We start from the raw sequence: 42,171 nt of genomic DNA, 5'->3' as shown, positions 1-42,171 counted from the left end.
CATAGCGAGGTGGTCCCACTCCTTCCCATCCCGAACAGGAAAGTGAAACGCCTTTGCGCCGATGATAGTGCGGGTTCCCGTGTGAAAGTAGGACATCGTCAGGCTATTTATTCGAAGGCCCGGTTCATAACGAACCGGGCCTTTTTCTTTGCGCCGACGAATACGCCTAAAGGCGACCGCACCAAGCCGAATCAGCCAGGCACGCCAAATACCTGCCGCAGATAGGCGAGAAATCCGGGGTCGTCGCACATCGTCTTGCCGGGTGCGTCGGATATCTTCGCCACCGGTTGACCGTTCACCCGCGTCAGCTTCATCACGATGTTCAGGGTCGGCAGGCCGCAGTCGTTGGTCAGGTGCGTGCCGATGCCGAAGCCGCACTGGGTGCGGTCGGCGAAGTGTCGGTACAGCACGATGCAGCGCTCGATGTCCAGCGCATCTGAGAACACCAGGCGTTTCGTCGCCGGGTCGATGCGCAGCTTGGCGTAATGCGCCAGCGCCTTCTCGCCCCATTCCACCGGGTCACCGGAGTCGTGGCGGATGCCGTCGAACAGCTTGGCGAAATAAAGGTCGAAATCGGCGAGAAACGCGTCCATGCCGACGACGTCGGTGAGCGCCGTGCCGAGGTCACCTCGATATTCCTGGACCCAGGCCTCGAGCGCGGCCTTCTGATGGTCGCGCAACCGCACACCCAGGCCTTGGAAGGTTTGCAGGTACTCGTGCGCCATCGTCCCGATCGGGACGATATCCAGGTCACGTGCCAGCAACACGTTGGACGTGCCGGTGAACATCTCCGGCAACTCCCGGTGCAGTGTCGTCAACACTTCGCGCTGCCAGGCGCCGGAGAACCGCCGGCGCAGGCCGAAATCGAAGAATCGGAACGGATGCCGGCAAGCCGGCTCGGCGGCGAAAGCCCGTAGCCGGCCGACTTTCGCCTTCAGCCGCCGCCGTCCTTCGTCCAGCGTATCGGCTGTGGACACGCGTCGGAAGTACAGCTCGTTGACGATCGCGAGCACGAAGATCTCGAAGGCCATCACGTGGACCTGCGGGCCTTCGACGACGATCCGGAGTTCAGGCCCCTCTGTCGAGACACGCACGAAACCGCGCTGGAACCGGAAGATGCGCAAGAAATCGACGAAGTCCGACTTGATGTAGCGAAGGCCGCCAAGATACTCGAGCTCGTCGGCTTGGAACGAAAGCTCGCACAGCTGATCGATTTCGGCCTGCACCGCCGGGGCCAGCTCGGCCAACGCGAAGGCGCTGGTATTGCGGCAGACGAAGCGGTACTGCGCCTGCGTCGCCGGATGGCGGTGCAGCATCGCCTGCCACATCGAGAACTTGTAGAGATCGGTGTCCAGCAGGCTGCTGATGACGGGTTGCACTCGGCTTCCTTCAGGTATCCGTGCTGCGCCGCTGGCGCACGCCGCGTTCGGCCATGGCGGCCAGAAATGCTTGATGCTGCGGCTCGAAACCCGCCACCGGGCTCATGCAATCGCTCAGCATTTCGATGCGGCCGGGTCGGCCGCTGGGCAGATGTTCGAGGAGGTGCTCGACCGTCGCCTTCACGCAGTGGCTGCTGGCTTCGCCGGCGACCCAGATGCGCTGCGAGCGATCCAGGCGCGCCAGCAAGTCCCGGTTGAGCAAAGTCGCAGGGTCCTGCTGGTCGGGTACCTCGGCTTCGAGCGCGCTGTAATGTTCGGTCCAGGGGTTGTCGCCCTTGAACAGGTATTGCACCGGCCGCAGCCGGCGGGCCTCCCAGCGGTCGCAGGCCGCCCTGACGGCGGCGTGTACCAGGTGGCCCCAACTGCCGATGCGGCAGTGTTCCGGCCAGACCATCAGCCCATAACGGCCCCGCGCCTCCAACGCGTCCAGATACGCGAGCACACGCGCCAGCGCCGACGGATCGCGGGGAAGGAAGCTGCCGTCGCGCACCTGGGCCGCGGCTATCGGCGTGAAGGGCGCGACGGCGCCGCCGGTCGCGTCCTGCCAGAACGGCGGGTGGGCGATGTCGATGCGGTGGTGCGAATCCAGCGTCAGCGTGATCGCGTCGATGTCGGTTGCCCGCGCATCGATGAACGCCGCGAGCCGCAGCATGTCGGCATGAGCGCCCGCCACCGGCAGCGCCGGCAGCAAGCGCTCACCGGTTGCCGGGTCGAGCGTGCACCAGCCGGGCGGCAGGTCGCAGAAGTCATTCTGCGCATCGATGATCAGCAGCTGATTACGGTCGGGGTCCATCAAGCTCCTCGTCGCGCGGCATGCTACGCCACGCTCTGTGTTCCCTCGTGCGCCTCAGCCGAGGGCGATCTCGCGATGTTCGGCGGCGCTGCGGCGCCCGGCGTCGAGCAAGGCCTGCACCTGCAGCGCTTCATCGTTCGTCACCGGGGCAACACCTGCCCATCGTGCAGGGCCTCGCGCAGCGCCGCATAGAAGCGGGGGTAGGCGCCGGGCTCCAGCAGCACTGGATCGGCTCGTCCGTCGCCATGCCAGAGCCGGCCGCAGCGTGCGTCGCGGCCCCAGTCGGCGGCCGTCGGGTCGCGGCCGGCGCTCAACGCCTCTTCCTGCGGGTCCAGCCCGTCGACCCTGAAAGCAGCCTGGTCGCCCAGCAGCACGAAACGTGGCCGGGCACAGGCTGCCAGCATCCCCGCGTGCAGCCGGGCGCGCAGTCCCCCATGCGGGCCATCGTCCCAGCGCAAGCGGCAGTCGAACCAGTCGTCCGCGCCGGGCCCGGCGCGCTGCACGGCGAGGTCCAGCGTGATGCCGGCCGGCGGCCCGAACAGCTGCAGCGCCTGGTCCAGCAGATGCGGGCCCAGGTCCATCCAGATGCCGGCACCCGGCCCGGCACGCTCTCGCCAGCGCTCGCGGCGCTGCGGGCGGAAGCGGTCGAAGTGGGAGACGAACTCGGTCACACGCCCCAGCTCGCCGGACGCGAGCAGCCGGCGCAGCGTCAGGAAGTCACCGTCCCAGCGCCGGTTGTGGAACACACACAGCTGGCGTTCCATCTGGCCCGCGAGCGCAACCAGCTCCCGGGCCTGCGCAAGATCGAGCGCGAACGGCTTGTCGACGACGACGTGGCACCCCGCCCGTAGCGCCGCCGCGGCCCATTCGTGGTGGCTGTCGTTCGGGGTCGCGACGACGACCAGATCGACCGCGCCGCCGGCAAGCAAGGCCTGCGGCGTCTGCACGACGACCTCGGCGCCGCATTCGGTGCGCACGCTGTCGGCCACCTCGGCCGGGTTGCGGCTGCCCACCGCCGCCAGCCGCATGCCCGCCGTGGCCCGGATCAGCGGCGCATGAAACCCACGCGCGGCCTTGCCCCAGCCTATCAGTCCCACCCGCACGTCCGTCATCGGCGCTCCTGCCGCGGCATCCGCCTTGCCCGTCGCCGCGCATTCTGCAGCCCGAGCCCACCGATGATCGAAACGCCCCGCATCATGCTGATCCGCCATGCCGAGAAGCCGCGAGAAGGCGAATACGGGGTGGCGATCGACGGTTCGCCCTCGCCGCAGTCGTTGTCGGTCGTCGGCTGGCAGCGTGCGGGCGCACTGGTGCGCCTGTTCGTGCCGTTGCCGTTGCCGTCCCGCTCGCCGATCCTGCGGCCGTCCCACGTTTTCGCCGCCCACCCGACCGAGACCCATCCGTCGCCGCGGCCTCGCGAGACCGTCACGCCGCTCGCGCAGGCGCTGGGCCTGCAGGTCGACGAGTCCTGGTCGGACGACGATGACCCGGCGCGTATCGCCGCCGCGCTGCGTGATCTGAAGGGCCCGGCGCTGGTGTGCTGGCGCCATCGTTCGTTGCCCGTGCTTGCCGAAGAACTGCTGCAGCGCGCCGAGGTGCCGCGCCACTGGCCCGAGGCGCGCTTCGACCTCGTCTGGATCGTCTCCGGCGACGGCCCGCGCTGGACCTTCTCGCAGCTGCCGCAGCAACTGCTGCCCGGCGACCGCGCCCAGTCGGTGCCCCGGCGCGTGCCGGCTGCCGGCGTGCGGCGCTGATGGCCGCCTGAAGCCGCTCAGCGCGGCAAGGCGTAGGCGATGACGTGATCGCCGGCGCGCGTGCCCAGCGAACCGTGGCCGCCCGCGACGACGACCAGGTACTGCCGCCCGTCGGCCCCCAGGTAGGTCATCGGCGTTGCCTGGCCACCCGCGGGCAGGCGGGCGCGCCAGATCTCGCGCCCTGTGGAAGCTTCGTAGCCGCGCACATAGTCGTCCAGCGTGCCCGACAGGAAGGCCAGGCCGCCTGCGGTCAGTACCGGCCCGCCGAGACTGGGTACGCCCATGCGAAACGGCAGCGGCAGGGGCGACAGGTCGCGCACCGTGCCGTTGCGGTGCTGCCAGATGCGGTGCCCGCTGACCAGGTCGACGCCGGCAACGTAGCCCCAGGGCGGAGCCTGGCACGGGATGCCCAGCGGCGAGGTGAAAGGCGACAGCCGCACCGCGTACGGCGCACCGAAGTTCTCGTTCAGCGCCGGCAGGCTGTCGTGCGGCCGTTCCTCGCCCTGCACGACCAGCGCCCGGTCGTCCGGCCGTGCCACCAGCTGCGAGACGAAGGCCAGGTAGGCCGGCGTCGTGAACGCGGTCTGGCGCGCCGGGTCGACGGCGATGCCGCCCCAGTTGAAGACGCCGAAGTTGCCCGGGTAGACCAGCGAGCCCTGCAGCGACGGCGGCGTGAACCTGCCTTCGTAACGCAGGCGACGGAACGCGATGCGGCAGGCCAGCTGGTCGAACATCGTCGCGCCCCACATGTCGTGCTCGGTGAGCGGCCGCGGGTCGAAGGACAGCCCCGACTTGGGCTGCGTCGGCGCGCTGCGTTCGCCCGGCATCGTGGTGCGCGGTGCCGGCAGTTCGCTCACCGGCAGCAGCGGCTGGCCGCTGCGACGGTCGAGCACGAAGATCTCGCCCTGCTTCGTCGCCTGCACCAGGGCCGGCACGGTGCTGGCGCCGACGCTCAGCTCCAGCAGGCTGGGCTGGGCCGGAACGTCGTAGTCCCAGAGGTCGTGGTGCACGGTCTGGAACACCCAGCGCAGGCGCCCGGTCGCGAGTTCCAGCGCCACGACCGACGAGGCGAAGCGCTCCGACGCCGCGCCGCGTTTGGCGCCCCACTGGTCGGGCGGCTGGTTGCCCATCGGCAGATAGATCAGGCCCAGCGCCTCGTCGACGGCGGCCACCGACCAGCTGTTGGGTGAACTGGGCGTGTAGTGCTGCCCCGGCGGCAGCGGTTCGGTCTGATCGGGCCGCCCCGGGTCCCAGTTCCACAGCAGTGCGCCGGTTTCGGCGTCGAAGGCGCGGATCACGCCCGAGGGTTCGGCCACCGAGACGTTGTCCAGCACGGTGCCGCCGACGACGATCCGGTCCCCCGCCACCGCCACCGGAGACGTCGAGTAGTAGCCGCCCGGGCGGCGGTGCGGCATGCGGTCCCAAAGGTCGATCGAGCCGCCCGCGCCGAAGTTCTCGCACGGGCGCCCGCTGGCCAGGTCGAGCGCGTGCACCCGGCCGTCTATCGTCGGCATGTAGAGCCGGGCGGCGCAGAAGTCGCTTGCGGCGCTGCCCGCCGGCGGCGGCCGGTAGGACAGCCCGCGGCAGGTCTGATGCTGCAGCGCGAGCGTGCCCAGGCCCTGTATCGGCATGGCGCGCCGCCAGAGCGCCGAGCCCGTCGTCGCGTCCAGCGCGATCACGACCTGGTGCGGTGTGCACAGCAGCAGGCGGTTGCCGATCTTCAGCGGCGTCACCTCGTAGGTCGTCTCCACCGGCTCGCCCGGCCGGCCGCGAACGTCGCCGGTGCGGTACTGCCAGGCGACCTGCAGCCGCTCGACGTTTTCCGGCGTCAGCTGGGCCAGCGGCGAGTAGCGCCGCCCGGCGTTCGTGCCGCCCCAGGCGTGCCACTCGCCGTCAGGGACCGAGTGGTCCTGCGGGGTGCGGCCCAGCGCCGGGGGCGTGGTTCCGGCCAGTTCGTGCGGGTCGTGCATCCACGAACCCGCCGCGACCAGCGCGAAAGCCGCGAGCACCGACCCGAGCAGCAGCGCCGGCCCGCGCGGGTGCCGGCTGCGCCGCCAGTCGTCCTCGTGCACCAGCCCGCGCTGCACCCAGGGCATCAGCAGCCACAGGCCGAGCACGAAGATCACGTCGCCGCGTGCCGCCAGCGGCCACCAGTCGAGCCCGGCTTCCCACAGCGACCACAGCAGCGTGATGGCGACGACCGTGGCGTACAGCAGCAGCGCCGACGGCTGCCCCCGCAGCAGCATGACGCCGGTGGCCAGCAGCAGCGCGCCGGTGCCGGCGTAGTACCAGGAGCCGCCGATCACGGCCAGCCACAGGCCTCCAGCCAGCAGCACGATGCCGCTCAGCAGGACGACGAAGCCGGTGAGCAGCGGCGGGCGGGGTGCCTGGACCATGGATGCATGGGCGGGCAGGGCCGCCGAGTCGGGGTTCGGCGCCGAGGCAATCGATGTGCCGCCGGCATGCGGTTTGCCGCCCGCGGCCGAGGAGAAAACGATGACCAGCTTCCAGGGCACGCACACCCATGCATTGACGCTTGAAGCGTTCAGCTACGAAGGGGAGTTCGAGGACGCGGGAGCGGGCGTGCTGCGCTGGCGTGCCCGCGTCAGCCGCGACGGCTCGCAGGTCACGCTGACCGGCGACGTGCTTCCGCAGCCGCCGGCCGGTGCACCGCTGCAGGCGGTGCTGGCTGCGCTGCACCGGCGCATCGACGCGATCGGCTGATCAGGCGACCGTGCCCAGCAGCGTGTCGATCGCGTGCAGCAGCCGGTCCACGTCCAGCGGTTTGGTCAGGTACAGGTCGACGCCGGCGTTGCGTGCGGCCTCGATGTCCGAGGGCAGCGCGCTGGCCGAGATCACGATGCACGGCATCGCCAGCCCGTCGCGCTCGCGCATCTCGCGCAGCAGTTCGAGGCCCGGCCGGTCGGGCAGGAACAGGTCCAGCAGCAGCAGGTCGGGGGCGCTGCGACGCGCCAGTTCCAGCGCTTCGGCGGCGCTGCCGGCGATCGACAGCTCGACCCCGGGCCGCCAGTTGAAGAAACTCTGCAGCAGCACCGCGTTGACCGGGTTGTCTTCCACCGCGAGCACACGTCCGCGCAGGTCGTCGCGCGACTGCAGCGCACGCGGCGGCGCCGGCGGCGGTGCCTGCGAAGCCGCGGCCGGCAGCGCGAATCCGAACTCGCTGCCGCGGCCGGGCTCGCTGCGCACCTCCAGCGTGCCGCCCATGGCCTCGACGAGTTCACGCGTGAGCACCAGGCCGATGCCGGTTCCGGGGATGCCGCTGCTCTCGCGTCCGAGGCGGTTGAAAGGCTCGAACAGCGACTTCTGCTGCGCCTGCGACATGCCCAGCCCGGTGTCGCCGACGGCGATGCGCCAACTCGCGACGTCGCGCCGCACCTCGACGACGACGTCGCCGTCGGGCCGGTTGTACTTGATCGCGTTGGACACCAGGTTGGCGAGCACCTGGCGCAGCCGCGTGCGGTCGGCCAGCACCTGCAGCCGGCCCTCGGGCAGCGCGCGGCGCAGCGTGACCCGGCGCGCCGCCGCCGGTGCGTCGGCCTCGTGCAGGACTTCGTCGATCAGCGCGCCCAGGTCGACAGCCGCGCTGTCCAGGCGCACGGTGCCGGTCTCGATCAGCGACAGATCGGTCAGGTCGGCGATCAGGCGTTCCAGGTGCCGCCCGGCGTCGGCGATGTGGGCGACGGCCTGGCGGTGCTCGGCTGCCAGCGGCACGACGGCGCCGCGCTGCAGCATCTGGGCGAAGCCGACGATCGCGTTCAGCGGCGTGCGGATCTCGTGGCCCAGGCGTGACAGGAACTCGCTCTTGGCCCGGCTCGCACGTTCGGCCACCCGCTGCGCCTCGAGCGCGGCCTGCGCGCGCCGCTGCTCGGTGATGTCCCAGATCACGCCGACGACCGAGCGCCCCGGGGCGGGGCAGCCCTGGCTCAGCCGGCCTTTGGCTGCCAGCCAGCGTGGCTGGCCGTCGGGCAGCCGGATCTCGAACTCGACGCTGTCGGCCTCGCGGCCGTCGCGCAGCGGTGCCACCCAGGCGGCCAGGCGCGCGATCTCGGCCGACGCGACGGCCTCGCGCACGATCTGCTGCGGGCTGCCGCCGTCGGGATGGCCGAACAGGCGGAAGGTCTGGACGTTGAAGTGCAGCGGCTCGCTGCCGTCGTAGCGAAGCTCGAAGGTGCCGATGCCGGCGGCCTCGGTCGCCAGCGCCAGGTGTTCGGCCAGCGCCAGGCGTTCGTGCTCGTCGCTGGTGACGTCGACCAGCCAGGCGGCGAGGCGGTCGTCGTCGAGCTTGAGCAGCCCGAGCGCCAGCACCTGCTCGCGTGCCGGCATGCCGGGCAGACGCAGCGTCACGCGCCGGCCTTCGAGCACCGTGCCGCGCGGGGCGTCGAAGGCCGCGACTTCCGCGCGCAGCGTCGGCAGCGTCGGCTCGAGCACGTCGAACAGGTTCTCGAGCGCCGAGTTCGGCGCCAGCGGCAGCAGCAGCTGGGCGGCGCGCGGCGTCATCAGCTGCACCTGGCCATCGCCGTCGGTCTGCAGCATCGCGACCGGCGCGCGATAGAGGAATTCCAGCAGCGAGAGATCGTGCGAGCCGGGGCCTTCCATCGGCATCAGCCGGGGCGTTGGAGCGCGATGTAGCGCAGCCGCGCGTCCGGCTGCGACAGCAGGCGCAGGCGCACCCGCGTCGGTCGCATGCGCCAGGTGAGCACGTAGTCGATCGTCGCGTCCAGCGCCAGCCCTGCCGCCGCGGCGTCCTCGAAACGTTGCGCGACGAGGTAGTTGTTCATGCAGAGCGCAATGTCGGTGAAAAGGTGGTGTCCGACAACCTTGTCGACCGGCAGGCTGGCGTGCCGCGACTCGTGCAGGTTGTAGCACCGGACGAAGCCGTCGGCGTCGAAACCGATCACGCCGAAGTCCAGTGCGTCGAGCGCGGCCGAGTCGAGCTGTTCCAGCCTGAAGATCAGGCCGTCAGCATCGAAGCCGGGCAGAGGCGGCTGGCTCATGCGCACCTTCGGTTCGGCTGCACGCGGCGGCCGGGGCGGTTGGAATTTTGGCGATTACACCACCGATGCCGCGTCGAGGCGATGGCGGCGTGGCGGGCGACGGTCGCGTGCCCGCCACGCTGCGCCGGCGCACGAGGGCGCCGGGCTCAGCCCTTCGGATAGCGCGCGAAGCTGCGCGCGCGGCCGTTGTGTTCGACCAGCAGCACGTCGTAGACCTCGTGCTGGTCGCCGACTTCCATGCCGGGCGCGCCGACCGGCATGCCCGGCACCGCCAGGCCGATCGCCACCGGCTTCATCACCAGCAGCCGCTTGACCTCGGCCGCCGGCACGTGGCCCTCGAGCAGATAGCCGCCGACGCGCGCCGTGTGGCAGCTGCCGTACACCGCCGGCATGCCCAGACGCGCGCGCGTGGCGTCGATGTCGTCCACCTCGGTGACGCTGACCACGAAGCCCGATTGCTGCAGGTGCTTCACCCAGGCGCCGCAGCAGCCGCAGCTCGGGTTCTTCCAGACCTGGACCGGCGGCAGTGCCGGCGCGGCGAAGGCGCTCGCCGCCGGCAGCGCGGCCGCCCACGACAGGAGCAGTTGGCGGCGCTTCATTTGACGATCACCTTTCCGACCATGCCGGCCTCCAGATGGCCGGGCAGCAGGCAGGCGAACTCGAAGGTGCCGCGCTGCGTGAACTGCCAGACGATCTCGCCGCTGGCGCCCGGCGCGAGCCGCAGCGTGTTCGGGTCCTGGTGCGCCATCGCCGGGTCGGCGCGCATCGCCGCCGCGTGTTCGCGCAGCAGTTCGGGCGTGCCGATGACGAACTCGTGCTCGAGCCGGCCGCCGTTGGCGCCGACGATGCGCAGCGTCTCGCCCCGGCGCACGACGATCGTCGCTGGGTCGAAACGCATCGTGTCGTTCATCACGACGCGCACGCTGCGGCTGGCGGCCCCGGGTTTGCCGGGGCGGCCGTACGGGGTGTCGGCGTCGTGGCCGTGGGCTGCGCCGGGGCTGGCGGCGTGTCCGTGTGCCGCGCCGTGGCCGTCGTGGCCGGCGTCGGCCCAGGCGGTGGTCGCGAGCAGGGCGCTGGCGACGGCCAGCGCCGCCTGGCTGAATGCGTGTTTCAAGTGAACTCCTGTGCGGGTCCGCACCGTCGCCCGCGTGCCGAGCTGAGGCTGCGCGCGCCGGTGCCGTGCTGCGTGCCGCGAACCTGCGGCACGCCGAGAGGGGGTGACACACCCCCCGGGCCGTGCTCAGGCCGTTCGCGGTGGGCGTTCCAGGCCGCCGGGCACGTAGCCGGTGGCTGGTGTGGCCGGAGGGGGAAAGACGTTGGCGGCAGCTTCGGCCGCGGCGACGGTCGTCGTCGGCGTGCCGGCCAGCGGCAGCAGCGAACAGAAGGCGGCGCAGCTGCCGGCCTTCATGCCGCAGCCTTTGTCGGCATCGGCGGAAGCCGCTCCTGCATCGTCGTGCTCGTTGCAGCAGGCGTCGTGCGCAACGGTGACCGGTCCGGCCTGGGCCGCGTGGACGACCTCGGTCGCGAGCATCGTCACGGCGGCGAAGCCGCGCAGCGGCAGCAGGGCCGCGAGCAGCACGACGATCCAGACGCTCAGGCGCTTCACGGCTGCGGAGGTTAACACCGGGTCAGACGCCAAGCCGTGTGCCCGTGCCGCTTCAGGCGCCGCTGCCGCCGGCCAGCGACTCGAGGATGGGGCACTCCGGCCGGTCGTCGCCGTGGCAGCAGCAGACCAGGCGTTCCAGCGTCGCCTTGACCGCCTGCAGTTCGGCCAGCTTGGTCTCGATCGCGGCCAGATGCTGCTCGGCCAGGGCCTTGACCTGCCGGCTCGGGCGCTCGCGGTCGTGCCACAGGCCGACCAGTTCGCGTATCGGCTCGAGGCCGAAGCCGAGGTCACGCGCATGGCGCACGAAACGCAGCGTGTGCACGTCGCGTTCGTCGTAGCGGCGATAGCCCGCGGCGCTGCGTGCCGCCGGCGGCAGCAGGCCGACGCTCTCGTAGTGGCGGATCATCTTGGCGCTGACGCCCGAGGCGCGCGCCGCGTCGCCGATGTTCATCGTGGACCTCTCGGGTGCCAGCGGCGCAGCAGCAGCGCGTTGGCGACGACGCTGACACTGGACGCCGCCATCGCCGCGCCGGCGACCACCGGGCTCAGCAGCCCGAAGGCCGCCAGCGGGATGCCGACCACGTTGTAGACGAAGGCCCAGAACAGCCCCTGCCGGATCTTGGCGCGGGTGCGGCGCGAGACCTCGATCGCGTCGGCCACCAGCCGCGGGTCGCCGCGCATCAGCGTGATGCCGGCGGTTTCCATCGCGACGTCGGTGCCGGTGGACATTGCGATGCCGACGTCGGCCGCGGCCAGCGCCGGCGCGTCATTGAGCCCGTCGCCGACCATCGCGACGCAGCGGCCGCCGGCCTTCAGCGCCTGCACGACCGCGGCCTTGTCGCCGGGCAGCACCTCGGCGTGCACCTCGTCGATGCCGAGCGCGGCGGCCACCGCCTCGGCGCTGCCGCGGTTGTCGCCGCTCAGCATCACGGTGCGCAGGCCCGCGGCCTTCAGCCGGGCGACGGCTTCGCGGGCGCTGGGTTTGATCGTGTCGCCGAACGCGAACAGGCCGAGCAGTTCGGCGCCGCCCTCGGCGCGGCGGCGCGCCAGCCAGGAGACGCTGCGGCCGGCCGCCTGGTGGCCGGCGGCGGCCGGTGCCAGCGCGCCCGGCGCGACGCCCAGTTCGTCCATCAGCCGCGTGCTGCCCAGCACCAGCGCGGCGCCGTCGACGCGCCCCTCGACACCGCGGCCGGCCAGCGCGCGTGCGCCATCGACCGGTGGCAGCGCAAGCGAATCGGCCGCCGCGCGCGCCAGCAGCGCACGCGCCAGCGGGTGTTCGCTCGCCTGCTGCAGCGCGGCCGCGGCACGCAGCAGTTCGGCGGCGTCGACGCCAGGAGCGGGTTCGAGGGCCACCAGCGCCGGCCGGCCTTCGGTCAGCGTGCCGGTCTTGTCGAAGGCAACGATCTGCAGCGCATGCGCCGTTTCCAGCGCCTCGGCGTCGCGGATCAGGATGCCGTGGCGCGCGGCGACGCCGGTGCCGGCCATGATCGCCGTCGGCGTCGCCAGCCCGAGCGCACACGGGCAGGCGATGACCAGCACCGCGACCGCGTCGATCAGCGCCGCCTCGACGCCGGCGCCGGCCAGCAGCCAGCCGGCGAAGGTGAGGGCGGCGATGCCCAGCACCACCGGCACGAAGACCGCGCTGACGCGGTCGACCAGGCGCTGGATCGGCGCCTTCCCGGCCTGCGCCGACTCGACCAGGCGGATGATGCGCGCCAGCGTCGTCTCGGTGCCCACGGCCAGCGTCTTCACCAGCAGCAGGCCTTCGGCGTTGACCGCGCCGCCGGTCGCGCGCTCGCCCGGGCCGCGCGCCACCGGCAGGCTCTCGCCGGTGATCAGCGATTCGTCGAGATGGCTGTTGCCGGCCACGACCTCGCCGTCGACCGGCACCCGTTCGCCCGGGCGCACGACGACCAGGTCGCCCAGGCGCACCGCGTCGACCGGGACGTCCTGGTCGACGCCGTCGCGGCGCACGCGAGCGGTCGCCGGGCGCAGCGCCTGCAGCGCGCGGATCGCCGCGCTCGTCTGGCGTTTGGCGCGCGCCTCCAGCCACTTGCCCAGCAGCACCAGCGTGATCACCGCGGCCGAGGCCTCGTAATACAGATGCGGCATGCCATGCGCGCTGCCATGGCGCAGCAGCAGCCAGCTCGACAGGCCCCAGGCGGCCGAGGTGCCGAGTGCCACCAGCAGGTCCATGTTGCCGCTGCCGGCACGCAGCGCCTTCCAGCCGGCGCGGTAGAAGCGGGCGCCGAAGACGAACTGCACGAGGCTGGCCAGCACCAGCTGCCAGAGCCCGGGCAGCATCAGGTCGCGCCCGGCAAGTGCCGCCAGCATCGGCGCCACCAGCGGCAGCGTCAGCACGCTGCTGGCGGCCACCGGCGCCCAGTCGGGCCAGGCGGCGGCGGCCGGTGCGGGGGCGCTGTCCGGGCGCGCGCCGTAACCGGCCTTCTCGATCGCGGCGACCAGCGCCTGCGTCGAGACGGTCGACAAAGCCTGCACCGTCGCCTTCTCGGTCGCGAGGTTGACGCTGGCCGAGAGCACGCCCGGCAGCTTGGCGAGCGCCCGTTCGACGCGGCCGCTGCACGACGCGCAGCTCATGCCGGCGACCTGCAGCGTCGTGTCGGTGACGGCGACGCCGAAGCCGGCGCGGCGCACCGCGTCGGCGAGCACCGCGGCCGCGACGCCACGATCGGCGGTGACCGCGGCACGTTCGGTCGCGAGGTTGACGCTGGCGTCGTGCACACCGGGCAGCTTCTTCAGCGTGCGTTCGACACGCGCGACGCAGGATGCGCAGCTCATGCCGGTGACCTGCAGGCTGAGCGCCTGGGTGTCGCGGGTGGGGGTGGCGGTGTTCATCGCGGGGCTGGTGCCTGCATTGTCGACCGGATGCAGGGTCGACCTTCCCATCGTGGCAAGGTCAAGCGAGCGGCGCGGTGGTCGCCCTGCGCTCGGCAGGGTCGGCCGTGCGCGGCGAGCGCACAAGACAAAAAGGGTCAGTTCTTGCGAACTGACCCTTTGAATCGTTGGCGGAGTGGACGGGGCTCGAACCCGCGACCCCCGGCGTGACAGGCCGGTATTCTAACCAACTGAACTACCACTCCAGTGGTCAGTAAGAACTTGCGTTTGCTTGCTGACCGAGCCCACTACTATAGCACCGGTTCAGTGCAATGCAACAGAAATTTTGCATGGCCGACAAAATGCACTGCGACGCTCAGAGCGTCGCCCGGCCGACCAGCCCCGCGATGCGGCGCAGCAGGCCTCGCGGTGTCGCCCCGGCAGCCAGCGTCGTCGCCCGGTTGATCCAGCCCGGCACGCAGACCACCTCGCCGGCCAGGCAGGCGCGCACGCCCTCGGCGGCGACCGCGTCGGCGTCGCCGACCAGCGCCGGCGGCAGGCGCGACAGGCGCGGGTTGCGCGCCGCGGCGGTCTCCAGCATCGAGGTCGCCGTGATGCCGGGGCACAGCGCGGTCGCGCTGACGCCGCTGCCGCGCAGCTCCTCGGCCAGCGCCTCGGTCAGCGAGAGCACGAAGGCCTTGGTCGCGGCATAGGTCGCCAGACCCGGCAGCGGCTGGAACGCGGCGATGGACGCGACGTTCAGCACCCGGCCGTGGCCGCGGTCCAGCATCGCCGGCACGAAGGCGGCGAGCATCTCGACGACGGCGCCGACGTTCAGGTCCACCAGCTCGCGCTGGCGCGAAACCGGGGTCTCGACGAAGGGGTTCTGTTCCAGCACGCCGGCGTTGTTGACCAGCAGGTCGATGCGGCGGCGTTTGCGCGCCAGCGTCGCCGCCAGTTCGGCGGCCGCGCCGGCTTGCGCCAGGTCGCAGGCGACGGCGTCGACGCGCACGCCGTACTCGGCCTTCAGCGCCGCTGCCAGTTCGTCCAGCCGCGCCTGGCGGCGCGCGACGAGCACGAGCGCAAAACCCTCGTGCGCCAGCCGGCGCGCCAACGCCTCGCCGATGCCGGCGGAGGCGCCGGTGACCAGGGCCGTCTCGGCCGGGCTCGGGTTCGGGGCGGGGTCGCGCATCGGGGCCTTTCGACGTCGGCTCGGCCGCGCGGAGCTGCGCGCCGTCTCCTTATGATCGCCGGCAACCGGGGCGCGGGGCCGTGCCGCCCCGCAAACACAGGAGACACCCGATGCTGACGATGGATCGCGAGGCCGCGGCGCTGGTGCTGGTCGACTACCAGGGCCGGCTGATGCCGGCGATCCACGGCCACGCCGAGGTGCTGGCCTGGGCGCTGCGCCTGGCCGACATCGCGCTCGCGCTCGAGGTGCCGGTCATCGGCACCGAACAGAACCCGGCGCGGCTGGGCCCGAACGACGAGCAGTTGCGCAGCCGCTGCGCGACGACGCTGGCGAAGTCGCATTTCGACGCCTGCCGCGACGGCCTGGTCGACGCTCTGCAGGCCCTGCCGCGGCGCCCGCGCCAGGTCGTCGTCGCCGGCTGCGAGGCCCACGTCTGCCTGCTGCAGACCACGCTGGGCCTCATGCGCGCCGGTTTCGATGCCTGGGTCGTCGAGCCCGCCTGCGGCTCGCGTGCCGCGGCCGACAAGGCGCTGGCGATGGCGCGGCTGGCGCGGGCCGGGGCGCACATCGTCTCGGTCGAGATGGTCGCGTTCGAGTGGCTGGAGCATCACGAGCACCCCGCGTTCCGCCGCGTGCTGCCGGGGCTGAAGAGCCGCCCGGACATCGGCTGAACGCCGGCGCCGCGGGCTGCCGCTTGCGACCTGTCAGGCCGCGCCCGGCCCGTGCCCTGACAATCAGGGGTCTTTCAAACTCTTGCAGCAGGCGTTCCCACCGATGTCCATCTTGCGCGGCGTATTCAATGCCTTGGCCGTCGGCCTGAACACCGTCGGCGTCTTCTCGTTGATGATGCCGCCGACGCTGCTCAAGCGCATCTTCCCGTCCGGGCCGGTGCGCCGGGCTTGCGACCACCTGCTCAATGCCCTGGCCAGCGGCTGGGTCGGCAACAACAACGCCTGGATCGCGGCCTCGTCGCGCTCCGCCTGGGACGTGCAGGGTGTCGACGGCCTGGACCGTCGCGGCTGGTACCTGATCTCCTGCAACCACCAGAGCTGGGTCGACATCCTGGTGCTGCAGCGTGTGTTCCACGGCCGCGTGCCGTTCCTGAAGTTCTTCCTGAAGGCGCAGCTGATCTGGGTGCCGGTGATCGGCCTGGCCTGGTGGGCGCTGGACTTCCCGTTCCTGAAGCGCGGCAAGGGCCGCAACTCGCGCGAGTCGGACCTGAAGTCGGCACGCGAGGCCTGCGAGAAGTTCAAGCTCATCCCGACCTCGGTCATCAGTTTTTTCGAAGGCACGCGCTTCACGCCGGCCAAGCAGGCCGAGCAGGGCAGCCCCTACCGCCACCTGCTCAAGCCCAAGATCGGCAGCCTGGGCGTGGCGCTGGCGACGATGGGCGAGCAGTTCCAGGCGCTGCTGGACGTCACCATCGTCTACCGCGACGGCGCGCCCACCTTCTGGGACCTGCTCAGCGGCCGCCTCGGCCCGGTGTCGGTGCGGGTGCGTGTCATCGAGATCCCGCGTGAACTGGTCGAAATGGCCGACCACATGCTCGACCGCGGCTACCGCCGGCGCCTGACGGCCTGGGTCGAGCAGCAATGGCAGGAGAAGGACGCGCTGATCGACGAACTGCTGGCCCAGGCGCCGCCGGTGCGCGCCGGCTGAATCAGATCAGCCGCGGCCGCGGCGTCGGTTCGTCCCGGGCCGCCGGGTGGCTGCGTGTCACCATCAGCCCGCCGCACAGATACAGCCCGTTGAGCATGCGGCTGGCGCGTTCCAGGCTCATGCCGGGCCAGCGTGCGATGTCGCGCAGCGCTGCGGCGTCCTGCTTGAGCTTTTGCATCGCCGGCCGCAGCGCGCCGCTGGCCCCGGGGCGCTGCTCCAGCGGCCCCGGCGCCAGCCGGTAGGCGGCGCGGCCGCCGATCTCGGCCAGCAGGCGCGAGCGCGGGCCTTCCATCGCCAGGCGCCAGAGCAGCGGCGCCAGCGGCCGGTAGCGCCCGGCGTCGGCCGGCTCCTGGCGCCAGTGGCCCGGCGGCCGCACGCCCGGGCGTTCGACCCCCAGCACCTGCATGCCGGTCAGCACCGGCGCCGGTTCCAGGTCGACCAGGTCGCGCGGGGCGTGGTAGAGCTGCTGCTGCGGAAAGATCGTCAGCGGCCAGACCCAGGGCGCGCATTGCAGGCACACCAAGGCCGCTTCGCGGTGGCGCAGGCAGGCGGCGACGACTTCGAGCGGGTCACCGGAAGCCGGGTCGTCGAGCAGGCGGTCCAGGTCGGCGAGCAGCGTGGTCGACAGCAGCGACGGGCCTTCGCCGCGCTCGAACGGCAGTTCGCCGCGCCCGTCGCGCTGGCGTAGGAAGGCGCTGATCCGCCAGAGCGTCGAGGCGTCGAAATCCCGCATGGCCGATGCTGCTGCGCTAAGTGTGTGCCTGCCAACTTAGGGGTTGGTTGGCCGCGTTGGCGGCGTGGAATTCGCTGCCGCCGGCAACTCGCCGGCCTTCGACCCGGCCGCTAGCATCGGCCCATGCAGGGTGAACACCGCGTCACGATCGAACCGGCCGGCTGGGCATTCGCCGTTCCTGCCGGGCACACGCTGCTGCAGGCGGCGCTGGCGGCGGGCCTGCGGCTCCCCAGTTCGTGCCGCAACGGCAGCTGCCGCGAGTGCCGCTGTCGCCTGCTGGACGGGCGCGTGCGCCACACCATCGCCTGGCCGGGGCTGGACGCCGACGAGAAGGCCGAGGGCTGGATCCTGCCCTGCGTCGCCGAGCCCTTGTCGGACCTGCGCCTGGACCAGCCGCGCGCGCGGCGCGACGGTTCCGGCTAGGCCGTGCCCGCGGGCGGCCGCGGCAGCGTGACGACGAAGACCGCGCCGGCGCCGGGCGTGCTGCTGACGGCGAGCCGGCCACCATGGCGCTCGACGATGCCGTAGCTGATCGACAGCCCGAGCCCGGTGCCCTTGCCGACGGCCTTGGTCGTGAAGAAGGGGTCGAAGATGCGCGACAGGTGTTCGGGCGCGATGCCGGGGCCGTCGTCGGCGAAGACGATGGCCCAGGCCCGGCCGCCGTCGGCCGGCTCGACGGCGATGCGCAGCTGGCGGCCCGGCAGCCCGGCGCAGGCATCGGCGGCGTTCTGGATCAGGTTCATCGTCACCTGCAGCAGCTGGCCCGGGCTGCCGAGCACGACGGCGTCGGCCGGCGGCGGCGTGAAGACGACGTCGAAGTCGGGTGCCGTGCCTTTGCGCACCCAGTGGATCGCGCGTTCGACGACGCTGTCCAGCGCGAGCCGGGTGTGGTCCTCGCGGTCGACGACCGAGAAGCGCCGCAAGCCGGCGACGATGTCGGCGGTGCGCTGCGCGCCTTCGGCCATGCCGTCGACCAGCGAAGGCAGGTCGGCCAGCAGCGCGTCGATGCGCAGGCGCTCGCGCGCCGCCTGCAGCGCCGGCGGCTGCGGCGCTGCGTGCACGGCATCCAGGTACTGCTGCAGGCGTTCACCGTAGCGGCGCAGCGCCGCCATGTTGCCGAGCACGAAGCTGATCGGGTTGTTCAACTCGTGCGCGACACCGGCCACGAGCCGTCCGAGCGAGGCCATCTTCTCCGAGTGCAGCAGCTGCTGCTGAGTCTGCTTGAGCGCCTCGTGCGTCTGGCGCAGCTCGTGATAGGCGCGTTTCAGCTCGCCCATCGGCCGGCCGACGAAGACGTGGCCGGCCAGGCGTCCGGCGGCGTCCTGGCGCTCGGAGCAGTTGAAGTCCACCGGCACGCGCTGGCCCTGGACGTCGACGAGCTGCAGCTCGGCGCTGGCCGGCGCCTGGCGTGCCTGGGCGACCAGCGCCTGCATGCGCCGCGTTTCGTCGCCGTCGGCCAGCAGCGCCGCCACCGGCGTGCCGCGCAGCGCGTCGTCGCTGCGGCCGACGAGTGCACACAGCGCCGGGTTCGTCTCCTCGATCTCGCCGGCCCGGTTGCAGGCCACGAGCACGTCGCTCATCGACGCCAGCAGGCCGAAGATGAACTGCTGGCTCTGCTCCAGCGCCGCGTTCTTCTCCTCCAGCGCCACCTCGTCGGCGATCAGCTGCGAGTAGACCTCGTCCATCTTGTGGATCACGTCGACCCAGGCCGACTCGTCCAGCCCCTCGGGGCGGGCGGTCTCGGCGGGCAGCTCGGGGCGCGGGCGCGGTGGAGACGTCGGCATCTGCGGGCGGCGCGGCGCGGGGTTTCAGGGGCCGTCGCGGTTGAACATTGCCGCCAGGTGCGCCTCGCCGCGGTCGAGTATGAAGTAGCGGAAGGCTTCGGCGGCCGGCGACAGCTGCTTGGCCGCGGTGTTGACGATGTTCCAGCGCCGCATCAGCGGCAGGCCTTCGACCGGCGGCACCGCGATCAGCCCGCTGTTCCATTCCAGCCCCACCGTGTGCAGCGACAGCAGGCTCACGCCCATGCCGGCCATCACCGCCTGCTTGATCGCCTCGTTGCTGGGCATCTCCATGATGAAGGTGGGTTTGAGGCGGTGCAGGTCCAGGTACTCCTGCAGCGCGGTGCGGGTGCCCGAAGCCGGCTCGCGCACGATGAAGGGCTCGTTGGCCAGGGCCGCGGCGGGCACGCTCTCGGCGTGTGCGAAGCGGTGCTCGGGCGCGGTGACGAGCACGTGCGGGTGTTTGGCGAAGGGCTCGGCGCGGCTGGCGAAGTCCACCGGCGGGCGGCCCATCACGCACAGGTCGACCTCGTTGGCCGCCATCAGCGCCACCAGTGCCTCGCGGTTGCCCAGGCGCAGGCGTACGTCGATCGACGGATGTTCGGTGTGGAACTTGGCCAGCAGCTGCGGCAGGAAGTACTTGGCGCTGCTGACCATGCCGATCGTCAGCCGGCCGCTTTCCAGCCGCGCGAACCGTGCCATCGCGTCCTCGGCCTCCTTCAGCGTGCCCAGCAGCCGGCGCGCGTAGACCAGGAAGTACTCGCCCGCGGTCGACAAGGACATGCGCCGGTTGGCGCGGTCGAACAGGCGGTGGCCGACCTGCGTCTCGACTTCCTTGATCTGCAGCGACACCGCCGGCGGCGTCAGGTGCAGCACCTCGGCCGCACCTTGCACGCTGCCCTGGCGCGCGACCTCGACAAAAACCCTCAGTTGGCGGAAGGTGATGTTCACTTAAGTTTTTACTTAACCAAGTGTGTGGAAAGTCTAACTGTTCTTTATTCGTTTGGCTTCGTAGAGTCATCGCACACCCGCTCGGAGACCACCGCATGAACAAGCCTCACGAACCCGGCGCCACCGGGGACCAGATCCTCGACAAGAAGCAGCGCTACAGCGCCGGCGTTCTGAAGTACCGCCAGATGGGCTACTGGGACGGCGACTACGTGCCCAAGGCCACCGACGTCGTCTGCCTGTTCCGCATCACGCCGCAGGAAGGCGTGGATCCGATCGAAGCCGCCGCCGCCGTGGCCGGCGAGTCCAGCACCGCGACCTGGACCGTGGTCTGGACCGACCGCCTGACCGCCTGCGACAGCTACCGCGCCAAGGCCTACAAGGTCGAGCCGGCGCCGGGCCGGCCGGGCGAGTTCTTCGCCTGGGTCGCCTACGACCTGATCCTGTTCGAAGAAGGCTCGATCGCGAACATGACCGCGAGCCTGATCGGCAACGTCTTCAGCTTCAAGCCGCTGAAGGCTGCGCGGCTGGAGGACATCCACATCCCGGTCGCCTACGTCAAGACCTTCAAGGGCCCGCCGACCGGCTTGATCGTCGAACGCGAGCGCCTGGACAAGTTCGGCCGCCCGCTGCTGGGTGCGACGACCAAACCCAAGCTGGGCCTGTCGGGCCGCAACTACGGCCGCGTGATCTACGAAGGCCTGAAGGGCGGGCTGGACTTCATGAAGGACGACGAGAACATCAACTCGCAGCCCTTCATGCACTGGCGTGACCGTTTCCTCTACGTGATGGACGGCGTGAACAAGGCCAGCGCCGCCACCGGCGAGGTCAAGGGCAGCTACCTGAACATCACCGCCGCGACGATGGAGGACATGTACGAACGTGCCGAGTTCGCGAAGGAACTGGGTTCCATCGTCGTCATGGTCGACCTGGTGATCGGCTGGACCGCGATCCAGAGCATCGCCAACTGGGCGCGCAAGAACGACATGCTGGTGCACATGCACCGCGCCGGCCACGGCACCTACACGCGCCAGAAGAACCACGGCGTCAGCTTCCGCGTCATCGCCAAGTGGCTGCGCCTGGCCGGCTGCGACCACCTGCACACCGGCACCGCGGTCGGCAAGCTCGAAGGCGACCCGCTGACGGTGCAGGGCTACTACAACATCTGCCGCGACAGCTACACCAAGCAGGACCTGCCGCGCGGCCTGTTCTTCGACCAGGACTGGGCCGACCTGCGCAAGGTCATGCCGGTGGCCTCGGGCGGCATCCACGCCGGCCAGATGCACCAGCTGATCGACCTGTTCGGCGACGACGTGATCCTGCAGTTCGGCGGCGGCACCATCGGCCACCCGGCCGGTGTGCAGGCCGGCGCGGTGGCCAACCGCGTGGCACTCGAAGCGATCGTCAAGGCGCGCAACGAAGGCAAGGACATCAAGAACGAGGGCCCCGAGATCCTGCAGAAGGCGGCCCAGTTCTGCACCCCGCTGAAGCAGGCGCTGGACACCTGGAAGGACGTCTCGTTCAACTACGCGAGCACCGACCAGTCCGACTACGCGGTCACGCCGTCGACCTCCGCCTGAAGCCCGCCCGAAGGAGCCCCACACCATGATGACCAACCCCACCGGCCGGCTGACGCAAGGCCAGTTCAGCTACCTGCCCGATCTGACGGACGAAGAGATCACGTTGCAGATCGAGTACGGCCTGAAGAAGGGCTACGCCTGGAGCATCGAGTACACCGATGACCCGCACCCGCGCAACACCTACTGGGAGATGTACGGCATGCCGATGTTCGACCTTCAGGACGCCGCCGGCGTGCTGATGGAGCTGAACGCCTGCCGCAAGACCTTCCCGAACCTGTACATCCGGCTGATGGCCTTCGACTCGACGCGTGGCATCGAGTCGATCGCGATGAGCTTCATCGTCAACCGCCCGGCGGTCGAGCCCGGCTTCGGCATCGCACGCCAGGAAGTCAACGGCCGCACGATGCGCTACACGATCCACAGCTACGCGACCGACAAGCCCGAAACCGAAAGGTATTGATCTTCCCCCCCCCCGAAGCGGCTTCGCCGCTCCCCCCCAGGGGGGCGCCGCCAGCAGCCGGGCAGAGCCCGGCTGCGGCGGCAGCTTGAAGCGCTGGCCGAGGTTCGGTCTGGTGCGCCTGGGGTGGCCCAGTTTGAGCGCCGAGCGAGGCCTGGGTGTGAGCGCGAACGGGACCGCTTCCTAGACGCCGAACAGGCGCCGGCATTCATCTGCAAAGCCTGGAACACCGCATGTACCGCATCGCACCGTCCATCCTGTCAGCCGACTTCGCCCGCCTCGGCGAGGAGGTGCGAGCGGTCGTCGCCGCCGGCGCCGACTGGATCCACTTCGACGTGATGGACAACCATTACGTGCCGAACCTGACCTTCGGCCCCATGGTCTGCCAGGCGCTGCGCAAGCACACCGAGGCGCCCATCGACGTGCACCTGATGGTGCAGCCGGTCGACGCGCTGGCCACCGCCTTCGCCAAGGCCGGCGCCGACCTGGTGAGCTTCCACCCCGACGCCAGCACCCACGTCGACCGCACGCTGCAACTGATCAAGGCCGAAGGCTGCCAGGCCGGGCTGGTGTTCAACCCGGCCACGCCGCTGGACGTGCTGGACTGGGTGATCGACAAGGTCGACCTGGTGCTGATCATGAGCGTCAACCCGGGCTTCGGCGGCCAGAGCTTCATCGAGAGCGCGCTGAAGAAGATCGAGCAGGCGCGCCGCATCATCGACGCCTCGGGACGCGACATCCGGCTCGAAGTCGACGGCGGCATCAAGGTCGACAACATCCGCCGTGTCGCCGACGCCGGCGCCGACACCTTCGTCGCCGGCAGCGCGATCTTCAGCCAGCCCGACTACGCCGCGGTGATCGCCGCGATGCGCGCCGAACTCGGCCGCGTGAACCAGGCGGAGCTCGTCTGATGGCCGCGCCGCTCTACACCATCCCCGGCTCCACCACGGCCGCCGCCGTCGCCGCGGCGAGCGCCGCCGAAGAGACCAAGCCGGTGCCGCGCACCGTCGGCGAGGTGCTGGCGCAAAGCCAGGTCGAGGCGGTGATGGACGAGCTCGAGAACGACCTCGTCGGCCTGGCGCCGGTCAAGCAGCGCATCCGCGACATCGCCGCGCTGCTGGTCATCGACAAGCTGCGCCTGAACCTGGGCCTGGCGGCGCAGATGCCCAGCCTGCACATGTGCTTCACCGGCAACCCCGGCACCGGCAAGACGACGGTGGCGATGCGCATGGCCGAGATCCTTCACCGCCTGGGCTACGTGCGCAAAGGCCACCTCGTCGCGGTGACACGCGACGACCTCGTCGGCCAGTACATCGGCCACACCGCGCCCAAGACCAAGGAAGTGCTGAAGAAGGCGATGGGCGGCGTGCTCTTCATCGACGAGGCCTACTACCTCTACCGACCCGAGAACGAACGCGACTACGGCCAGGAAGCGATCGAGATCCTGCTGCAGGTGATGGAGAACCAGCGCGACGACCTGGTCGTGATCCTCGCCGGCTACAAGGACCGGATGGACACCTTCTTCAAGTCCAACCCGGGCATGAGCTCGCGCATCGCGCACCACCTCGACTTCCCCGACTATTCGGGCGAGGAACTGCTGCAGATCGCCGACCGCATGACCGCCGGCATGAACTACCGCTTCGGTGCCGGCACACGCGAGGCCTTCGCCGAATACCTGGAGCTGCGCCTGGCCCAGCCCAACTTCGCCAACGCACGCAGCGTGCGCAACGCGCTCGACCGCATGCGCCTGCGCCAGGCCTCGCGCCTGTTCGCCGAACGTGACCGCGCTTTGACCGAGGCCGACCTGACGACCCTCGCGCCCGAAGACATACGCGCCAGCCGGCTGTTCCACCCGGCCTGACGCACCCGCTTTCAAACCCCGTCGGAAAGCCCACCATGCCCTTGTCCCAACGCTGGACGCTGACGCGCTACCTGATCGAGGAGCGTCGCCGCTTCCCGAGCGCCAGCGGCGACCTCAACGCGCTGATCCTCGACATCTCGCTGGCCTGCAAGGCCATCGCCCGCATCGTCTCCTTCGGCACGCTCGGCGACTCGCTGACGCCGCAGGTCACGGCCGTCGGCGGCGACGTCAACGTGCAGGGCGAGGTGCAGAAACCGCTGGACGTGCTGTCCAACGAGATCTTCATGCGCATGAACGAGTGGAACGGCCACCTCGCGGGCATGGCGTCGGAAGAGATGGAAGCGCCGCACCAGATCCCGGCCAACTATCCGCGCGGCAAGTACCTGCTGACCTTCGACCCGCTGGACGGCTCGAGCAACATCGACGTCAACGTCTCGGTCGGCAGCGTGTTCTCGATCCTGCGCGCACCGAAGGAACTGATCGACTCCGGCCGCGAGGTCACGGTCGACGACTTCCTGCAGCCCGGCGCCGAACAGGTGGCTGCCGGCTATGCGATCTACGGCCCGGTAACGATGCTGGTGCTGACGGTCGGCAACGGCGTCGCCGGCTTCACGCTGAACCACAACCTGGGCGAGTTCGTGCTGACGCACCCGAACCTGCGTGTGCCCGCGGACACGCACGAGTTCGCGATCAACAGCTCCAACAGCCGCTTCTGGGAGCCGCCGGTCAAGCGCTACGTCGACGAATGCCTGGCCGGCAAGACCGGCCCGCGCGGGCGCGACTTCAACATGCGCTGGATCGCCAGCATGGTGGCCGAGGCGCACCGCATCCTGATGCGCGGCGGCGTCTTCATGTACCCGCGCGACACCAAGGACCCGGCCAAACCCGGCCGGCTGCGCCTGCTGTACGAAGCCAACCCGATCGGGTTCGTGATGGAGCAGGCCGGCGGCCGCGCGTCCACCGGGCGCCAGCCGGTGCTGGGCGTCAAGCCGAGTTCGCTGCACCAGCGCATCGGCCTGGTGTTCGGCTCGAAGAACGAGGTCGAGCGCATCGAGCGCTACCACCACGAGCCCGCCGAACGTGAGCCGGTGAATCCGCTGTTCGCCGAACGCAGCCTGTTCCGAGACTAAAAGAGAGAACGCCATGTCCGAACGCCACCCCATCATCTCGATCACCGGTTCGTCCGGCGCCGGCACCACCTCGGTGACGCGCACCTTCAGCAACATCTTCCGGCGCGAGAAGGTCAAGGCCGCCGTCATCGAAGGCGACAGCTTCCACCGCTACGACCGCACCGAGATGCGCGCCAAGCTGGCCGAAGCCGAGAAAGTCGGCAACAAGCACTTCAGCCACTTCGGGCCCGAGAACAACATGTTCAGCGAGCTCGAGCAGCTGTTCCGCAGCTACGGCGAGACCGGCACCGGCCGCTCGCGCAAGTACCTGCACGACCCGGTCGAGGCCGCGCCCTACGGCCAGGAGCCCGGCACCTTCACCGACTGGGAAGACATCGAGCCCGGCACCGACCTGCTGTTCTACGAAGGCCTGCACGGCGCCGTCGTGACGCCCGAGGTCGACATCGCGCGCTACCCGGACCTGCTGATCGGCGTCGTGCCGGTCATCAACCTGGAGTGGATCCAGAAGATCTACCGCGACAAGAACGTGCGCGGCTACTCGACCGAGGCCGTGACCGACACCATCCTGCGGCGCATGCCCGACTACGTGCACTACATCGTCCCGCAGTTCACGCACACGCACGTCAACTTCCAGCGGGTGCCGGTGGTCGACACCTCCAACCCCTTCATCTCGCGCGACATCCCCTGCGCCGACGAGAGCCTGTGCGTGATCCGCTTCTCGAACCCGAAGGGCATCGACTTCCCCTACCTGCTGAACATGATCAACGACTCGTGGATGTCGCGCGCCAACACCATCGTCGTGCCGGGCGGCAAGATGGAGCTGGCGATGCAGCTGATCTTCACGCCCTTCATCTGGCGCATGATGGAACGGCGCAAGCGCGCGCTGGGGGCTCTGTGATGGCAGCACCCACCACCACCCGCCTGGCCGACGCGCTGCGCGTGCTGGCCGTCGACGCCGTCGAGGCCGCCAAGAGCGGCCACCCCGGCGCGCCGATGGGCATGGCCGAGATGGCCACGGTGCTGTGGACGCGCCATCTGCGCCACGACCCGGCCGCTCCCGCCTGGGCCGACCGCGACCGGTTCGTGCTCAGCAACGGCCACGCGTCGATGCTGATCTACGGCCTGCTGCACCTCAGCGGCTACGACCTGCCGCTGGACGAACTGAAGCACTTCCGCCAGCTGCACAGCAAGACCGCCGGCCACCCCGAGGTCGGCGTCACCCCGGGCGTCGAGACCACGACCGGCCCGCTGGGCCAGGGCCTGGCGAACGCGGTCGGCATGGCGCTGGCCGAGAAGCTGCTGGCGGCCGAGTTCAACCGCCCCGGCCACACGCTCGTCGACCACCGCACCTGGGTCTTCCACGGCGACGGCTGCCTGATGGAAGGCATCAGCCACGAAGCCTGCTCGCTCGCCGGCACGCTGCGCCTGTCCAAGCTGGTCGCGCTCTACGACGACAACGGCATCTCGATCGACGGCCACGTCGACGGCTGGTTCACCGACGACACGCCCGCGCGCTTCCGCGCCTACGGCTGGCACGTCATCGGCCCGATCGACGGCCACGACGCCGCCGCGCTCGACGCCGCGATGAGCCAGGCGCGTGCCCAGGGCGACGCCGCCGACGGCAAGCCGACGCTGATCGTCTGCAAGACGAAGATCGGCAAGGGCGCACCGAACAAGGCCGGCGGCCACGATGTGCACGGCGCGCCGCTGGGCACGGCCGAGGTCGCGGCGATGCGCCAGGCACTCGACTGGCCCTGGGGTCCGTTCGAGATCCCCGACGAGCTGCGTGCCGCCTGGGACCAGCACGAACGCGGCGCCGCCGCGCACGCCGACTGGACCCAGCGCCTGGCCGCCTACCGTGCCGCGTACCCGGAGCAGGCCGCCGAGTTCGAACGCCGCATGGCCGGCGAACTGCCGGCCGGTTACGTCGAACGTGCCGCCGAAGCCGTCGCCAGACTCGCCGCTTCGGCCGGCACCGTCGCCACGCGCAAGGCCAGCCAGCTGGCTCTGGACGCGCTGGCGCCGCTGCTGCCGGAGATCTTCGGCGGCTCGGCCGACCTGACCGGCTCCAACCTGACCAACTTCAAGGGCTGCGTCATCGCCGGCCGCGACCGGCCGGGCAACCACCTGAGCTGGGGCGTGCGCGAGTTCGGCATGGCCGCCGCGCTCAACGGCATGGCGCTGCACGGCGGCTTCATCCCCTACGGCGGCACCTTCCTGACTTTCAGCGACTACAGCCGCAACGCGATCCGCATGGCGGCGCTGATGAAGCAGCGCGTGATCCACGTCTTCACCCACGACTCGATCGGCCTGGGCGAAGACGGGCCGACGCACCAGAGCGTCGAACACGTGCCGTCGCTGCGCCTGATCCCGGGGCTGGACGTCTGGCGCCCGGCCGACACCGCCGAGACCGCGGTCGCCTGGGCGAGCGCGATCGAACGCCACGACGGCCCGACGGCGCTGGCGCTGTCGCGCCAGAACCTGGCGCCGGCGGCGGACGCCAGCCGCCTGGCCGAGATCGCCTGCGGCGGCTACGTGCTCGCCGACGCCGCCGGCGCACGCGCCGTGATCATCGGCACCGGCAGCGAGCTGCAGCTGGCGCTGCAGGCGCAGGCGGCGCTGGCCGCCGAGGGCGTGCCGGTGCGGGTGGTCTCGATGCCGAGCACCTCGGTCTTCGACCGCCAGGACGCGGCCTACATCGACGCCGTGCTGCCGCCGGATCTGCCGGCGGTGGCGGTCGAAGCCGCGCACCCCGACTTCTGGCGCAAGTACGTCGGCCGCCGCGGTGCCGTCGTCGGCATCGCCAGCTTCGGCGAATCGGCGCCGGCGCCGGTGCTGTACCAACACTTCGGCATCACCGCCGAACGGGTGGCCGAGGCCGTGCGCGGCCTGCTCGGCTGACGTCCTTCTCGAAGGAGCCCTCCATGCTGCGCGCCCTGCTGATCGACCTCGACGGCACGCTCGTCGACACCGCCCCTGAACTCGCGCTGGCGCTCAACGCCACGCTGCGCGCCTCGGGCCGTGAACCGGTCGACGAAGCCACGGTGCGCGGCTGGATCGGCGACGGCGCGCGTGCGCTGCTGGAGAAGGCCTTCGGCGGCCCGGTCAGCGAGGCCGTCTGGCAGCACTTCTCGCTCGTCTACGGCGAGATCTGCGGTCTGCACAGCACGCTGTTCCCGGGTGCGCGCGAGCTGCTGCAGCGCCTGGCCGACGACGGCGTGCGGCTGGCGCTGCTGACGAACAAGGAAGCCGCCTTCGCCCACCGGCTGCTGGCGCGGCACGACATCGCCGACCTGTTCGACCTGCTCGTCGCCGGCGACTCGCTGGCGGTGCGCAAGCCCGACCCGGCGGTGGCCGGCCACGCGCTGGCCGCGCTCGACGTGCCGGCCGACGAAGCGGCGCTGCTCGGCGACTCGGTCACCGACGTGCGCACCGCACGCGCCGCGGGCTTGCGCGCCTGGGTCGTCGGCCACGGCTACCCGGCGGGCGAGTTCGCCGGCGCCGACCGCCCCGACGCCTTCGTCGCCACGCTGGCGGAGCTCGATCCGCAGGCGCTGGCCGGTGGCGCGGACCGGCAGTCCATCCACTGATCCCGCCGCCGGCGACCTGCGCGCCGGCACCCCCGTTGCCTTTACGACGCAGGAGTCACCATGCCCCTCATCGCGCTGCGCCCGCTGCTCGACCATGCCGCCGAACACGACTACGGCGTGCCCGCCTTCAACGTCAACAACATGGAGCAGATCCAGGCGATCCTGCAGGCAGCGCAAGCCTGCGACGCGCCGGTGATCCTGCAGGCCAGCGCCGGCGCGCGCAAATACGCCGGCGAGCCCTTTCTGCGCAAGCTGGTCGAAGCCGCCGTCGAGCAGTACCCGGCGACGCCGATCTGCCTGCACCAGGACCACGGCGCTTCGCCCGCGGTCTGCGTGCAGGCCATCCGCTCGGGCTTCACCAGCGTGATGATGGACGGCTCGCTGCGCGAGGACCAGAAGACGCCGGCGAGCTACGACTACAACGTCGAGGTCACGCGCCGCGTCGTCGAGATCGCACGTGCGGTCGGCGTCAGCGTCGAAGGCGAGCTCGGCTGCCTCGGCTCGCTGGAGACCGGCACCGCCGGCGAGGAAGACGGTGTCGGCGCCGAAGGTGTGCTCGACCACTCGCAGCTGCTGACCGACCCGGAGCAGGCCGCCGACTTCGTCGCCCGCACCGGCGTCGACGCGCTCGCGATCGCCATCGGCACCAGCCACGGCGCCTACAAGTTCACGCGCCAGCCCACCGGCGACATCCTGGCGATCGAGCGCATCGCCGCGATCCACGCCCGCATCCCGAACACGCATCTGGTGATGCACGGCAGCTCCAGCGTGCCGCAGGAGTGGCTGGCGGTGATCCGCGAACACGGCGGCAGCATCCGCGAGACCTATGGCGTGCCGGTCGAGGAGATCGTGCGCGGCATCCGCCACGGTGTGAGAAAGATCAACATCGACACCGACATCCGCCTCGCGATGACCGGCGCCATGCGAAAAGTCATGGCGGAAAAGCCCGAAGAATTCGATCCTCGCGCCTTTTTGAAAGCCGCGACCGCGGCTGCGCGTGACATCTGCCGGGCCCGCTTCGAGGCCTTCGGCTGTGCGGGACAGGCCTCCCGCATGCTCGCGCAGCCGAAAGCCCGCGCGGCCTGAGGGATGCGAAGATGACACTGAAGGCGCTGCTCTGGGACGTCGACGGCACCCTGGCCGAAACCGAGGATCACGGCCACCGCGTCGCGTTCAACCTCGCGTTCAAGGAGGCCGGGCTGCGCTGGCGCTGGGACAGCGAGCTCTACGGCGACCTGCTCAAGGTCACCGGCGGCAAGGAGCGGCTGATGGCCTGGCTGCAGCGCGTCGACCCCGAGGCCGCCGCCGCGCCCGAGGCGCTGCGCCGCATGACGCTGCTGCACGAGCGCAAGACCGCGATCTACGTCGACCTGCTGACGCGCCGCGCCGTCGGCCTGCGCCCCGGTGTGCTGCGCCTGCTCGACGAAGCCCAGGCCGGCGGCCTGCGCCAGGCGATCGCGACGACGACGACGCCGGCCAACGTCACCCAGCTGATCGACGTGACGCTGGGCGGCCGCGGCCACCGGCTGTTCGAGGTCGTCGGTGCCGGCGACGCGGTGCCGCACAAGAAGCCCGCGCCCGACATCTACCGCTGGGTGCTGGAGCGGCTGCAGCTGGAGCCCCGGGACTGCCTGGCGGTCGAGGACTCGCGCATGGGCGTCGAGGCCGCGGTGGCCGCCGGCGTGCCGGTGCTGCTGGTGCGCAGCCGCTACACCGGCACGGCGACGATCCCCGGCACCGTCGGCGACCTGCCCAGCCTCGAAGGCGTGCGCCTGCAGCAGCTGCGCGACTGGCATGCGCAGGCGGTGCAGGGCAGCGCCGCGGCCGCCTGAGTCTTTCTTCCTAGTGCACCGTGCAGACCATGCACGGGTCGAACGAACGCACCACGTGCTGCACCGCGACCGGCGTCTTCTCGCCGGGTGCGACCGGGGTGCCGACCAGCGCCGCTTCGAGTGCACCGGGCACGCCGGCGGCGTCGCGCGGCGAGAAGTTCCAGCTCGTCGGCGCGACGATCTGCCAGTTGGCGATGCGGCCGCGCTCCAGCCGCACCCAGTGGCCGAGCGCACCGCGTGCGGCTTCGGTCAGGCCGCAGCCTTCGCCCTCGTCAGGCAGCCGTGTCGGCCGGTGGAAGGGCTCGCGCGGCACGATCGCCGCCAGCGCACGCTCCATCAGCAGCGGCAGGCTGGCCAGCTCGACCAGCCGTGCCAGCACACGCGTCGCGACGTTGCAGCCCTGGCGCGCCACCACGTCGGCCACCAGCGGCTGGCCGGCGAGCAGCTGGCGCGCCAGCGCCCCGGTCTCGACGACACGCCCGGCCAGCCGCGGCGCCTTGTTCCAGGTGTAGCCGCCGGCTTTGTCGGCGTCGGGCAGCGTCAGGCCGCGGCTGGGGTGCAGCGCACCGTCGGGTGAATCGGCCAGCCAGGCGTGGCTCGCGTCTTCGCTGATCGCCGCCAGCTCCAGCGCCGAGACGCTGCCGTTCTCCCAGAGCCCGGGTGGGAAGGCATGGCTGCCGTCGGGCTGCAGGAAGCCGCCGTAGCCCAGCAGCCGGCCGGGGCCGGGGCCCAGCGTTTGCAGCTGCAGGTCGGCGGCGATCTCCAGCCAGAGCCGGAAGTCGCCGCGCCGCGGGGCGGCGTCGCGCCAGCGTTCCAGCGCCGCGCCATCGCGCAGCGCCAGCACTTCCTCCAGCGGCGCAGCGAAGAGCTCGTGCTCGAGGAAGGCGCGGAACTCGCGCACCCGCGCCAGCAGCCGCAGGCGCTCGGCGGCCTCGATCGCACGCGAGCTGCCGCCGGGCTGGATGCTCTGCGTGTGCGGCCACTTGCCGCCCAGCGTGCCCAGCAGCTCGAACCAGCGCTGGCGCGCGGCGATCGCCCGCCGCGCCTGGCTGCCGGCGAGCGCGGCGAAACGCGCTTCGGCTTCGGCGAACCAGGGCCGGCCGGCGTAGGCCGGGCGGGTGAAGTCGGGCAGGAAAAACAGGTAGAAGTGCGACAGGTGGTCGGCCGCGTTTTCGCAGCCCAGCATCAGGTTGGTCGTGTGCACGCCGTTGGGCGGCGGTGTGACGCCGGCCGCGGCGGCCAGCGCCCGCGCCGCAGCCACCGACTGCGACACCGAGCAGATGCCGCAGATGCGTGGCACCACCACCAGCGCGTCCATCGCCGGGCGGCCGACCAGCATCTGCTCGAAGCCGCGGTACATCGGCGAGACGACCTCGGCCGAGGCGACGCGGCCGTCGGCGACATCCAGCCGCACTTCGAGATCGCCCTCCACGCGGTTGAAGGGCCCGACGATCAGCCGGCTCATTCAGGCTCCGGGCTTCATTTGCGCGTGCGCCGGATCGCCGGCGGCACGACCAGGTGGTCGGCCACCGCGTTCTGCTTCACGCGCCGCGGCGTCGCGCTCTTGGCGAGCGAGGACAGCGCGACGAACCAGGCCTTGGGCATGTCGGTCGGCAGCCCGATCGGGATGCCGGCGAGTTTGGGCGTGGTGTCGAAGGCGTGGCCGGGGGTCTGGAAGCCGGGTTCGGTGCAGCTGATGCAGGCGTAGCCGCCGCGTGTGCACGAGCCTTCGCCGTTCCACAGCCGGGTGTTGCAGTCGGCGTGCGCCTGCGTGCCCTTGCAGCCCAGGTGTTCCATCATGCAGCCCAGGTCCGAGGGCTGTTCGGCGCTGGCCTTGAACTCGTAGTACTCGTTGCGTGTGCAGCCGTGGTGCACCAGCTGGTCGGCGTAGAAACGCGGGCGCTGCAGCGCGTCCAGGTCTTCGGCGGCCAGGCTGCCGTCGGCCAGCGCCATCAGCGTTTCGATGACCCAGCCCGGGTGCGTCGGGCAGCCGGCGACGTTGACCACCGGCAGCCCGCCGGCGGCGCGGAAACCCGCGCCCAGCAGCCCGCCGGCGATTTCGTCCTCGTACTGCAGGCCGCAGGCTTCGGTCGGGTTGGCGCCGGCGGCGCTGACGCCGCCCCAGGCGGCGCAGCTACCGACCGCGACGACGTGGCGCACGACGCCGGCCAGGCGCCGCACCCAGGCCGTCATCGCGACGCCGGTGCCGGCCAGCAGGTGAAAACGCCCGCTGCCGTTCGGGCCGCGCAGCAGCGCGCCTTCGAGCACCAGCGCGTCGACCTTCACGCGGCCGGCGATCACGTCCTCGAGCAGCGCGACGACCTCGGTGCCGCTGGCCTGCGACAGCGACGGGTGCCACAGCAGCCGGATGCCGGCGTCGGCCAGCAGCGCCGGGAAGTCGCTGCTGTCGGCGCACAGCAGCGACATGCTGCAGCCGCCGCAGCCGCCGCTCTGCAGCCACAGCACGTCGAAGGTTTCGGGCGAGCGTGTGCTCACGTCGGCGACTCCAGCCCGAAACGCTGCAGCTTGGCGCGCAGCCCCATGCGCGACAGGCCGAGTTCGGCCGCGGCCTGGGTCTTGTTCCACTGCAGGCGCAGCATGGTTTCGCGCAGGATCATCGCCTCGACCGCGTCCAGCCGCTGCTGCAGCCTGCCGCTGGCCGGCAGTGCGGCGCTGCTGGCCACGGCACCGGTCTGGCCCTGCAGCAGCCGGCGCGACAGCGCGCGCGCCGGCAGCTGCATCTCGTCGCTGAGTGCCAGCGCGCGTGCCAGCTCGTTGCGCAGCTCGCGGATGTTGCCGGGCCAGGGATAACCCATCAGCACCGCACGGCAGTCGGCGTCCAGGCCGCTGACCGGGCGGCCGAGTTCGGCCGAGACGTCGGCCAGCAGCTGTTCGGCGATGGCGACGATGTCGCCCGGGCGTTCGCGCAGCGGCGGCAGCTCCAGGCAGACGCCGGCGATGCGGTAGAACAGGTCTTCGCGGAAGCTGCCCTGGCGCATCGCGGCGTCGAGGTCGCGGTGGGTCGCGGCGATCACACGCACGTCCACCGGCAGCGTGCGCGACGAACCCACCGGCCGCACCTCCCCTTCCTGCAGCACACGCAGCAGCTTGACCTGGAAGGCGGTCGAGGTGTCGCCGACCTCGTCGAGGAAGATGGTGCCGCCGTCGGCCTGCTGGAACAGGCCGATGCGGTCCTCGACCGCGCCGGTGAACGAGCCGCGTTTGTGGCCGAAGAGTTCGGTCTCGAGCAGCGTGTCGGGCACCGCGCCGCAGTTGACGACGACGAAGGGCCCGGCGACACGCGGCGAGGCGCAGTGGATGGCCCGCGCCAGCAGCTCCTTGCCGGTGCCCGATTCGCCCAGGATCAGCGCCGACAGGTCGTAGCGTGCGACCCGTTCGGCCAGCGCGCAGACGGCGTCCAGCGGGCTGCCGGGGGCGCGCACGATGCGCTCGAAGTCGTAGGCGCGGCGCACCTCGCGCAGCTTGAGCTCGCGCCGCTGCTGCAGCGCACGCGGGCCGGCGCGCAGGTCCAGCTCCAGCCGCTGCAGCCCGTGCTGCAGGCTGCTGGCTTCGACCGCGCTGCGCACCGTCGCCAGCAGGTGCTCGGGCGTCCAGGGCTTGAGCACGTACTGGAAGATGCCGGCTTCGTTGACGCCGGCGATGATGTCCTGGCTGTCGGTGTAGCCCGACACCAGGATGCGCACGACGTCGGGCCAGGTCTCGCGGATCTGCTTGAAGAACTCGACGCCCGACAGACCCGGCATGCGCTGGTCGCAGAGCACGACCTGGATCGCGTGGCGCTCGAGCATGCCGCGTGCGGCTTCGGCGTCGGGGGCCGTGAGCACGCGGAACTCCTCGTCCAGCGTGCGCCGCATCGCCTCCAGCGAGCGCTGTTCGTCGTCGACGACCAGCACCCAGGGCGGCTCGCGGCTCGCGTTCGCCAGCGCACGTGCCGCGGCCAGATCGGATTCGGGGGCGTTCATCGGGAGGGGAGCCGCCGGAGGTGGCGGCCGGGGGCCATGCTAGCGGCCAAGGGCCTGCGCTGGCTTACGCGTTTTCCGCAGCCGACTGCTTCGATCGATGCGGCGCCGCCAGGTACTCACCGACGGCCGCCGTTCACTCGATATCGAAGGACCCGCTGGCCGACACGTAGCCGATCGGCTGGAACAGACCGGAGCCGACGTACTGCAGCTGCAGCGCGTCGCCTTGTTCGCCGCTGATCGAGCCCGAGGTCCCGGGCGTTGTCGCCGAACCGCGTGTCCCGAGCACGATGTCGCCGCTGTCGGCGAGTGCCGTCAGCGAAAGGCCGTCCGCACTGCTCGTCACCGCGGTCCAGTTGGCGCTGCTCGCACTGGACGTCCAGGTCGCGCCGCTGTCGTCGGACCCGTAGAGCAGGCCGCCGGTCACGGCGGCGACGAGGTGGCGCCCGTTGGCCGAGCAGGCCACCTGGCGCCAGGCGCGGTTGGTCGTCAGCGCCTCCCAGCTCTCGCCGTAGTCCTTGGATGTCCAGACGGCGCCGGTGTCGACGGTGGCGTAGATGCGCTGGCCGTCGGCCGACATCGCCAGGCCCCACCAGTACTGGGCGCTGACGCGCGCGGTCCAGCTGCTGCCGTAGTCCGTCGAGACGTAGAGCTGGTCGCCGTTGGTGCCGGCCACGAGGATGCGGCCATCGGCCGAAGACGCCAGCGCACGCCAGGCCCGGTTGCTGGCCCTCGGCGTCCAGCTGGCGCCGCCGTCGCTGGACACCCAGATCTGGCCGAGATAGGCCGCGGCCACCAGGCGGCTGCCGTCGGCCGAAGCGGCGACCGCACTCCAGCCGCGTGACGAGCCGTCATCGGTCCAGCTGACACCACCGTCACCGGAGAGGTGGATCGCGCCGCCGTTGGCGACCGCGACGATCTTCAGGCCGTCGCTGGACGAGGCGACCGCAGTCCAGGGCTGGCCGGTGGCCCGCAGGATCCAGCTGTCGCCGCCGTCGTTGGTCGTGTAGAGGGCGCCCAAGGAGCTGACGGCGACGCGGCGGCTGCCGTCGGACGATGACGCCGCGCCGGCCCAGTTGCCGCTCACCCCGGTGGCGGTCCAGCTCAGGGCCAGGCCTCCGGGCAGGCCGAGCGTGCTGATGCGCTGCCCGGCGTTCTGGGCGATCGTCCAGCCGCCGCTGCCGACGCCGGTGACCTTCACCCAGTCGCCCACCTCGGGCGCCGGCGGCAGCGTGATGGTGATGTCGCTGCTCGAGTTCGCCAGATAACCGGTGTTGGCCGCCGCCTGGACCGGGCCGGAGGTGAGCTCGATCCAGTTCGTGTCGGCCGGGGCGGCGCTGCAAACGTAGGCCGTGGACGTGACCTCTGCCGCATCCAGGACCCCGTCGTCGTCGAGGTCCACGCCGGTCTGGATCTTCTGCCCGCCATAGGCGCACAGGCTGCCGGCGGCTTCGCTGGCGAAGGTGAGCAGGCTGCTGTGGCCGTTGGCGCCATCGGCCCCCGTCGAGCCGGTCGCACCGGTCGCACCGGTCGCACCGGTGCTGCCCGGCGCGCCGCCGCAAACGTAGGCCGTGCTCGTGACCTCGGCGTCGTCGAGGTAGCCGTCGGCGTCGCCGTCCGCGCCCGCCAGCACCTGGGTGCCGCCCTGGGCACAGTGCGCGCCGGCGGCTTCGGTCTGCAGCCGCACCAGCGTCGTGAGTCCGTCGCTGCCGTCCGTGCCGTCGGCGCCGTCCGATCCGTTGGAACCGTCGGAACCGTCGGAACCGTCGGAACCGTCCGTCCCGTGGCAGACGTATTGCGTGGACGTGACCTCGGTGTCGTCCAGCGTGCCGTCCAGATCCGCATCGAGGCCTGCCTCGACCCGAACGCCGCCATTGGCACAGGCGGTGCCGGCGGACTCCGCGCTCAGGCGCACCAGGGCGCTCGCCGAGGGCTGCGACAAGTCGATGTCGTCCCCGGAGTCACCGCCGCAAGCGCCGAGCCCCAGGCAGGCCAGGACGGCGACCAGACCGGGTCTCCAGCGGCTGCGAAACTCGATGGCAGGAGGGGCGGACGGGGCTTGATGCAGCATGGTTGATGTGCGGTCGCACGTTGAATCGCTGTGACCGTATCAGTATCAGCCGGGATCATGCGGTGCAGCCCAGGACGACGCCTGATCGACGCGCGGGCGCCACGCCAAGCCCTTCAGCAGATGCGCGGCAACTGTTCCCCGCTAAGCCAGTCGACGATGCGCCGCCCGCCCAGCCGCGTCTTCATCTGCACGAAACGCTGCGCGTCGACGCCGACGCGGCCGATGCAGACGGCTTGTGTGCCCAGCGGGTGGGCGCGCATCGCGGCCAGCACGGCGTCGGCGGCTTCGGGCGCGACGATGGCGACGAGCTTGCCTTCGTTGGCGACGTAGAGCGGGTCCAGGCCCAGCAGTTCGCAAGCCGCGGCCACCTGCGGCTGCAGCGGGATCGTCGCTTCGTCGAGCTCGATGCCGACACCCGACTGGCGCGTGATCTCGTTGAGCGTCGTCGCCAGGCCGCCGCGTGTCGGGTCGCGCAGCGTCCGCACGGCGCCGTCGGGCACGGCGGCCAGCATCGCCGCGACCAAGCCGTTCAGCGCCGCGGTGTCGGAGACGATCTGGGTCTCGAAGGCCAGCGACTCGCGCTGCGACAGCACCGCGACACCGTGTTCGCCTATCGTGCCCGACAGCAGCACCAGGTCGCCCGGCCGCGCGTTCGCACCGCTGACCGAGCGCCCCGGCGGCAGTGCGCCTACGCCGGTGGTCGTGATGAAGACGCCGTCGCCCTTGCCGCGTTCGACGACCTTGGTGTCGCCGGTGACGATGGCGACGCCGGCGGCGCGCGCCGCCGCGGCCATGGCCTCGACGATGGTCTTCAGTTCCGCTAGCGCAAAACCTTCTTCGAGGATGAAGCTCGCGGCCAGGTACAGCGGCGTCGCGCCCAGCATCGCGACGTCGTTGACGGTGCCATGCACCGCCAGGCAGCCGATGTTGCCGCCCGGGAAGACCAGCGGCGAGATCACGTGGCCGTCGGTCGCCATCACCAGCCGGTGGCCGGGCGGCAGCGCCGGCAGCGCGGCGCCGTCGTCACCCTGGCGCAGCCAGTCGTTGTCGAAGCAACGCGCGAACAGCTCGTCGACCAGTTGCGCCGCCGCGCGCCCGCCGGCGCCGTGGTTCAGGTCGATGCGGCCGTGGCGCCAGTCGAGCGGGCGTTGGTAGTCAGACTTCATGGGCGTTGGATGAAAGCAGCCGGGTACGCGGCGCGACGCGGCATCAAGCGGACGCCGCGGACGGGCTTTGCCCGGCCGCTGGCGTCGCCCCCTTGAGGGGGAGCGCCGCAGGCGCTTCGGGGGTGATCCTGAATCTGCCGTAGGCGTAGTGCGCGGCGCAGGCTCCCTCCGAGGACACCATGCACGAACCCATCGCGTTGTCGGGCGTGCAGACGCTGCCGAAGAGCTTGCAGTCGGTCGGTGTCTTCAGGCCGCGCAGGATCGCGCCGCACTCGCATTGCTTGTGGTCGGGCACCGGCCGGTAGTGCAGGTCGAAACGCCGCTCGGCGTCGAAGGCGGCGTACGCTGGCCGGATGCGCAGCGCACTGTCGGGCACGGTGCCCAGGCCGCGCCACTCGAAGCTCTCGCGGTGTTCGAAGACCTCGGCCATCGCCGCGATCGCCGCCGGGTTGCCGCCGCGGCCGACGGCGCGCAGGAACTCGTTCTCGACCTCGGCCCGGCCCTCGTTGACCTGGCGCAGCAGCATCAGCACCGCCTGCATCACGTCCAGCGGCTCGAAGCCGGCGATGACCACCGGCTTGCGGTAGGCGGCGGCAAACGGTTCGTACGGCGCCGAGCCGATGACGATGCTGACGTGCGCCGGGCCGATGAAACCGTCCAGCGGCAGCGTGCCCCAGTCCGCGACCTCGGGCGAATCGAGCACGTGGCGGATCGCCGCCGGCGTCAGCACGTGGCAGCAGAGCACGCTGAAGTTGGCCAGGCCTTCGGCCGCAGCCTGGCGGATCACGAGCGCGGTCGGCGGCGTCGTCGTCTCGAAGCCGATGGCGAAGAACACGACCTCGCGCGCCGGATTCTGGCGCGCGACCTTCAGCGCGTCGGCGGCCGAATAGACCATGCGGATGTCGCCGCCGCGTGCCTTGGCTTTCAGCAGCGAGAGCCCGCCCGAGGCCGGCACACGCAGCGTGTCGCCGTAGCTGCAGAGGATGGCGCTGTGCTCCAGCGCGAGTGCGATCGCCTGGTCGACACGCCCGATCGGCAGCACGCAGACGGGGCAGCCGGGTCCGTGGATCATCCTCACGTTGGCCGGCAGCAGCGACGCGACGCCGTAGCGCGCGATGGCATGCGTGTGGCCGCCGCAGAACTCCATGAAGCCGTAGGCGCGTGCCGGGTCGGCTTCGGCGGCGATGCGTTCGGCCAGGCGCTGCGCGGCGTCGTGGTCGCGGAACTCGTCGACGTATTTCATCGGCCGGCCTCCAGCTCGGCAAACAGCGCCAGCGTGCGTGCCGCCTCCTCGGGGTCGATGCGGCCGATCGCGAAGCCGACGTGCACGATGACGTAGTCGCCCGGCACGGCTTCGGGCACCAGCGCCAGCGACACGCTCTTGCGCACGCCGCCGAGGTCGACGAGCGCTTCGTCGCCGTCGCGGCGTTCGACGACGAGGGCGGGCAGGGCCAGGCACATCAGGTGGTCTCCATCATCTCGGCCAGGCGGCGTTCGGCCACCCGGCACTGGCCGCGCGCGAGGCCGGCGTCGCCGCAGTCGGCCAGGGCCGCCGGGCGCAGCGGCTCGAGGTCGTGTGCTGCCAGCCCTGCTTCGATGCGTGCCGACAGCACGCGGTTGAAGAAGCAGCCGCCGCCGAGCACGACGCGGCGGATGCCGGCGTCGCGGCAGGCCGCCGCCGAGGCGGCGACCAGGCCGTCGGCGAGCGCGCGGTGGAACAGCGCGGCGCCGCGTGCGGCCTCGCCACGTTCGCCGAGTTCGACCAGGCGCGCGGCCACCGGACGCAGGTCGACGAGACCGGCATGCAGCGTCGCGGCGACGGCCGGGTCTTCGTCGGCCTGGCCGCGGGCCAGCTGTTCGAGCGCGATCGCGGCCTCGGCTTCGTGGCCCTGGCGCACCGAGAGGCCCAGCAGCCCGGCGGCGGCGTCGAACCAGCGGCCGGCGCTCGTCGTCTGCGGGCAGTTCAGGCCACGCTGCAGCAGGCTGCAGACGGTGCGCGCCGCGGTCGCGCCGACGGCGGGCGCCAGGCGTGCTTCGATCTCGGCGCCGCGGCCGAGGGCGTGCAGCGCTGCCGCGGCCATGCGCCAGGGTTCCTGCGCCGCGCGGTCGGCGCCGGGCAAGCCCAGCGGCGGCAGGTGGCCGACGCGGCGATGCTGCGCGCCGTCGACCCACAGGATCTCGCCGCCCCAGGCGCCGCCGTCGTCGCCGAGGCCGAAACCGTCCAGCGCCAGGCCGATCACCGGGCCGTCGAGGCGGTGTTCGGCCATCACCGCAGCGACGTGGGCGACGTGGTGCTGCACGGCCACCGCCGGCACGCCCAGCTCGGCCGCGAGTGCCAGCGCGACGCGGGTGCTGTGGAAGTCGGGGTGCAGGTCGTGCGCGACCGCGTCGACGCGGCCGTCGACACGCTCCAGCAGCGCCGCGACCGAGGCTTCGAGCGCAACGCAGGCCTCGGGCGTGCCGAGGTCGCCGTGCAGCGCCGAGGCCGTGAACCGGCCGTCGACCGACAGCCCGGCGACGTTCTTCAGGAACGCGCCGGTGGCCAGAATGCTGCTCATCCCGGCTGCCCGCCGAGCGCACGCACCTGGGCTTCGAGCTCGGCGATGCGGCGTTTCAAGGCTGCGTCGCCGTCGGCCGCCTGCGCCGGCTGCGGCGCCAGGTGCAGCAGCCAGTCCAGCCAGGCGTCCAGCCCGTCGCCGCTGCGCGCCGACACCTGCAGCACCTCGATCGCCGGGTTCACGCGGCGCGCGTATTCGATGCAGCGCGCGACGTCGAAGTCCAGGTGCGGCAGCAGGTCGGTCTTGTTCAGCAGCATCAGCCGCGCGGCGGCGAACATGTCTGGGTACTTCAGCGGCTTGTCCTCGCCTTCGGTGACCGAGAGGATGGCCACCTTGGCCGCTTCGCCCAGGTCCCACAGCGCCGGGCAGACGAGGTTGCCGACGTTTTCGATGAACAGCAGGCGCTCGGTGTGGGCGTGGCCGTGATCGTGATGGTGGCCGTGGTGCTCGTCGTCGTGGTGGTGTCCGTGGCCGTGGTGGCGGTGCAGCGGCAGCTGCTCGAACGCCGCCGCGACCATGGGCGCATCCAGATGGCAACCCTTGCCGGTGTTGACCTGCACCGCCGGCGCGCCGGTGGCGCGGATGCGGTCGGCGTCGTTCGAGGTCTGCTGGTCGCCTTCGATGACGGCGATTTCGAGCTCGGGCGCGCGCCGGCGCAGCGCCGCTATCGTCGCGCACAGCAGCGTCGTCTTGCCCGATCCGGGGCTGGACACCAGGTTCAGCGCCGTGACGCCGTGGGCGACGAAGTGCGCGCGGTTCTGCGCCGCGACGCGGTCGTTGGCGCCTAGCACGTCGGCTTCGAGCTTGATCGCCCGTTCGGCACTCAAACCCGGCACCGAGACACGCGCGGCGTTGGCGCCGAAGTCCAGGTCGCCATTGGCCGCCACCACGGCGCCGGCCTCTTGCGCGTGCTCGCCCGAGCAGCCACACACGACACACATCTTCGTCTCCTTCGTTGTTCAGGCCACGAGCAAATCGATGACCTTGAGTTCGGTTCCGCCGGTGACCTGCAGCTTGTAGCCGCCGCAGCGCGGGCAGGGCTGGCCGCGGGCCGGGATCTCGACGCCGCAGCCGCAGTCCAGGCACCAGGCCTGGCCCGGCGGCTCGTCGATCTCGACGCGGGCACCTTCCAGCGCCGTGCCCGGGGCCATCGATTCGAGCGCAAAACGCAGCGCCCGCACCTCGACGCCGGCCAGCGCCGGGGCCGACAGGCGCAGCAGCGTCACGCGCTCGAAACGTTCGCGCGCCGCGCAGTCCTCGACGATGCGCAGGATGCCGCCGGCCAGGCTCACTTCATGCATGGTGCGCCTCTGTCAGCGTGCGCACCGGCACGCAGGGGTCGAAAGCCGCCGCCAGCAGTTCGGCATCGTCGCCGTCTTCGGGCGCCAGCGCCTGCAGCGTGCGTGCGAGCACGCCGTCGGCGTGGAAATTCCATTCGGTGGGTGCGAGCACGCGGTAGTCGGCGATGCGGCCGTCTTCGACCCGCACCCGGTGCAGCAGCAGCCCGCGTGCGGTTTCGGCCCAGGCCAGGCCGGTGCCGGCGTCCAGCGCCGTCGCGCCTTGCGCCAGCCGGCCGGGGTCGGCGGCCAGGCGCACCAGGTCGACCAGGCGTGACGCAAGTCGTTCCCAGGCGTTGACCGGCGCCGCAGCGCCGTCGGCGGCGCGTGACCAGGGCCCCGTGTCGGGCACGCCGGAGTCGAGTCGCGGCTGCAGCGCGTAGCCGGCTTCGGCACCCAGGCGGCGTGCGATCTCGGGCAGCGCCGCCAGCGTCAGCACGCCGGGAGCCGCCGGTGTCGCCAGCGCCTGGGCGCGGCCGCGCATCGTGCGCAGCGCCTGGGCGGCGGGTGTCGGGTTGTGTTCGCACCAGGCGGCGATGCGCTCGGCGTCGGTGCCGCGACGCAGCCAGTCGGCCGGCACCGCCAGGTGTTGCCGCAGCCAGCCGGCGAGCAGCGCGCCGCGGTCGGCGCCGCCGCCGGGCGCCCACAGCGGGGCCGCGGCGGCCAGCGCGGGCAGGTCGGGTGCCGCACCCGGCGCGTGACGGCACGGCCAGTCGTGGCACAGGCGCAGCAGGTGTTCACGCACGGTCGAGGCGAACAGCGCCAGGCCGCCGTCGGCCGGCGCCGGGCCGGCGCCGGCCGCGGCCAGCGCGGCGCGCGCGGCGAGTTCGTGCGCCGGTGCACACAGCGTGAAC

The 42,171-nt window shown here is 71.4% G+C and carries 41 protein-coding genes, 1 tRNA gene and 1 rRNA gene; 16 read left to right on the top strand and 27 right to left on the bottom strand.

Features of this window, described 5'->3' with window-relative positions; genetic code table 11:
* Positions 1-104, top strand: a 5S ribosomal RNA gene (rrf, locus tag CKO43_RS13505); the annotation flags it as partial.
* 87 nt (positions 105-191) lie between these two features.
* Here the strand turns inward: rrf and pncB are convergent.
* The 3 genes from pncB to CKO43_RS13490 form a co-directional block, all read right to left on the bottom strand.
* On the bottom strand, positions 192-1,379 hold the full coding sequence (pncB, locus tag CKO43_RS13500) for a nicotinate phosphoribosyltransferase (RefSeq protein ID WP_200230633.1): 1,188 nt from the start codon (positions 1,377-1,379) through the stop codon (positions 192-194).
* 10 nt (positions 1,380-1,389) lie between these two features.
* Positions 1,390-2,232 carry a cysteine hydrolase family protein gene (locus CKO43_RS13495; protein WP_200230632.1) on the bottom strand — a complete coding sequence of 281 codons (843 nt, stop codon included), beginning with the start codon at positions 2,230-2,232 and terminating at the stop codon, positions 1,390-1,392.
* Between the two features lie 140 nt (positions 2,233-2,372).
* Positions 2,373-3,344, bottom strand: coding sequence for an oxidoreductase (locus CKO43_RS13490; protein WP_242481163.1), 972 nt, complete (start codon positions 3,342-3,344; stop codon positions 2,373-2,375).
* A 63-nt stretch (positions 3,345-3,407) separates the two neighbouring features.
* Between CKO43_RS13490 and CKO43_RS13485 the strand changes: the two genes are divergently transcribed.
* A complete protein-coding gene (locus CKO43_RS13485; protein ID WP_200230630.1) occupies positions 3,408-3,986 on the top strand; it encodes a hypothetical protein in 579 nt (192 codons plus the stop codon).
* 17 nt (positions 3,987-4,003) lie between these two features.
* Here the strand turns inward: CKO43_RS13485 and CKO43_RS13480 are convergent, their stop codons facing one another.
* The gene (locus tag CKO43_RS13480; protein ID WP_200378965.1) at positions 4,004-6,382 is read right to left on the bottom strand and encodes a membrane-bound PQQ-dependent dehydrogenase, glucose/quinate/shikimate family; all 2,379 of its coding nucleotides are present in this window, start codon (positions 6,380-6,382) and stop codon (positions 4,004-4,006) included.
* A 100-nt stretch (positions 6,383-6,482) separates the two neighbouring features.
* Here CKO43_RS13480 and CKO43_RS13475 point away from each other — a divergent pair, with 100 nt between their 5' ends.
* Positions 6,483-6,710: a hypothetical protein gene (locus CKO43_RS13475; RefSeq protein ID WP_200378964.1), complete on the top strand. Its 228-nt coding sequence runs from the start codon at positions 6,483-6,485 to the stop codon at positions 6,708-6,710.
* Here the strand turns inward: CKO43_RS13475 and CKO43_RS13470 are convergent, their stop codons facing one another.
* From CKO43_RS13470 to CKO43_RS13430, 9 genes are all read right to left on the bottom strand, one after another.
* A complete protein-coding gene (locus tag CKO43_RS13470; RefSeq protein ID WP_242481162.1) occupies positions 6,711-8,609 on the bottom strand; it encodes an ATP-binding response regulator in 1,899 nt (632 codons plus the stop codon).
* Entirely contained in the window at positions 8,609-9,001 is a 393-nt protein-coding gene (locus tag CKO43_RS13465) for a phosphonate transporter (RefSeq protein WP_200230624.1), read from the bottom strand. Before CKO43_RS13465 ends, CKO43_RS13470 begins: the two co-directional genes overlap by 1 nt.
* A gap of 146 nt (positions 9,002-9,147) precedes the next feature.
* Positions 9,148-9,600: a DUF411 domain-containing protein gene (locus tag CKO43_RS13460; RefSeq protein ID WP_200378963.1), complete on the bottom strand. Its 453-nt coding sequence runs from the start codon at positions 9,598-9,600 to the stop codon at positions 9,148-9,150.
* Positions 9,597-10,115, bottom strand: a complete 519-nt coding sequence (locus CKO43_RS13455; protein ID WP_200378962.1) for a cupredoxin domain-containing protein — start codon at positions 10,113-10,115, stop codon at positions 9,597-9,599. Before CKO43_RS13455 ends, CKO43_RS13460 begins: the two co-directional genes overlap by 4 nt.
* 126 nt (positions 10,116-10,241) lie before the next feature.
* The gene (locus tag CKO43_RS13450) at positions 10,242-10,607 is read right to left on the bottom strand and encodes a hypothetical protein (RefSeq protein WP_200378961.1); all 366 of its coding nucleotides are present in this window, start codon (positions 10,605-10,607) and stop codon (positions 10,242-10,244) included.
* A gap of 52 nt (positions 10,608-10,659) precedes the next feature.
* Complete coding sequence (gene cueR / locus CKO43_RS13445; RefSeq protein WP_200378960.1) at positions 10,660-11,058, bottom strand: Cu(I)-responsive transcriptional regulator; 399 nt, start codon at positions 11,056-11,058, stop codon at positions 10,660-10,662.
* Entirely contained in the window at positions 11,055-13,463 is a 2,409-nt protein-coding gene (locus CKO43_RS13440) for a heavy metal translocating P-type ATPase (protein WP_200378959.1), read from the bottom strand. The genes cueR and CKO43_RS13440 overlap by 4 nt, the downstream gene beginning before the upstream one ends.
* Positions 13,464-13,631: 168 nt before the next feature.
* Positions 13,632-13,708 (bottom strand) — tRNA-Asp (locus CKO43_RS13435).
* Positions 13,709-13,818: 110 nt separating this feature from the next.
* A complete protein-coding gene (locus CKO43_RS13430) occupies positions 13,819-14,634 on the bottom strand; it encodes an SDR family NAD(P)-dependent oxidoreductase (protein WP_200378958.1) in 816 nt (271 codons plus the stop codon).
* A gap of 110 nt (positions 14,635-14,744) precedes the next feature.
* On the opposite strand from CKO43_RS13430, the gene CKO43_RS13425 reads away from it, so the two are divergent.
* Entirely contained in the window at positions 14,745-15,305 is a 561-nt protein-coding gene (locus CKO43_RS13425) for an isochorismatase family protein (protein ID WP_200378957.1), read from the top strand.
* Positions 15,306-15,408: 103 nt separating this feature from the next.
* Positions 15,409-16,293, top strand: a complete 885-nt coding sequence (locus CKO43_RS13420; protein ID WP_200230609.1) for an acyltransferase — start codon at positions 15,409-15,411, stop codon at positions 16,291-16,293.
* Position 16,294: 1 nt separating this feature from the next.
* Here CKO43_RS13420 and CKO43_RS13415 read toward each other — a convergent pair whose 3' ends face one another.
* A complete protein-coding gene (locus tag CKO43_RS13415) occupies positions 16,295-17,026 on the bottom strand; it encodes a hypothetical protein (RefSeq protein ID WP_200378956.1) in 732 nt (243 codons plus the stop codon).
* A gap of 123 nt (positions 17,027-17,149) precedes the next feature.
* Between CKO43_RS13415 and CKO43_RS13410 the strand changes: the two genes are divergently transcribed.
* Positions 17,150-17,449 (top strand): 2Fe-2S iron-sulfur cluster-binding protein, encoded by a 300-nt coding sequence (locus tag CKO43_RS13410; protein ID WP_200378955.1) that lies wholly within the window; start codon positions 17,150-17,152, stop codon positions 17,447-17,449.
* On the opposite strand, the gene CKO43_RS13405 is transcribed toward CKO43_RS13410, so the two are convergent.
* A complete protein-coding gene (locus CKO43_RS13405; RefSeq protein WP_200378954.1) occupies positions 17,446-18,810 on the bottom strand; it encodes a sensor histidine kinase in 1,365 nt (454 codons plus the stop codon). The two genes, CKO43_RS13410 and CKO43_RS13405, sit on opposite strands and share 4 nt — an antisense overlap.
* Before the next feature lie 24 nt (positions 18,811-18,834).
* Positions 18,835-19,758 carry a LysR substrate-binding domain-containing protein gene (locus tag CKO43_RS13400; protein ID WP_200230604.1) on the bottom strand — a complete coding sequence of 308 codons (924 nt, stop codon included), beginning with the start codon at positions 19,756-19,758 and terminating at the stop codon, positions 18,835-18,837.
* A 95-nt stretch (positions 19,759-19,853) separates the two neighbouring features.
* Here CKO43_RS13400 and CKO43_RS13395 point away from each other — a divergent pair, with 95 nt between their 5' ends.
* The 10 genes from CKO43_RS13395 (at position 19,854) to CKO43_RS13350 (ending at position 30,205) form a co-directional block, all read left to right on the top strand.
* Positions 19,854-21,335: a form I ribulose bisphosphate carboxylase large subunit gene (locus tag CKO43_RS13395; RefSeq protein ID WP_200230602.1), complete on the top strand. Its 1,482-nt coding sequence runs from the start codon at positions 19,854-19,856 to the stop codon at positions 21,333-21,335.
* 25 nt (positions 21,336-21,360) lie between these two features.
* A complete protein-coding gene (locus CKO43_RS13390; RefSeq protein ID WP_200230600.1) occupies positions 21,361-21,795 on the top strand; it encodes a ribulose bisphosphate carboxylase small subunit in 435 nt (144 codons plus the stop codon).
* Between the two features lie 230 nt (positions 21,796-22,025).
* On the top strand, positions 22,026-22,703 hold the full coding sequence (rpe, locus tag CKO43_RS13385; RefSeq protein WP_200378953.1) for a ribulose-phosphate 3-epimerase: 678 nt from the start codon (positions 22,026-22,028) through the stop codon (positions 22,701-22,703).
* Positions 22,703-23,653 carry a CbbX protein gene (gene cbbX / locus CKO43_RS13380; RefSeq protein WP_200378952.1) on the top strand — a complete coding sequence of 317 codons (951 nt, stop codon included), beginning with the start codon at positions 22,703-22,705 and terminating at the stop codon, positions 23,651-23,653. The genes rpe and cbbX overlap by 1 nt, the downstream gene beginning before the upstream one ends.
* A 35-nt stretch (positions 23,654-23,688) precedes the next feature.
* Positions 23,689-24,783: a class 1 fructose-bisphosphatase gene (locus CKO43_RS13375; protein WP_200230596.1), complete on the top strand. Its 1,095-nt coding sequence runs from the start codon at positions 23,689-23,691 to the stop codon at positions 24,781-24,783.
* A gap of 13 nt (positions 24,784-24,796) precedes the next feature.
* The gene (locus CKO43_RS13370) at positions 24,797-25,681 is read left to right on the top strand and encodes a phosphoribulokinase (protein WP_200230595.1); all 885 of its coding nucleotides are present in this window, start codon (positions 24,797-24,799) and stop codon (positions 25,679-25,681) included.
* Entirely contained in the window at positions 25,681-27,684 is a 2,004-nt protein-coding gene (gene tkt, locus CKO43_RS13365; RefSeq protein WP_200378951.1) for a transketolase, read from the top strand. The genes CKO43_RS13370 and tkt overlap by 1 nt, the downstream gene beginning before the upstream one ends.
* A gap of 23 nt (positions 27,685-27,707) precedes the next feature.
* Positions 27,708-28,373: an HAD-IA family hydrolase gene (locus CKO43_RS13360; RefSeq protein WP_200378950.1), complete on the top strand. Its 666-nt coding sequence runs from the start codon at positions 27,708-27,710 to the stop codon at positions 28,371-28,373.
* 60 nt (positions 28,374-28,433) lie between these two features.
* Positions 28,434-29,459 carry a class II fructose-bisphosphate aldolase gene (gene fba / locus CKO43_RS13355; protein ID WP_200230592.1) on the top strand — a complete coding sequence of 342 codons (1,026 nt, stop codon included), beginning with the start codon at positions 28,434-28,436 and terminating at the stop codon, positions 29,457-29,459.
* A gap of 11 nt (positions 29,460-29,470) precedes the next feature.
* Positions 29,471-30,205, top strand: a complete 735-nt coding sequence (locus CKO43_RS13350; RefSeq protein WP_200378949.1) for an HAD-IA family hydrolase — start codon at positions 29,471-29,473, stop codon at positions 30,203-30,205.
* Positions 30,206-30,215: 10 nt separating this feature from the next.
* Here the strand turns inward: CKO43_RS13350 and CKO43_RS13345 are convergent, their stop codons facing one another.
* From CKO43_RS13345 to CKO43_RS13295, 11 genes are all read right to left on the bottom strand, one after another.
* Entirely contained in the window at positions 30,216-31,670 is a 1,455-nt protein-coding gene (locus tag CKO43_RS13345; RefSeq protein ID WP_200378948.1) for a nickel-dependent hydrogenase large subunit, read from the bottom strand.
* Positions 31,671-31,684: 14 nt separating this feature from the next.
* Entirely contained in the window at positions 31,685-32,701 is a 1,017-nt protein-coding gene (locus CKO43_RS13340) for an NADH-quinone oxidoreductase subunit B family protein (protein ID WP_200378947.1), read from the bottom strand.
* Positions 32,698-34,188 carry a sigma-54-dependent transcriptional regulator gene (locus CKO43_RS13335; protein WP_200378946.1) on the bottom strand — a complete coding sequence of 497 codons (1,491 nt, stop codon included), beginning with the start codon at positions 34,186-34,188 and terminating at the stop codon, positions 32,698-32,700. Before CKO43_RS13335 ends, CKO43_RS13340 begins: the two co-directional genes overlap by 4 nt.
* Positions 34,189-34,321: 133 nt before the next feature.
* Positions 34,322-36,127: a WD40/YVTN/BNR-like repeat-containing protein gene (locus CKO43_RS13330; protein WP_200378945.1), complete on the bottom strand. Its 1,806-nt coding sequence runs from the start codon at positions 36,125-36,127 to the stop codon at positions 34,322-34,324.
* Positions 36,128-36,369: 242 nt separating this feature from the next.
* Positions 36,370-37,422: a hydrogenase expression/formation protein HypE gene (gene hypE / locus CKO43_RS13325; RefSeq protein WP_200230585.1), complete on the bottom strand. Its 1,053-nt coding sequence runs from the start codon at positions 37,420-37,422 to the stop codon at positions 36,370-36,372.
* A gap of 43 nt (positions 37,423-37,465) precedes the next feature.
* Complete coding sequence (gene hypD / locus CKO43_RS13320; RefSeq protein ID WP_200378944.1) at positions 37,466-38,665, bottom strand: hydrogenase formation protein HypD; 1,200 nt, start codon at positions 38,663-38,665, stop codon at positions 37,466-37,468.
* Positions 38,662-38,883: a HypC/HybG/HupF family hydrogenase formation chaperone gene (locus tag CKO43_RS13315; RefSeq protein ID WP_200378943.1), complete on the bottom strand. Its 222-nt coding sequence runs from the start codon at positions 38,881-38,883 to the stop codon at positions 38,662-38,664. Before CKO43_RS13315 ends, hypD begins: the two co-directional genes overlap by 4 nt.
* Positions 38,883-39,980, bottom strand: coding sequence for a Kae1-like domain-containing protein (locus CKO43_RS13310; protein WP_200378942.1), 1,098 nt, complete (start codon positions 39,978-39,980; stop codon positions 38,883-38,885). Before CKO43_RS13310 ends, CKO43_RS13315 begins: the two co-directional genes overlap by 1 nt.
* A complete protein-coding gene (gene hypB / locus CKO43_RS13305; RefSeq protein ID WP_200378941.1) occupies positions 39,977-40,921 on the bottom strand; it encodes a hydrogenase nickel incorporation protein HypB in 945 nt (314 codons plus the stop codon). Before hypB ends, CKO43_RS13310 begins: the two co-directional genes overlap by 4 nt.
* Before the next feature lie 18 nt (positions 40,922-40,939).
* Positions 40,940-41,281, bottom strand: a complete 342-nt coding sequence (locus tag CKO43_RS13300; protein ID WP_200230577.1) for a hydrogenase maturation nickel metallochaperone HypA/HybF — start codon at positions 41,279-41,281, stop codon at positions 40,940-40,942.
* The coding region (locus CKO43_RS13295; protein ID WP_200378940.1) for a nickel-dependent hydrogenase large subunit at positions 41,274-42,171 on the bottom strand (898 nt) is incomplete at its 5' end. The genes CKO43_RS13295 and CKO43_RS13300, both read right to left, overlap by 8 nt.

Origin of the sequence: Rubrivivax gelatinosus (assembly GCF_016583785.1) — a bacterium.
GTDB lineage: Bacteria > Pseudomonadota > Gammaproteobacteria > Burkholderiales > Burkholderiaceae_C > Rubrivivax > Rubrivivax gelatinosus_B.
The sequence above is the reverse complement of the archived record's forward strand: the minus strand, read 5'-3'. Positions and strand labels throughout refer to the sequence as shown.

Excerpts from the sequence above, each read along its gene's own strand:
- CKO43_RS13335 (WP_200378946.1), bottom strand. The coding sequence starts at position 34,188 with ATGAACGCCCCCGAATCCGATCTGGCCGCGGCACGTGCGCTGGCGAAC.
- CKO43_RS13350 (WP_200378949.1), top strand. The coding sequence starts at position 29,471 with ATGACACTGAAGGCGCTGCTCTGGGACGTCGACGGCACCCTGGCCGAA.
- fba (WP_200230592.1), top strand. The coding sequence starts at position 28,434 with ATGCCCCTCATCGCGCTGCGCCCGCTGCTCGACCATGCCGCCGAACAC.
- CKO43_RS13300 (WP_200230577.1), bottom strand. The coding sequence starts at position 41,281 with ATGCATGAAGTGAGCCTGGCCGGCGGCATCCTGCGCATCGTCGAGGAC.
- CKO43_RS13440 (WP_200378959.1), bottom strand. The coding sequence starts at position 13,463 with ATGAACACCGCCACCCCCACCCGCGACACCCAGGCGCTCAGCCTGCAG.
- CKO43_RS13470 (WP_242481162.1), bottom strand. The coding sequence starts at position 8,609 with ATGCCGATGGAAGGCCCCGGCTCGCACGATCTCTCGCTGCTGGAATTC.
- CKO43_RS13395 (WP_200230602.1), top strand. The coding sequence starts at position 19,854 with ATGAACAAGCCTCACGAACCCGGCGCCACCGGGGACCAGATCCTCGAC.
- cbbX (WP_200378952.1), top strand. The coding sequence starts at position 22,703 with ATGGCCGCGCCGCTCTACACCATCCCCGGCTCCACCACGGCCGCCGCC.
- CKO43_RS13375 (WP_200230596.1), top strand. The coding sequence starts at position 23,689 with ATGCCCTTGTCCCAACGCTGGACGCTGACGCGCTACCTGATCGAGGAG.
- CKO43_RS13420 (WP_200230609.1), top strand. The coding sequence starts at position 15,409 with ATGTCCATCTTGCGCGGCGTATTCAATGCCTTGGCCGTCGGCCTGAAC.
- CKO43_RS13465 (WP_200230624.1), bottom strand. The coding sequence starts at position 9,001 with ATGAGCCAGCCGCCTCTGCCCGGCTTCGATGCTGACGGCCTGATCTTC.
- CKO43_RS13460 (WP_200378963.1), bottom strand. The coding sequence starts at position 9,600 with ATGAAGCGCCGCCAACTGCTCCTGTCGTGGGCGGCCGCGCTGCCGGCG.
- CKO43_RS13430 (WP_200378958.1), bottom strand. The coding sequence starts at position 14,634 with ATGCGCGACCCCGCCCCGAACCCGAGCCCGGCCGAGACGGCCCTGGTC.
- rpe (WP_200378953.1), top strand. The coding sequence starts at position 22,026 with ATGTACCGCATCGCACCGTCCATCCTGTCAGCCGACTTCGCCCGCCTC.
- CKO43_RS13310 (WP_200378942.1), bottom strand. The coding sequence starts at position 39,980 with ATGAGCAGCATTCTGGCCACCGGCGCGTTCCTGAAGAACGTCGCCGGG.
- CKO43_RS13480 (WP_200378965.1), bottom strand. The coding sequence starts at position 6,382 with ATGGTCCAGGCACCCCGCCCGCCGCTGCTCACCGGCTTCGTCGTCCTG.
- CKO43_RS13345 (WP_200378948.1), bottom strand. The coding sequence starts at position 31,670 with ATGAGCCGGCTGATCGTCGGGCCCTTCAACCGCGTGGAGGGCGATCTC.
- hypE (WP_200230585.1), bottom strand. The coding sequence starts at position 37,422 with ATGAAGTCTGACTACCAACGCCCGCTCGACTGGCGCCACGGCCGCATC.
- CKO43_RS13475 (WP_200378964.1), top strand. The coding sequence starts at position 6,483 with ATGACCAGCTTCCAGGGCACGCACACCCATGCATTGACGCTTGAAGCG.
- CKO43_RS13425 (WP_200378957.1), top strand. The coding sequence starts at position 14,745 with ATGCTGACGATGGATCGCGAGGCCGCGGCGCTGGTGCTGGTCGACTAC.
- CKO43_RS13490 (WP_242481163.1), bottom strand. The coding sequence starts at position 3,344 with ATGACGGACGTGCGGGTGGGACTGATAGGCTGGGGCAAGGCCGCGCGT.
- CKO43_RS13410 (WP_200378955.1), top strand. The coding sequence starts at position 17,150 with ATGCAGGGTGAACACCGCGTCACGATCGAACCGGCCGGCTGGGCATTC.
- CKO43_RS13370 (WP_200230595.1), top strand. The coding sequence starts at position 24,797 with ATGTCCGAACGCCACCCCATCATCTCGATCACCGGTTCGTCCGGCGCC.
- CKO43_RS13315 (WP_200378943.1), bottom strand. The coding sequence starts at position 38,883 with ATGTGCCTGGCCCTGCCCGCCCTCGTCGTCGAACGCCGCGACGGCGAC.
- hypB (WP_200378941.1), bottom strand. The coding sequence starts at position 40,921 with ATGTGTGTCGTGTGTGGCTGCTCGGGCGAGCACGCGCAAGAGGCCGGC.
- hypD (WP_200378944.1), bottom strand. The coding sequence starts at position 38,665 with ATGAAATACGTCGACGAGTTCCGCGACCACGACGCCGCGCAGCGCCTG.
- tkt (WP_200378951.1), top strand. The coding sequence starts at position 25,681 with ATGGCAGCACCCACCACCACCCGCCTGGCCGACGCGCTGCGCGTGCTG.
- CKO43_RS13495 (WP_200230632.1), bottom strand. The coding sequence starts at position 2,232 with ATGGACCCCGACCGTAATCAGCTGCTGATCATCGATGCGCAGAATGAC.
- cueR (WP_200378960.1), bottom strand. The coding sequence starts at position 11,058 with ATGAACATCGGCGACGCGGCGCGCGCCTCGGGCGTCAGCGCCAAGATG.
- CKO43_RS13415 (WP_200378956.1), bottom strand. The coding sequence starts at position 17,026 with ATGCGGGATTTCGACGCCTCGACGCTCTGGCGGATCAGCGCCTTCCTA.
- CKO43_RS13360 (WP_200378950.1), top strand. The coding sequence starts at position 27,708 with ATGCTGCGCGCCCTGCTGATCGACCTCGACGGCACGCTCGTCGACACC.
- CKO43_RS13485 (WP_200230630.1), top strand. The coding sequence starts at position 3,408 with ATGATCGAAACGCCCCGCATCATGCTGATCCGCCATGCCGAGAAGCCG.
- CKO43_RS13405 (WP_200378954.1), bottom strand. The coding sequence starts at position 18,810 with ATGCCGACGTCTCCACCGCGCCCGCGCCCCGAGCTGCCCGCCGAGACC.
- CKO43_RS13390 (WP_200230600.1), top strand. The coding sequence starts at position 21,361 with ATGATGACCAACCCCACCGGCCGGCTGACGCAAGGCCAGTTCAGCTAC.